Source organism: Saccharopolyspora griseoalba, from assembly GCF_042665275.1.
GTDB lineage: Bacteria > Actinomycetota > Actinomycetes > Mycobacteriales > Pseudonocardiaceae > Saccharopolyspora > Saccharopolyspora griseoalba.
In genome coordinates, this window is record NZ_JBHTCJ010000007.1 from 114258 (window position 1) to 170890 (window position 56633).

The 56633-nt window shown below is 72.1% G+C and carries 51 protein-coding genes and 2 pseudogenes (1 of these 53 only partly in view); 31 read left to right on the plus strand and 22 right to left on the minus strand.

The window, feature by feature from the left end:
- Positions 1-6: 6 nt before the first annotated feature.
- On the plus strand, positions 7-1134 hold the full coding sequence (locus tag ACFQRI_RS15205) for an NDMA-dependent alcohol dehydrogenase (RefSeq protein WP_380668955.1): 1128 nt from the start codon (positions 7-9) through the stop codon (positions 1132-1134).
- Here the strand turns inward: ACFQRI_RS15205 and mftR are convergent.
- Positions 1128-1742, minus strand: a complete 615-nt coding sequence (gene mftR / locus ACFQRI_RS15210; RefSeq protein ID WP_380668957.1) for a mycofactocin system transcriptional regulator — start codon at positions 1740-1742, stop codon at positions 1128-1130. The genes ACFQRI_RS15205 and mftR overlap by 7 nt on opposite strands.
- An 81-nt stretch (positions 1743-1823) precedes the next feature.
- Here mftR and mftA point away from each other — a divergent pair, with 81 nt between their 5' ends.
- The 15 genes from mftA to pulA all read left to right on the plus strand — a co-directional run bounded on the left by mftA (position 1824) and on the right by pulA (position 21126).
- Positions 1824-1928: a mycofactocin precursor MftA gene (mftA, locus tag ACFQRI_RS15215; protein ID WP_380668959.1), complete on the plus strand. Its 105-nt coding sequence runs from the start codon at positions 1824-1826 to the stop codon at positions 1926-1928.
- Between the two features lie 2 nt (positions 1929-1930).
- A complete protein-coding gene (gene mftB / locus ACFQRI_RS15220) occupies positions 1931-2209 on the plus strand; it encodes a mycofactocin biosynthesis chaperone MftB (RefSeq protein ID WP_380668961.1) in 279 nt (92 codons plus the stop codon).
- 156 nt (positions 2210-2365) lie between these two features.
- On the plus strand, positions 2366-3556 hold the full coding sequence (mftC, locus tag ACFQRI_RS15225; protein ID WP_380668963.1) for a mycofactocin radical SAM maturase: 1191 nt from the start codon (positions 2366-2368) through the stop codon (positions 3554-3556).
- A complete protein-coding gene (locus tag ACFQRI_RS15230; protein ID WP_380668965.1) occupies positions 3553-5457 on the plus strand; it encodes a mycofactocin system FadH/OYE family oxidoreductase 1 in 1905 nt (634 codons plus the stop codon). The genes mftC and ACFQRI_RS15230 overlap by 4 nt, the downstream gene beginning before the upstream one ends.
- Positions 5454-7397 (plus strand): mycofactocin system FadH/OYE family oxidoreductase 2, encoded by a 1944-nt coding sequence (locus ACFQRI_RS15235; protein WP_380668967.1) that lies wholly within the window; start codon positions 5454-5456, stop codon positions 7395-7397. Before ACFQRI_RS15230 ends, ACFQRI_RS15235 begins: the two co-directional genes overlap by 4 nt.
- Positions 7394-8392, plus strand: coding sequence for a mycofactocin-associated electron transfer flavoprotein alpha subunit (locus ACFQRI_RS15240; protein ID WP_380668969.1), 999 nt, complete (start codon positions 7394-7396; stop codon positions 8390-8392). Before ACFQRI_RS15235 ends, ACFQRI_RS15240 begins: the two co-directional genes overlap by 4 nt.
- A complete protein-coding gene (locus tag ACFQRI_RS15245; protein ID WP_380668971.1) occupies positions 8385-9659 on the plus strand; it encodes an FAD-dependent oxidoreductase in 1275 nt (424 codons plus the stop codon). The genes ACFQRI_RS15240 and ACFQRI_RS15245 overlap by 8 nt, the downstream gene beginning before the upstream one ends.
- Before the next feature lie 9 nt (positions 9660-9668).
- A complete protein-coding gene (locus ACFQRI_RS15250; RefSeq protein ID WP_380668973.1) occupies positions 9669-9959 on the plus strand; it encodes a ferredoxin family protein in 291 nt (96 codons plus the stop codon).
- Position 9960: 1 nt separating this feature from the next.
- Positions 9961-10809 carry a mycofactocin-associated electron transfer flavoprotein beta subunit gene (locus tag ACFQRI_RS15255; RefSeq protein ID WP_380668975.1) on the plus strand — a complete coding sequence of 283 codons (849 nt, stop codon included), beginning with the start codon at positions 9961-9963 and terminating at the stop codon, positions 10807-10809.
- 17 nt (positions 10810-10826) lie between these two features.
- Positions 10827-11609: a mycofactocin-coupled SDR family oxidoreductase gene (locus ACFQRI_RS15260; protein WP_380668977.1), complete on the plus strand. Its 783-nt coding sequence runs from the start codon at positions 10827-10829 to the stop codon at positions 11607-11609.
- Positions 11606-12961, plus strand: coding sequence for a mycofactocin biosynthesis glycosyltransferase MftF (gene mftF / locus ACFQRI_RS15265; protein ID WP_380668979.1), 1356 nt, complete (start codon positions 11606-11608; stop codon positions 12959-12961). The genes ACFQRI_RS15260 and mftF overlap by 4 nt, the downstream gene beginning before the upstream one ends.
- Positions 12958-13659, plus strand: a complete 702-nt coding sequence (gene mftE, locus ACFQRI_RS15270; RefSeq protein ID WP_380668981.1) for a mycofactocin biosynthesis peptidyl-dipeptidase MftE — start codon at positions 12958-12960, stop codon at positions 13657-13659. Before mftF ends, mftE begins: the two co-directional genes overlap by 4 nt.
- A 258-nt stretch (positions 13660-13917) precedes the next feature.
- Positions 13918-16017 (plus strand): hypothetical protein, encoded by a 2100-nt coding sequence (locus ACFQRI_RS15275; RefSeq protein WP_380668983.1) that lies wholly within the window; start codon positions 13918-13920, stop codon positions 16015-16017.
- A 227-nt stretch (positions 16018-16244) separates the two neighbouring features.
- The gene (locus tag ACFQRI_RS15280) at positions 16245-18356 is read left to right on the plus strand and encodes a hypothetical protein (RefSeq protein WP_380668985.1); all 2112 of its coding nucleotides are present in this window, start codon (positions 16245-16247) and stop codon (positions 18354-18356) included.
- Between the two features lie 148 nt (positions 18357-18504).
- Complete coding sequence (gene pulA / locus ACFQRI_RS15285; RefSeq protein WP_380668987.1) at positions 18505-21126, plus strand: pullulanase-type alpha-1,6-glucosidase; 2622 nt, start codon at positions 18505-18507, stop codon at positions 21124-21126.
- Between the two features lie 4 nt (positions 21127-21130).
- Here the strand turns inward: pulA and ACFQRI_RS15290 are convergent, their stop codons facing one another.
- A complete protein-coding gene (locus tag ACFQRI_RS15290) occupies positions 21131-22963 on the minus strand; it encodes a heavy metal translocating P-type ATPase (RefSeq protein ID WP_380669379.1) in 1833 nt (610 codons plus the stop codon).
- Between the two features lie 172 nt (positions 22964-23135).
- On the opposite strand from ACFQRI_RS15290, the gene ACFQRI_RS15295 reads away from it, so the two are divergent.
- Entirely contained in the window at positions 23136-23486 is a 351-nt protein-coding gene (locus ACFQRI_RS15295; protein ID WP_380668989.1) for an ArsR/SmtB family transcription factor, read from the plus strand.
- Between the two features lie 88 nt (positions 23487-23574).
- Positions 23575-23805, plus strand: coding sequence for a hypothetical protein (locus ACFQRI_RS15300; RefSeq protein WP_380668991.1), 231 nt, complete (start codon positions 23575-23577; stop codon positions 23803-23805).
- 79 nt (positions 23806-23884) lie between these two features.
- Here ACFQRI_RS15300 and ACFQRI_RS15305 read toward each other — a convergent pair whose 3' ends face one another.
- From ACFQRI_RS15305 to ACFQRI_RS15330, 6 genes are all read right to left on the minus strand, one after another.
- Positions 23885-24199 carry a hypothetical protein gene (locus ACFQRI_RS15305; protein ID WP_380668993.1) on the minus strand — a complete coding sequence of 105 codons (315 nt, stop codon included), beginning with the start codon at positions 24197-24199 and terminating at the stop codon, positions 23885-23887.
- Between the two features lie 625 nt (positions 24200-24824).
- A complete protein-coding gene (locus ACFQRI_RS15310; RefSeq protein WP_380669381.1) occupies positions 24825-25988 on the minus strand; it encodes a lactate 2-monooxygenase in 1164 nt (387 codons plus the stop codon).
- Between the two features lie 210 nt (positions 25989-26198).
- Complete coding sequence (locus tag ACFQRI_RS15315) at positions 26199-27344, minus strand: sulfotransferase family protein (RefSeq protein ID WP_380668995.1); 1146 nt, start codon at positions 27342-27344, stop codon at positions 26199-26201.
- An 11-nt stretch (positions 27345-27355) separates the two neighbouring features.
- On the minus strand, positions 27356-28132 hold the full coding sequence (locus ACFQRI_RS15320) for an SDR family oxidoreductase (protein WP_380669383.1): 777 nt from the start codon (positions 28130-28132) through the stop codon (positions 27356-27358).
- Between the two features lie 5 nt (positions 28133-28137).
- Positions 28138-29301 carry a hypothetical protein gene (locus ACFQRI_RS15325; RefSeq protein WP_380668998.1) on the minus strand — a complete coding sequence of 388 codons (1164 nt, stop codon included), beginning with the start codon at positions 29299-29301 and terminating at the stop codon, positions 28138-28140.
- A 20-nt stretch (positions 29302-29321) separates the two neighbouring features.
- Positions 29322-29798, minus strand: a complete 477-nt coding sequence (locus ACFQRI_RS15330) for a nuclear transport factor 2 family protein (protein WP_380669000.1) — start codon at positions 29796-29798, stop codon at positions 29322-29324.
- Between the two features lie 132 nt (positions 29799-29930).
- Here ACFQRI_RS15330 and cysC point away from each other — a divergent pair.
- A pseudogene (cysC, locus tag ACFQRI_RS15335) lies at positions 29931-30491 on the plus strand (adenylyl-sulfate kinase); the annotation flags it as partial.
- A 170-nt stretch (positions 30492-30661) separates the two neighbouring features.
- On the opposite strand, the gene ACFQRI_RS15340 reads toward cysC, so the two are convergent.
- Positions 30662-31522, minus strand: coding sequence for a helix-turn-helix domain-containing protein (locus ACFQRI_RS15340; protein ID WP_380669002.1), 861 nt, complete (start codon positions 31520-31522; stop codon positions 30662-30664).
- Between the two features lie 172 nt (positions 31523-31694).
- Positions 31695-32027 (minus strand): DUF397 domain-containing protein, encoded by a 333-nt coding sequence (locus ACFQRI_RS15345; protein ID WP_380669004.1) that lies wholly within the window; start codon positions 32025-32027, stop codon positions 31695-31697.
- Positions 32028-32299: 272 nt separating this feature from the next.
- On the opposite strand from ACFQRI_RS15345, the gene ACFQRI_RS15350 reads away from it, so the two are divergent.
- Positions 32300-32503 (plus strand): HC3 family zinc finger protein, encoded by a 204-nt coding sequence (locus tag ACFQRI_RS15350; RefSeq protein ID WP_380669006.1) that lies wholly within the window; start codon positions 32300-32302, stop codon positions 32501-32503.
- A 49-nt stretch (positions 32504-32552) separates the two neighbouring features.
- On the opposite strand, the gene ACFQRI_RS15355 is transcribed toward ACFQRI_RS15350, so the two are convergent.
- Positions 32553-33272: a GGDEF domain-containing protein gene (locus ACFQRI_RS15355; RefSeq protein WP_380669008.1), complete on the minus strand. Its 720-nt coding sequence runs from the start codon at positions 33270-33272 to the stop codon at positions 32553-32555.
- Positions 33273-33536: 264 nt separating this feature from the next.
- Here ACFQRI_RS15355 and ACFQRI_RS15360 point away from each other — a divergent pair, with 264 nt between their 5' ends.
- The 3 genes from ACFQRI_RS15360 to ACFQRI_RS15370 are packed head-to-tail and all read left to right on the plus strand — an operon-like array spanning position 33537 to position 35615.
- On the plus strand, positions 33537-33770 hold the full coding sequence (locus tag ACFQRI_RS15360) for a DUF397 domain-containing protein (protein ID WP_380669010.1): 234 nt from the start codon (positions 33537-33539) through the stop codon (positions 33768-33770).
- 53 nt (positions 33771-33823) lie between these two features.
- A complete protein-coding gene (locus ACFQRI_RS15365; protein WP_380669385.1) occupies positions 33824-34741 on the plus strand; it encodes a helix-turn-helix domain-containing protein in 918 nt (305 codons plus the stop codon).
- A 34-nt stretch (positions 34742-34775) separates the two neighbouring features.
- Positions 34776-35615 carry an SAM-dependent methyltransferase gene (locus ACFQRI_RS15370; RefSeq protein ID WP_380669012.1) on the plus strand — a complete coding sequence of 280 codons (840 nt, stop codon included), beginning with the start codon at positions 34776-34778 and terminating at the stop codon, positions 35613-35615.
- Between the two features lie 71 nt (positions 35616-35686).
- On the opposite strand, the gene ACFQRI_RS15375 is transcribed toward ACFQRI_RS15370, so the two are convergent.
- Both ACFQRI_RS15375 and hisD read right to left on the minus strand, forming a co-directional pair.
- Positions 35687-36847, minus strand: coding sequence for an ester cyclase (locus tag ACFQRI_RS15375; RefSeq protein ID WP_380669014.1), 1161 nt, complete (start codon positions 36845-36847; stop codon positions 35687-35689).
- Entirely contained in the window at positions 36844-38166 is a 1323-nt protein-coding gene (gene hisD, locus ACFQRI_RS15380; RefSeq protein WP_380669016.1) for a histidinol dehydrogenase, read from the minus strand. Before hisD ends, ACFQRI_RS15375 begins: the two co-directional genes overlap by 4 nt.
- Before the next feature lie 399 nt (positions 38167-38565).
- On the opposite strand from hisD, the gene ACFQRI_RS15385 reads away from it, so the two are divergent.
- A complete protein-coding gene (locus tag ACFQRI_RS15385) occupies positions 38566-39846 on the plus strand; it encodes an MFS transporter (protein WP_380669018.1) in 1281 nt (426 codons plus the stop codon).
- 37 nt (positions 39847-39883) lie between these two features.
- Here the strand turns inward: ACFQRI_RS15385 and ACFQRI_RS15390 are convergent, their stop codons facing one another.
- Entirely contained in the window at positions 39884-40846 is a 963-nt protein-coding gene (locus ACFQRI_RS15390) for a LysR family transcriptional regulator (RefSeq protein WP_380669020.1), read from the minus strand.
- Positions 40847-40964: 118 nt separating this feature from the next.
- Here ACFQRI_RS15390 and ACFQRI_RS15395 point away from each other — a divergent pair, with 118 nt between their 5' ends.
- From ACFQRI_RS15395 to ACFQRI_RS15410, 4 genes are read left to right on the plus strand one after another with little or no spacing between them, the layout of a single operon-like run.
- Positions 40965-42101, plus strand: coding sequence for a cupin domain-containing protein (locus ACFQRI_RS15395; protein WP_380669022.1), 1137 nt, complete (start codon positions 40965-40967; stop codon positions 42099-42101).
- The gene (locus ACFQRI_RS15400; RefSeq protein WP_380669024.1) at positions 42098-42799 is read left to right on the plus strand and encodes an alpha/beta fold hydrolase; all 702 of its coding nucleotides are present in this window, start codon (positions 42098-42100) and stop codon (positions 42797-42799) included. The genes ACFQRI_RS15395 and ACFQRI_RS15400 overlap by 4 nt, the downstream gene beginning before the upstream one ends.
- Entirely contained in the window at positions 42796-43560 is a 765-nt protein-coding gene (locus ACFQRI_RS15405; RefSeq protein ID WP_380669026.1) for an SDR family NAD(P)-dependent oxidoreductase, read from the plus strand. Before ACFQRI_RS15400 ends, ACFQRI_RS15405 begins: the two co-directional genes overlap by 4 nt.
- Positions 43557-44282 carry an HpcH/HpaI aldolase family protein gene (locus ACFQRI_RS15410; RefSeq protein WP_380669028.1) on the plus strand — a complete coding sequence of 242 codons (726 nt, stop codon included), beginning with the start codon at positions 43557-43559 and terminating at the stop codon, positions 44280-44282. Before ACFQRI_RS15405 ends, ACFQRI_RS15410 begins: the two co-directional genes overlap by 4 nt.
- 60 nt (positions 44283-44342) lie before the next feature.
- Here ACFQRI_RS15410 and ACFQRI_RS15415 read toward each other — a convergent pair whose 3' ends face one another.
- Positions 44343-45335, minus strand: coding sequence for a LacI family DNA-binding transcriptional regulator (locus ACFQRI_RS15415; RefSeq protein ID WP_380669030.1), 993 nt, complete (start codon positions 45333-45335; stop codon positions 44343-44345).
- Between the two features lie 303 nt (positions 45336-45638).
- On the opposite strand from ACFQRI_RS15415, the gene ACFQRI_RS15420 reads away from it, so the two are divergent.
- Positions 45639-46904, plus strand: a complete 1266-nt coding sequence (locus ACFQRI_RS15420; RefSeq protein ID WP_380669032.1) for an ABC transporter substrate-binding protein — start codon at positions 45639-45641, stop codon at positions 46902-46904.
- A gap of 206 nt (positions 46905-47110) precedes the next feature.
- On the opposite strand, the pseudogene ACFQRI_RS15425 reads toward ACFQRI_RS15420, so the two are convergent.
- A pseudogene (locus tag ACFQRI_RS15425) lies at positions 47111-48668 on the minus strand (alkaline phosphatase D family protein).
- A 271-nt stretch (positions 48669-48939) separates the two neighbouring features.
- Positions 48940-49545, minus strand: coding sequence for a TetR/AcrR family transcriptional regulator (locus ACFQRI_RS15430; protein ID WP_380669034.1), 606 nt, complete (start codon positions 49543-49545; stop codon positions 48940-48942).
- Positions 49546-49603: 58 nt separating this feature from the next.
- Between ACFQRI_RS15430 and ACFQRI_RS15435 the strand changes: the two genes are divergently transcribed.
- Positions 49604-50002, plus strand: coding sequence for a hypothetical protein (locus tag ACFQRI_RS15435; RefSeq protein WP_380669037.1), 399 nt, complete (start codon positions 49604-49606; stop codon positions 50000-50002).
- 38 nt (positions 50003-50040) lie between these two features.
- On the opposite strand, the gene ACFQRI_RS15440 is transcribed toward ACFQRI_RS15435, so the two are convergent.
- The 4 genes from ACFQRI_RS15440 to rhaI form a co-directional block, all read right to left on the minus strand.
- The gene (locus tag ACFQRI_RS15440) at positions 50041-50478 is read right to left on the minus strand and encodes a protein-tyrosine phosphatase family protein (RefSeq protein ID WP_380669039.1); all 438 of its coding nucleotides are present in this window, start codon (positions 50476-50478) and stop codon (positions 50041-50043) included.
- 227 nt (positions 50479-50705) lie between these two features.
- Positions 50706-52145 carry a rhamnulokinase gene (locus ACFQRI_RS15445; RefSeq protein ID WP_380669040.1) on the minus strand — a complete coding sequence of 480 codons (1440 nt, stop codon included), beginning with the start codon at positions 52143-52145 and terminating at the stop codon, positions 50706-50708.
- Positions 52146-52156: 11 nt separating this feature from the next.
- Positions 52157-54208, minus strand: coding sequence for a bifunctional aldolase/short-chain dehydrogenase (locus ACFQRI_RS15450; protein WP_380669042.1), 2052 nt, complete (start codon positions 54206-54208; stop codon positions 52157-52159).
- A gap of 36 nt (positions 54209-54244) precedes the next feature.
- Positions 54245-55408, minus strand: a complete 1164-nt coding sequence (rhaI, locus tag ACFQRI_RS15455; RefSeq protein ID WP_380669044.1) for an L-rhamnose isomerase — start codon at positions 55406-55408, stop codon at positions 54245-54247.
- A gap of 226 nt (positions 55409-55634) precedes the next feature.
- Between rhaI and ACFQRI_RS15460 the strand changes: the two genes are divergently transcribed.
- Entirely contained in the window at positions 55635-55952 is a 318-nt protein-coding gene (locus ACFQRI_RS15460) for an L-rhamnose mutarotase (protein WP_380669046.1), read from the plus strand.
- A 102-nt stretch (positions 55953-56054) separates the two neighbouring features.
- On the opposite strand, the gene ACFQRI_RS15465 is transcribed toward ACFQRI_RS15460, so the two are convergent.
- On the minus strand, positions 56055-56633 hold the 3' portion of the coding sequence (locus tag ACFQRI_RS15465; RefSeq protein WP_380669048.1) for a maleylpyruvate isomerase family mycothiol-dependent enzyme. 225 nt of this gene lie beyond the right edge of the window; the window shows 579 of its 804 coding nt (coding positions 226-804); its start codon lies off the right edge, out of view; its stop codon occupies positions 56055-56057.

Genomic DNA, 56633 nt, shown 5'->3' on the forward strand with positions numbered 1-56633 from the left:
GTGGACATGAAGACGAAGGCCGCCATCCTGCACGGACCCGGCAAGGACTGGGAGATCGAGGAAGTCGAGCTCGGCGATCCGATCGCCGGGGAAGTCCAAGTGCGACTCGCGGCCTCCGGGCTGTGTCACTCCGACGAGCACCTGCGCACGGGTGCGACGCCGATCGCGACCTACCCGGCGCTCGGCGGGCACGAGGGCGCCGGCGTGGTCACCAAGGTCGGACCCGGGGTCGCCGGGATCGACGAGGGCGACCACGTGGTGCTGGCGTTCATCCCGGGCTGCGGCACCTGCCGGGCGTGCGCGCGCGGCCAGCAGAACCTCTGCGACGCGGGTGCGAACCTGCTGACCGGGCAGTCCATCTCGGACGGCAGCTACCGGGTCACGCACAACGGGAACCCGGTCGCGCCGATGTGCCTGCTGGGCACCTTCGCGCCGCACGTGACGGTCAACCAGGCCTCGGTGATCAAGATCGAGGACGACATCCCGCTGGACAAGGCGGCGCTGCTGGGCTGCGGCGTGTCGACCGGCTGGGGCTCGGCCACCGAGATCGGCGCGGTCCGGGCCGGCTCGACCGCCGTGGTCGTCGGCATCGGCGGCGTGGGGATCAACGCGGTGCAGGGCGCCGCGGCCGCCGGCGCGCGCCACGTGGTGGCCATCGACCCGGTGCAGTTCAAGCGGGACAAGGCCGTGGAGCTCGGCGCCACGCACGCCTTCGCCTCGATGGAGGAGGCGCAGGAGGCCATCGCCGAGCTGACCTGGGGGCAGATGGCCGATCCGGTCATCGTCACCATCGGCGACACCACCGGCGAGCACATCCAGCCCGCGCTGTCGCTGACCGCCAAGGGCGGGCAGACGGTCGTCACCGGCATGGGCGATGCCCAGCAGATCGACGCCAAGGTCGCGCTCTTCGAGCTCACCCTGCTGCAGAAGCGCCTGCAGGGCGCCATCTTCGGCGGCGTCAGCCCGCGGACCACGATCCCGCGGCTGCTGGAGCTCTACCGGCACGGGGTGCTCAAGCTCGACGAGCTGGTCACCAAGACCTACAAGCTGGAGGACATCAACCAGGGCTACCAGGACATGCGCGACGGCAAGAACCTCCGCGGCATGATCGTCTACGGCGACGAGGACTACTGACCGGTGGACGGCGATGCGTGAGCCGCCAGCTCGCGCATCGCCGTGTCCAGCAGCTCCGACAGCTCCGAATCGGGGTGCGCGAGCCACTGGTGGTAGGCCGCCACCGCCACGCCCAGCGTCGCGTGCGCGATGGTCTGCGGCGTCAGCGAATCCTGCGCCACGCCGAGGCGATCGGCGACGAACTCCGCGACGACCTCGCGCCAGGACTGGAAGCGCAGCGTCGAATGCGCCTGCAGCGCGGGAACTCCCAGGATCAGCCGCATCCTCCTGCGGTGCGCCTGCTGCTGCTCGACCGGAACCCGGTTGAACTCGACCACGCAGTGCCGCACCGCCTCCAGCAGCGGCACGTCGCGCGGTAGCGAGCGGAACTCCGCGCGCATCCGGTCCAGCCCCGCGTCGAAATCTCCCCACGGGATGTCGTTCTTAGACGGGAAGTAGTGGAAGAACGTCCGCCGCGCGATGCCCGCGGCAGCGGTGATGTCGGCGATCGTGGTGTGCTCGAAGCCCTGCGCGTCGAACAGTTCGAAGGCCGTCTCCTCCAGCTCGGCGGCGGTGGTGACCTTGCGTCGCCCCGCGCGCGGGGTTCCTCCGGATGTGTCAGATCGCAACGAGTTTCGCTCCACGTCTTTAAAAATGCACTCGGTGCAAATACCGTGTCGATGGTAGCTCGAACCTGTGAGGAGCATCGCATGGCTGACGAACAGAACGAACTGAGCACCGCGACCGAGCCGGCCGTCGAGGAGGAGCTCCTGGTCGAGGAGGTCTCCATCGACGGGATGTGCGGGGTCTACTGACCGTGTCCGCACCGGTGGAGTTCGACCCGAGCGTCGGCTACCGGCTCAACCCGCAAGTGGCGCTGCGCCCCGAGCCCTTCGGGGCGCTCGCCTACCACTTCGGCAACCGGAAGCTGTCGTTCCTGAAAGTGCCCGAACTGGTGGAACTCGTGCGCGAGCTGGGCGAGCACCCCAGCGTGGAGGAGGCCCTCAGCGGTTTCCCCGAGCAGCGCCGCCCGCAGTTCCGCAACGCTCTGGCCTCCTTGGCCGCCTCCGAGATGATCCTTCCGAAGGCGGGCTAGGAGCTGTGCGGGAAGTGCTCAGCTCGACGGCGGGACCTCGGCGGCGGTGCGTGCCGCGCCCCCGCACCTGAGGCAGCGGCTCCGCCGCATCCCTGAGCAGCGCCCATTCGTCCCAACCCGACAACGACGTCAAGTGGACCGGGAAGTGGAGCCGAAATGACCACCACAGCGCCAGTTCCCTCGCTGGTGGAGCAGTTCAAGGGCGGTCTGGACGCGCCCATCTGCCTGACCTGGGAGTGGACCTACGCCTGCAACCTCGCCTGCGAGCACTGCCTGTCCTCGTCCGGGCGCCGCGACCCGGACGAGCTGTCCACCGCCGAGATGAAGGCGGTCATCGACGAGCTGCAGCGGATGCAGGTCTTCTACGTCAACGTCGGCGGCGGTGAACCCACCGTGCGGCCCGACTTCTGGGAACTGCTCGACTACGCCATCGACCACCAGGTCGGCGTGAAGTTCTCCACCAACGGTTTTCGCATCGACGAGGAGCGCGCCCGCAGGCTGGCCGCCACCGACTACGTCGACGTCCAGATCTCGCTGGACGGCGCCACCCGCGAGGTCAACGACGCGGTGCGGGGTCCCGGCTCCTACGACATGGCGCTGACCGCGCTGGCCAACCTCTCGGCCGCCGGCATGCGCGACTTCAAGATCTCGGTGGTGATGACCAGCCAGAACGTCGACCAGCTCGACGACTTCAAGGCCATCGCCGACCACTACGGCGCGCAGCTGCGCATCACCCGGTTGCGGCCTTCCGGACGCGGGGCCGACGTGTGGGACGAGCTGCACCCCACCGACGCCCAGCAGCGCCAGATCTACGACTGGCTGGTGGCCCACGGTGACCAGGTGCTCACCGGGGACTCGTTCTTCCACCTCAACGCCATGGGCTCCACGCCGCTGCCCGGGCTGAACCTGTGCGGCGCGGGGCGCGTGGTGTGCCTGATCGACCCGGTCGGCGACGTCTACGCCTGCCCGTTCGCGATCCACGACGTGTTCAAGGGCGGCAACGTGCGCGAGGAGGGCGGTTTCGCGCGCGTGTGGCGCGAGTCGGAGCTGTTCACCGAGCTGCGCGAGCCGCAGTCGGCCGGGGCGTGCGCGTCCTGCTCGGCCTTCGACGCCTGCCAGGGCGGCTGCATGGCGGCGAAGTTCTTCACCGGACTGCCCCTGGACGGCCCAGACCCGGAGTGCGTGAAGGGCCACGGGCAGACCGCCCTGTCCATCGTGGACAAGGAGACGCTGCCGAAGGCGACCCAGGACCACTCGCGCGGTTCGCAGAAGCGCGCGGTCGGGCTGGGCATGCCGACCGTGCCCGCCAAGCCCTGCGACTCCAGTCCCCTGGTGGCCGGATCGTGAACCTCACCGGGGGCGTCCGGCTCGGCTCGGCGCACGCGCCCTCGCGGGTCCTGTTCGGCCCGCACGAGACCAACCTCGCGCGGGACCGGGACATCTCGGACCGGCACGTCGCCTACTACGCCGCGCGCGCGGCGGGTGGGACCGGCGTGCTGGTCACCGAGACCGCGAGCGCGCACGAGTCGGACCGGCCCTACGAGCGCGCACCGCTGGCCGGCGACTGCGGCCCCGGCTGGGCCGCGGTCGCCGAGGCCTGCCGCCCGCACGGCACGGTGGTGCTCGCCGGGCTCGGGCACGCGGGCTCGCAGGGCTCCTCGGCGTTCTCGCAGCAAGCGCTGTGGGCGCCCTCGCGGGTGCCCGACGTGGCCTCGCGGGAGCTGCCGATGGCCGTGGAGAGCCCGCAGATCTCGGCGCTGGTGGCCGGTTTCGCCACCGCCGCCGAGCTGGCGGTGCGGAGCGGCCTGCACGGAGTCGAGGTGCAGGCAGGGCAGCACGCGCTGCTGCGGCAGTTCCTGTCCGGGCTGACCAACAACCGCGACGACGCCTACGGGGCCGACCGCGCGCTGCTGCTGCGCGAGGTGCTGGCCGCGGTGCGCGAGGCGGTGGGCACCGGCGTGGTGGGGCTGCGGCTGTCCTGCGACGAGCTGGCCCCGTGGGCCGGGATCGTCCCGGAGGCGGCTCCGGAGCTCGTCGAGGCCGCGCTGGAGCACATCGACTACCTGGTGGTGGTGCGCGGGTCGGCCATGGGGGCCTCGGCGACCCATCCCGACCTGCACACCGAGCCGGGCTTCAACACCGAGCTGTGCCGGGGCGTGCGGGAGGCCGTGGCCGGCCGGGTGCCGGTGGTGCTGCAGGGCAGCGTGGTCGATCCGGGGCAGGCGCAGCGCGCGCTCGACGAGGGCGTGGCCGACCTGGTGGAGATGACCCGCGCCCAGATCGCCGAGCCCGAGCTGGTCGCGCTGCTGCGGCGCGGCGAGGCGGACCGGATCCGGCCGTGCGTGCTGTGCAACCAGAAGTGCCGGGTGCGCGACAACCGCAACCCGCTGATCAGCTGCACGACCAACCCGGTTGCCGGGCACGAGACCGAGGAGGCCCCGCTGCTCGGCGGTTCCACGCCCGGGGAGCCGGTGCTGGTGGTCGGCGGCGGCCCGGCCGGGATGGAGGCCGCCCGGGTGCTCGCGCTGGCCGGACGTCCCGTGGAGCTCGCCGAGCGGGCCGACCGGCTGGGCGGCGCGGCGGTGCTGGCCGCCGAGGTCGGCGGGCGCGGCGGGCTCCGCGAGTTCGTCGACTGGCAGGCCGCCGAGCTGCGGCGGCTCGGCGTGCGCATCCGGCTGGGCTCCGAGGTCGGCGAAGCGGAGCTGGCCGGGCGCGAGGCCGTGGTGGCGACCGGTTCGGTGCCCGGCCCGCGCAGCTACCGGATCCTCGGCGGCACCGTCCTGGACGTCACCGAACTGCTCGCCGGTGCCGAACCGTACGGTCCGGTGGTGGTGTTCGACCCGATCGGCGACGCGGTCGGCGCCGGCGTCGCCGAACTGCTGGCCGGGCGCGGCCTGCCGACCGCGATCGTCACCCAGGACCAGGTGGTGGGCACCCAGCTGGCCATCACCGGGGACCTGGCCGACGCCAACGCTCGGCTGCAGCGGGCGGGCGTGGCGCTGCACAAGCGCTCGCTGCTGCGCGAGGTGCACGACGCGCACGTGGTCGTCGAGGACGTCTTCACCGCCGAGCGCCGCGAGGTGCCCGCGGGGACGGTCGTGCACTGCGGGCACCGGCTGCCCGACGCGGGCCTGCCCGGGCCGCCGCGCGCGGGCGACGCCGTCGCGCCGCGCACGATCCACGAAGCCGTTCTGGAGGGACGCCGCGTGGCGCAGCGGATTTCGGCGCAGATCGGAGTGCCGCGATGACCCGCTACCTGTTCTCCCCGTTGCGCATCGGCCCGGTGACCGCGCGGAACCGGATCGTGTTCTCCGCGCACCTGACCAACTACGCCCGCGACGGGCACCCCACCGAGCAGCACGCCGCCTACTACGCGGCGCGCGCGGCGGGCGGCGCCGGCCTGGTGATCACCGAGGAGCACTCCACCCACCCGACCGACTGGCCCTACGAGAAGCTCATCCACGGCTTCCACCCGAGCGCGGTCGACGGCTACCGGCGGATCACCGAGGCGGTGCACGCGCACGGCGTGCCGATCTTCGCCCAGCTCAACCACAACGGCGGTCAGGCGTCCTCGATGTACTCCCGGCTGCCGGTGTGGGCGCCCTCGCCGGTGCCCGACCCGATGTTCCGCGAGGTGCCCAAGGCCATCGACGCCCGCGAGATCGCCGAGGTCGTCGCCGGTTACGGCACCGTCGCCGGGCACTGCGCCGAAGGCGGTTTCGACGGGGTGGAGCTGCAGTGCTCGCACTCCTCGATCGTGCGCGGGTTCCTGTCCCCGGCGACCAACCTGCGCACCGACGACTACGGCGGTTCGCTGCGCAACCGGGCCCGCGTCCTGCTGGAGATCATCGCGGCGGTGCGCGCGGCGATCGGGCCGGACCGGGCGCTGGGCGTGCGGATCTGCGGCGACGAGCTCATCGAGGGCGGCACCACCATCGACGAGGCGGTCGAGGTCGCGCGCATGGTGGAGGCCACCGGCGAGGTCGACTACATCAACACCTCGATCGGCGTGGCCACCTCCACGCTGTACATGATCGAGGCCTCGATGGCGATCCCGCCGGGCTACGCGCTGTTCATCTCCAACGCCATCCGCCGCGCGGTGGACCTGCCGGTGGTCGGCGTCGGCCGCATCAAGGACCCGCTGCAGGCCGAGCGGGCGCTGGAGGAGGGGCACTGCGACCTGGTGGGCGTGGTGCGCGGGCAGATCGCCGACGCCGACTTCGCGGCCAAGGCCCGCTCCGGGCACGGCACCGACATCCGCACCTGCCTGTCCTGCAACCAGGAGTGCGTCGGCCGGATGGGGCTCAACCGCTGGCTGGGCTGCATCGAGAACCCGCGCACCGGCAAGGAATCCGTGCCGCTGCCCGCGCCGAAGTCGCGCAAGCGGGTGCTGGTGGTCGGCGGCGGCCCCGGCGGGCTGCAGGCCGCGGCCACCGCTGCCGAGCGCGGGCACCACGTGACGCTCTTCGAGCGGGAGGCCGGAACCGGTGGCCAGGTCGCGCAGGCCGCGAGCGTGCCGAGCCGCGCGGAGTTCCTCGACGTGGTGCGCAACCTGCGCGCCGAGTGCGAGCGGTACGGCGTCGACCTCAAGACCGGGACCGAGGCGACCGCGCGGCTGCTGCGCGAGGAGCGACCGGACGTGGTCGTGCTGGCCACCGGGGCGCGTCCGCAACCGCCGTGGTGGGCCGGGGAGCAGGAGCGGGTGGTCGACGTCCGCGACGTGCTGGCCGGTCGCGCCGCGCCCGGCGGGAGGGTGCTGGTGGCCGACGAGCTCGGCTTCCACCAGGCCTCCTCGATCGCCGAGCTGCTCGCCGACCGCGGCTGCGCGGTGGAGATCAGCACGCCGGGCATGGTCGTGTGCCAGGACCTCGGGGTGACGCTGGACATGGAGACGTTCAACATCCGCGCGCACGCCAAGGGGGTCGGGCAGCGCACCGACGAGGTGATCATGGGGGCGAGCCCGGTGGAGGACGGGGTGTCGGTGCAGATCCTCAAGCACACCACGGGGGAGAGCAGCGAGGAGCGCTTCGACTGGGTGGTGTGCTCGGTGCACCAGGGCCCGGTCGAGGAGCTGTGGCACGAGCTGGCCGGCGCGCCGTTCCCGGTGCACCGGGTCGGCGACTGCCTCACCCCGCGCCGCGCGCACGCCGCGGTCGTGGAGGGGCACCGAGTGGCGGTGGAACTGTGAGCGAACTTCCCGAGATGCTGGCGGTGGTCGTCGTCCGCGAGCGGGCGCTGCCGCGCGGTGCCGACGAGGCGGTGGCCGAAGCCGGCGGCGCGGTGCTGCTGTGCGGGACCGGCACGGCCGCGGCGGCCGGGCAGCTGACCGCCGCCACCCGCAGCTGGACGCTGGAATCGCCGGTCGCGCCGGCCGCGCTGGCCGCCGCCCTGGCCCCGCTGCTGGACGCGGTTCGCGTGGTCCTGCTCCCGTCCTCGCCGGACGGCCGGGACCTGGCTCCCCGGCTGGCCTTCGCCACGGGCCGGGACCTGCGCGCGGGCGCGACGCGCTGCGACACCGCCGAGGCCGACCTCGTCCGGCTCGACGACGCCCTGGAGGTCCGGGTCCGCCTCACCGGCCCCTCCGTGGTCACCCTCCTCCCGGGCCAACGCGGGGTGGACCACCCCACCGAACCCCCAACCCCGACGGACCTCACCCCCGACCCCCGAATCACCTCCCAATCCGCCCCCGGAATCACCTCCCAATCGGGGGTGGGAATCCGAGGGTTTTCCGCGGTGGTTCGGGACGCGGAGGTCGTGGAGGTCGTCGAAGGCGGGGCGGAGAGCGTCGAGCTCGAGGAGGCCGAGCGGATCTTCGGCGGTGGTGCGGGGCTGGTGCCCGACGGGGCCGACGGTGCCGCGGTGATGCGCGACCTCGGCGAGGTCGCCGCCGCGCTCGGGGCTTCGGCCGGAGCGACCCGGGTGGTCAGCGATGCCGGCTGGGTCGGGCACGAGCGGCAGATCGGGACCACCGGGGCGGTGGTCGACCCCCGGTTGTACGTCGCGTTCGGCATCTCCGGGGCCACCCAGCACACCGGGGGCCTCGGCAGGCCCGAGCACGTGGTCAGCATCAACACCGACCCGTCCTGCCCGATGACCGCGATGGCCGACCTCGGGATCGTCGCCGACGCGCCCGCGGTACTCGACGAGCTGGCGCGCCGGCTGCTGGGGAGCCGAGATGGCTGAACGCACCGATGTCGTGGTGGTCGGAGCCGGTCCCGCCGGCTCGGCCGCCGCGCTGGAACTGGCCCGCGCGGGCCGCGACGTGGTCCTGCTGGAACGCGGCCCGTTCCCGGGTTCGAAGAACGTCTACGGCGGCGTGGTCTACGCCCGGGTGCTCGACGACGTGCTGCCCGAGTGGTGGAACGAGGTCCCGGTGCAGCGCTGGATCACCCGCCGCAGCACGATGGTGCTCACCGGCACCCAGGCGCTGACGGTCGACTTCCGCACCGAGGACTGGGGATCGGCGCCCTACAACGGGATGACCACCTACCGCGCCGACTTCGACTCCTGGCTGGCGGGCAAGGCGGTCGCGGCCGGGGCGAAGCTGGTGACCTCCACGGTGGCCACCGAGCTCGTCCAGGAGGGCGGCCGGGTGGTCGGGGTGCGCACCGACCGGCCCGACGGCGAGATCCGCGCCGACCTGGTCATCGCCTGCGACGGGGTGAACTCCTTCCTCGCCAAGCAGGCCGGGCTGCTGCCGCCCACCGACCCCGGCAACCAGACCTTGGGCGTCAAGGAGACCCTCGCGCTGCCCCGCGCGGCGGTCGAGGAGCGCTTCGGGCTCACCGGGCTGCACGGCGCGGACTTCGAGATCCTCGGCTGCACCGGGGGAATCCCCGGCGGCGGTTTCCTCTACACCAACCGGGAGACCGTCAGCGTCGGCGTGGTCCTCTCGCTCAACGGCCTGACCGAGTCCGGCCGGCGGCCCGAGGAGGTGCTCGCCGGGCTCAAGGCGCACCCCGCGATCGCTCCCTACCTGCGGGGCGCCGAGCTCAAGGAGTACTCCGCGCACCTCATCCCGGAGGGCGGGTACCGGAGCATGCCGCCGCTGTCGGCGCCCGGACTGCTCATCGCCGGGGACGCGGCGAGCATGTGCCTGGCCGCCGGGATCTGGCTGGAGGGGGTCAACTTCGCCATCGGATCGGGACTGGCCGCCGGGCGCGCCGCGGCCGAGGGGGACCCGGAGAGCTACCGCGGCAGGCTGGAGAGCGACTTCGTGCTCACCGACCACGAGAACCTGCAGCGGGCCCCGCACCTGGTGCTCTCCGATCGGGTGCAGCGGCTGTACCCGGGGCTGCTGTGCGACTTCGCGCAGGACGTGTTCACCGTCGGCAACCCGGCACCGAAACCCGGTCTGCGCAAGCTCTTCCGCGACACCGCCGCCCGCCACGGGGTCAAGCTGCGGCAACTGGCCGCGGACGCTTGGGCGGGACTGCGCACCTTCGGCTGAGGAGTTCGGATGACCTACCGCGACATCGCCTTCGACGACCGCATGGCCACTGTGGACTTCGACGTGGGCGAACGAGCCCACATCACGGTGGACACCGAGGTCTGCCGGTCGTGCACCACCAAGGCCTGCGTGCCGGCCTGCCCGGCCAAGCTGTTCGTGCCCACCGGGGACGGCGGCATCCTGTTCAACTACGAGCAGTGCTTCGAGTGCGGCACCTGCTACCAGGTGTGCAACTCCGCCGGGGCGATCTCCTGGAGCTATCCCGACGGCGGGCACGGCGTGGTGTTCCGGAAGGGCTGAGATGGGACCGCAGATCGTGGTGGCGCTGAGCCACTCGCACCACCGGGTCGAGGTCGACCCGCTGACGGCGCGGCTGTCCGACGGGCACCGGGGGCCGAGTCCGGCCGAGCACGCCGCGCTGGAGCACGCGCTTCGCCTCGGCGAGCACTTCGACGGCCAGGTCCTGGTGGTCACCGCGGGACCGCCGGAGGCCGAGCAGCGCCTGCGCGAGGCGCTGGCCGCCGGCGCCGACCGGGCCGTCCGGGTCGACCACGACCCGCCGCTGGCGGCGGACGCGGTGGCCCGCAACGGCTCCGAAACCGCGCGGGCGCTGCTGTCCGCGCTGCCGGGGACTCCCGACCTGGTGCTGTGCGGTGACCGCTCCGCCGACGGCGGCACCGGCAGCACGCCCGGTTTCCTGGCCGCCGCGCTCGGCGCGGAGCAGGCCCTCGGGTCGGTGCGGCTGGAAGCCGACGGCAGCTCGCTGCTCGCGCACCGTCGCCTGGACGGCGGCTCCCGGGAGGTGCTGCGGGTGCGCTGGCCGGCCGTGGTCTCGGTCGAGGGCGGCTTGCGGCTCCGCCGCGCGAGCCTGCCCGCGGTGCTGGCCGCGCGCGAGGCCGTGATCCCGGTCGTCGAGCACCGCGCCGGGGGAGGCTCGGAGGCCGTCGTCTCCGCCCGGCCGCGGCGCCCGCGTCCGCGCGCGCTGCCCGCGCCGTCCGGGACGCGGCCGCACGATCGAGTGCTGGAGCTCACCGGAGCGCTCACCGAGCGGACGCCCCCGAGGGTCGTCGGCCCGCTCTCGGCGAGCGAGGCCGCCGACGAGCTGCTGGCATTCCTGCAGACCCGCGGCTACCGGGCGGAGCCCCGATGAGGAGTGGAGGCGGTGCGATGAGCAGGGTCGCGGTGGTCACCGGGGCCGCCCGCGGCGTCGGCGCCCAGGTGGTGCGGACGCTCGCCGAGGACGACTGGAAGGTGGTCGCGGTCGACGTCTGCGCCGACGACCCGGCGCTCGACTACCCGCTGGGCACCCGCGAGCAGCTGCGCGAACTCGCCGCCGCGTGGCCCGGAGCGGTGCGCGACGTGGTCGCCGACGTGCGCGAGCAGGACGAGCTGCGGGCCGCCGTCGAGGTCGCCGAGCGCGAGTTCGGGGGAGTGGACGCCGCGGTCGCCGCGGCCGCGGTGATGGCGGGCGGGCGACCGCTGTGGGAGACCACCGATGCCGAGCTGGACGCGCTGTTCGACGCCGGGGTCCGCGGCGTGGTCAACCTGGCGCGGGCCGCGGTCCCGGCGATGCTGCGCCGCCCCGAGCCGCGCAGCGGGCGGTTCGTCGCGCTGGCCTCCGCGGCCGGGCACACCGGGCTCTACCACCTGGCCGGGTACAACGCCGCCAAGCACGCGGTGGTCGGCCTGATCAGGGGGCTGGCCAACGACCTGCGGGGCACCGGGGTCAACGCGACCGCGGTGTCCCCGGGATCGACCCGCACCGACATGCTCACCGCCACGGCCGGGCTCTACGACCTCGACGACGTGGACCAGTTCGGCCCGCACCAGCTGCTCGACCGCATCCTCGAGCCCGAGGAGGTCGCCGCCGCGGTGTGCTGGCTGTGCCACGAGCGCTCCTCGGCGGTGACCGGAACCGTGGTGCACGCCGACGGGGGGTTCACCGCGTGATCACGCACCTGGAAGCGGACCCGGGGCTGCAGCGCTGGGACGGCGGCCGCACGCTCGCGGGCGGTTCGCCGTTCCGCGTCCTGCGGTTGAGCCCGAAGGGGAGCGAGCTCGTCGACCGGTGGATCGGCGGCGAGCCGGTGACCACCGGGCGCTCGCTGGCGCGCAGGCTGGTGCGCGCCGGGGTGATGCACCCCCGTCACGACCGCGCGCCCTTCGGGCCCGAGGACGTGACCGCGGTGATCCCCGTGCACGGCGCGCGGCCCACCGCGCTGCTGGCGGCGCTGGAGGGCCTGCGGGTGGTGCTGGTCGACGACGGTTCGTCGGAGCCCATCCCCGGGGCCGTTCGGCACGACGTCAAGCGCGGTCCGGGAGCGGCGCGCAACACCGGCTGGCGCGCGGTGACGACTCCGCTGGTGGCCTTCCTCGACGCCGACACCGCCCCGCAACCGGGTTGGCTCGAGCCGCTGCTGGAGCACTTCGCCGACCCCGAGGTGGCCGCAGCGGCCCCGCGGATCCGCAGCGTGGCGGGCGATTCGGCGCTCGCCCGCTACGAGAGCGCCAGGTCGCCGCTGGACCTGGGGATCCAGCCCGGACCGGTGCGGCCGGGCGCGCGGATCAGCTACGTGCCCACCGCCGCGCTGGTGGTGCGCGCCGAAACCCTGGACGAGCTCGGCGGTTTCGACGAGAGCATGCGCTTCGGCGAGGACGTCGACCTGATCTGGCGGCTCGTCGAGAACCACCAGGCCCGCTACGAACCCGCGGCCGTCGTCGAGCACCGGCCTCGCGGCAGCTGGCCCGCGCTGCTGCGGCAGCGCTTCGGCTACGGCAGCTCGGCCGGACCGCTGGGCAGCAGGCACGGGGAGCGCGTCGCGCCGGTGCGGATGTCGTTGTGGAGCTTGCTGACCTGGATCCTGGTCGTGCTCGGCCGCACCCGGCTCGCCGCGCTGGTCACCGGCGCGGCGGCGGTGCTGCTGGCCCGCAAGCTCGACCGCGTCGGCGCCCCGGTGAGCGCCTCGCTGAAGCTGGCGGTGCGCGGCAACCTGGGCGCCGCGGGGCTGCTGCTGGAGACCGCGGGGCGGGCTTGGGCGCCGCTGGTGGTCCCGCCGCTGCTGGCCACCCGGCGCGGACGCCGGGCGCTGGCCCTGGTCGCCGCGCGGCACCTGCTCGACTGGCGGCGGACGCGCCCGCCGCTGGACCCGCTGCGCTACGCGCTGGCCGCCATCGCCGACGACCTCGCCTACGGCTGCGGCGTGCTGCGCGGTGCGCTGCGCGAGGGCGATCGCGCGGCGCTGCTGCCGGTGCTCACCGATCTCGGCGGGCGCAGCAGCGTTCCGGTGGGGGAGCGGGAGTGAACCTCGCCGAGCTCGCCTGGCCGCAGCTGCGCCGCCCGCGCCTGCTGGCGGTGCCGGTCGGTGCCACCGAGCAGCACGGACCGCACCTGCCGTGCACGGTGGACACCGACATCGCGGTCGCGCTGTGCGACCGGCTCGCGGGGCATCGCGAGGTCGTGGTCGCCCCGCCGGTGACCTACGGCTCCAGCGGTGAGCACGCGGGGTTCCCGGGGACGTTGTCGATCGGGCAGCGGGCGGTGGAGCTGCTGCTCACCGAGCTGGGCCGGTCGGCCGACGCCTTCGCCGGCGCGGTGCTGGTGTCCTGCCACGGCGGCAACGCCGTCCCGGTGCGGAAGGCCGTGCGCACCCTGCGGGCGGAGAGCCGCCAGGTGCTCGCCTGGTCGCCGAGCGGCCCGCCGGACGACAGCCACGCTGGCCGCACCGAAACCGCCGTGATGCTGGCGCTGCGGCCGGATGCGGTGCAGCCCGACCGGGCGGCGGCGGGCAACACCGCTCCGCTGCCCGAGCTCATCGACGAGCTGCGAGCGGGCGGCGTCGCCGCCGCGAGCCCGACCGGGGTGCTCGGCGACCCCTGCGGGGCCACCGCCGAGGAGGGGATCCGGATCCTCGACGAGTGGACGAACGCGCTGGTCGCGGCGGTCGACGCGGAGTTCCCGGACCAGGAGCCGTGCGCGGGGGGTGCGGGCAGCGGATCCTGAGTCGCGCACCTGGGAACAGCTGCCGCACCGCATCCCCGAAGGCGGTCGCGAGCCGCGCCCGCGCGCTCGCCGCGCCTCTCGGCCGTCCCCCATGGGTGTCATCTGAGAGGTCCACGAGTTCGACGATCCCTATCGTCATCCGCGGGCAGTACGACCGATTCCGCCGAAGTTCGCGCGCGGGTCAACGAGCGGCGCCGCGCGCGTGTGCGGATCGGGCCGCGCGGCCCGACCTGGGGATCTCTCGGAAAGGACGATGCGGTGGCTGTCGAACTGGAAATGACCGCGGCCGAGTCCGACCGCGAACCGGAGGGGCCGCGGCGGCGCACCGACGTCGTCGCGTGGCTGGTCGCCGCGGCCGCGCTGCTCGGCGGCGCCTGCTTCGCGCTGATCAACGCGCACTACAACGGCGGGCGGTTGATCACGCCGCTGGACGACGCCTACATCCACCTGCAGTACGGCGCCCAGCTGGGTCGGGGCGAGTTCCTGCGCTTCCACGACGGCGATCCGATCAGCACCGGGGCCAGCAGCCTGCTCTACATCGTCGCGCTCGGCGCGATGCACTTCCTCGGAGCGCAGGGCGGCCTGCTGCTGCCCGCCGCGGTGCTGCTGGGGGTGATCTGCCACGCGCTGACCGCTGTCCTGGTCGTCCGGCTCGGCCGCCGCCTGTCCGGTCCGGCCGCCGGCGCCTGGGCGGGTGCGCTGGTGGCGCTCAGCGGCCCGCTGCTGTGGTCCTCCACCACCGGCATGGAGGTCTCGCTCGCCTCGTTGCTGCTGGCCACGACGCTGCTGGTGTACCTGCGCGAAACCGAGCGCGGCGTCTTCGCGCTCACGCCGGTGCTGATGACGCTGGCCGCGCTGTGCCGCCTGGAAGCCCTGGCGTTCTTCCTGCTGCTGCCACCGCTGATGATCTGGCGCGGCTGGCGGCGCCCCGGCGAGCGGCTCGCCCGGATCGGGCTCGCGGCGTGGAGCCTGCTGCCGTTCCTGGTGGTCGGTGCGCAGCTGCTGTTCTACAAGCTCGCCACCGGCAGCGCCTCGCCGAACGGCTCGCAGGCCAAGTCGCACCTGAGCGCGCCGAACTCCAACCTCGACGGGTTCGCCGGCGCCACGGCGGACAACTTCGCGGCGCTGCTGGACATCCTCACCGGCATCTCCCGCCAGGACTTCGTCTTCCCCGGAGCGCTGCTGCTGGCCGGTATCGGCGTGGTCGCCCTGGTCGGCCGGGCCGGCGCGCACCGCGACGCCGGGCTGGTCATCGGGGTGGGCACCGTGCTCGCGCTGGGCGCGATCTCCACGATGGCCACCGCGCTGTGGCAGCAGGGCCGCTACCTGCACCCGTTCCTTCCGCTGTTCCTGCTGACCGTGGTGCTGGGCGCGGGTGCGGCGGCCGGATGGCTGCGGCTGCCGGCCCGCGCGGTGACCGGGCTGCTCGTGGTCGCCGCGCTGTTCACCGCGGTCGCCCTGCCGATGTGGGCGCACGTGGCCGTCCAGGACTCGGCGAGCATCCGGGAGCGCCTGGTCAAGATCGCCACCTGGGCCAAGGGGCACCTGCCGCCGGATGCCCGCCTGGGCGTGCACGACGTCGGCGCGGCGGCCTACCTCGGCGGGCACGAGACCGTCGACCTGGTCGGGCTGACCACCAACGGACTGGCCGAACCCGCGATCAACGGCATGGGCAGCCTCTACGAGGCGCTGCGCGAGATGCCGCCGGACCAGCGGCCGGACTACATCGCCGCCTACAACTCGATGCCCAACGGCGTCGACCTGGCCGCGCTCGCCGACGGTTCGATCTACGCCGAGCCGGTGCTGACCACGCCGCTGATGACCGTGTGGCGCTGCGACTGGAGCCTGCTCGGCAGCGGCGACCGGCCCTCGATCCCGGTGCAGGGGCGGATCCGCGACCACGTCGACATCGGATCGATGGCCTCCGAGCGGGCCCACGAGCACGTCGTCCGCCCGGCCCGCTCGGACTTCCAGCCGATGACCGAGCTGCGCACCGTGCCGGTCGACGGCCGCAGGCTGGTCGACAGCGCGCGGCACGTGTGGGGCGAGCAGGAGTTCACCCTGCACCACCTGACCCCGGGCGAGCCGGTGCGACTGATCGCCCGGCACGACTCCCGCGACCCGGTCCCGGGCCGCTACACCGGCATGCGGCAGGTCCGGGTGTTCGCGGGCGAGCAGGAGATCGGCAAGCACCGCCTGGAGCCCGATCCGGCGGGCTGGGCCGAGTCGGTGATCGAGATCCCTGCCGAGGCGGTCACCGGCTTCGAGCTGACCGTGCGGCTGGCGGCCACCCAGGAGTTCGTCGGGCCGTACCCGGACTACAAGTCCTTCGGCTTCTGGGCCGTGCAGCGGCCGTGACCAGGACGTTGTCGATCCGCGACCGACGAGGGGGCAAAACGCCCAATTCGGCTCGGATATATAGTTGATCGGCCCTCGATGGGATGAGGGTCGGATTCGTCGCCCGGCGCGGGGGCCGGAAGCCGACGAAGATCTCTCGCGGCAGCGGCGGTCGAACCGCCCGCCGGAACGAGCCAGCCGGACGCGGCGCGCCCGCGCGCGTCCGGCGCAGGGAAAGGACCCGCTGGGTGACTGTGACGAACGACGTCGCCGAGGCGCGCCTCGACGACGAGCTGATGGAGGTCTCCGAACCCGCGAAACCGCGCAGGCGTCGGCTGCCGGTGTGGCTGGTCGGGGCGGGTGCGTTCCTGGCCGGGCTGTGCTTCGTGCTGCTGGACGTCCACTACAACCACGGGCGCTACATCCCGCCGCTGGACGACGCCTACATCCACATGCAGTACGGCGCGCAGATCGGGCGCGGCGAGTTCCTGCAGTACAACGAGGGCGACCCGATCAGCACCGGGGCCAGCAGCCTGCTCTACGCGCTGCTGCTCGGGCTGCTGCACCTCGTCGGGTTCCACGGTTCGCTGCTGCTGCCCGCCGCGGTGGTGCTCGGCGTGATCTGCCACGCGCTGACCTCGGCCGGGGTCGTGGTGCTCGGTCGTCGCCTGGCCGGTCCGGTGGTGGGCGTGTGGGCCGGTGTGCTCACCGCCTTCAGCGGCCCGCTGCTGTGGGGAGCCTCCAGCGGCATGGAGGTGTCGGTGACCTCGCTGCTGCTGGTCGCGACGCTGCTGGTGCTGGTCCGGGAGGCGGTGCACGGCCGGTTCCGGTTCACCCCGGTGCTGGTCGCGCTGGCCGCGCTGACCCGGATCGAAGCGCTGGTGTTCCTCGTGGCGGTCCCGGTGCTGATGTCCTGCGCGGTGTGGCGCCGCCGGGGGCGGACGCTGCCCGGGCGCATCGGCATGACGGTCTGGAGCGCGCTGCCGTTCGCGGTCGTCGGGGCTCAGCTGCTGTTCTATAAGCTCGCCACCGGCAGCGCCTCGCCGAACGGCTCGCAGGCCAAGTCGCACCTGAACATGCCGCACCTGACCATCAGCGAGCTGGCGGGCAAGGTCTCGGACAACTTCGCGGCGTTCCTGCAGATCCTGGCCGGCATCGAGCGCCAGGACTTCGCCTTCCCCGGGGCGCTGCTGCTGGCCGCGGTCGGCGTGGTCGTGCTGGTGCGCGACGGCGGTCCGCGCCGCTGGGTCGGATGGACCGTCGGGACCGGCACGGTGCTGGCCCTGGCGGCGATCTCCACGCTGGGCACGGCGCTGTGGCAGGAGGTCCGCTACCTGCAGCCGTTCCTGCCGCTGTTCCTGCTGGTCGCGGTCGTCGGGGTGGTCGACCTGGGCAAGCGGGTGCGGATCGGCGACCGCGCCCCGGTGGCGCTGCTGGCGATCACCGCCCTGTTCACGGTGCTGTCGGTGCCGCAGTGGGTGCACCACACGGTGCAGGACTCCGCAGGCATCCGGCAGCGCGTCGTGGCCCTGGCGAACTGGATGAAGGGCGCGCTGCCGCCGGACGCGCGGGTGGGCGTGCACGACGTCGGCGCGGCCGCCTACCTCGGTGATCACCCGACGGTGGATCTGGTCGGGTTGACCACCAACGGGCTGGCCGAGCCCGCGCTCAACGGGATGGGCGCGCTCTACGAGGAGCTGCGGAAGATGCCCGCCGACGAGCGGCCGCAGTACATCGCCATCTACGACCGGATGCCGGGCGGCGTGCAGCTGGAGGAGCTGGCCGACGCGCAGATCTACGGCGTTCCCGTGCTGGCGCTGCCCGCGATGACGGTCTACGAGGCCGACTGGAGCCTGATCGACACCGGGGACCGGCCGACGATCCCGGTGCGCGGCCGGATCCGCGACCACGTCGACGTCGGGTCGATGGACTCCGAGGCCGCGCACGATCACGACGTGGACCCGGCGCAGGCGGCCTTCCAGCCGATGACCTCGGTGCGCACGGTGACCGAGGGCGGACGCCAGATCGTCGACAGCGCCCGGCACGTGTTCGGCGACGAGGAGTTCGTGCTGCACGGCTTGGAGCCGGGCAAGCCGGTCCGGCTGATCGCCCGCACCGACTCGTCCAACCCGAAGCCGGGCATGTACACCCAGGCCCGCATGGTGCGCGTGCACGCCGACGGTTCGGAGGTGGGAACGCACTACCTGGAGCCGGATCCCAAGGGCTGGTCGGAGACCACCATCGAGATCCCCGCCGAGCTGGTCACGAGCTCGGAGCTGAGCATCCGGCTGGGCGCCCTGCAGGACTACGGCGGGCCCTATCCGAACTACCAGTCCTTCGGGTACTGGGCGGTGCAGTAGCGGCCCGTCCGGGAACCGCCCTCCCGGAGCGCGGGCGATCTCGCAAAAAGTTGCAATCGATCGACGGTGTTGACCCGACCGTTCGGGCGCTGCAGAGTGATCACCGATCATCTGGCCTGCCCGGATTGCAAAAATTTGCGAGGTTGCGATGGTGCTTCCCCTCCGACGGCTCCGCTTCCCGCTCGTGGCCCTGCTCGCCTCCGCGCTGATCGGGGCCCCACCGGTGCCCGCAGCCGCGCAGCAGGAGGAGCCCGCCCGAGCGATCTGGGTGGATCGCGAGCACCTCGTGTGGTCGGCCCCCGCGGCGGAGAGCTACGAGATCCGCTACGAGGGCGGAGCTCTCGCGCTGACGCCGGATCCGGACGGCTTGCCGCCCGGGCTGGCGGAGCGCTTCCCGCACCTGGCGGGCGAACCGGTGTTCCGGGTCGGGGACGGACCGCTGGACTCCGCGCTGCGCGGGAAGGTCGTCGCCGCTCCGGTCGGCGGGCCGGGAACGCCGGTGCAGCTGGCCGGGGTGCTCGACGACCGGTACGCGCAGGCCGCGACCGAGCTGCCCTACGGGCCGAGCTTCACCGGTGGCGTGCCCTCGTTGCGGTTGTGGGCGCCGACGGCGAAATCGGTGCGGCTGCGGTTGTTCGACGGCGTGCCGGCGCCGGACGCGCGGCCGGCGCGGGTGCTGGAGATGTCCCGCGACGCGGCCTCGGGCTCCTGGTCGATCACCGGAACCCCGCAGTGGGCGGGGCGGTACTACCAGTACGAGGTGACCGTCTACCGCCCGGACACCGGACGCGTCGAGACCGCGGTGGTCACCGATCCGCGCTCGGTGGCGCTGACGGTCGACTCGACGCATTCGCAGCTGGCCGACCTCTCTGCTCCCGAGGCCACGCCCGCGGGCTGGCGGCGGGAGGTCGCGCGGGGACTGGGCGGCGATCCGACCGAGCACGGGATCACCGAGCTGCACGTCCGCGACTTCTCCCGGGACGACCCCGCGGTGCCGTCCGGGGATCGCGGCACCTACCGGGCGTTCACCCACCCCGACTCCGCGGGCATGCGCCACCTGCGCCGCCTCGCCGAAGCCGGGATGGACGCGGTGCACCTGCTCCCGACGTTCGACATCGCCACTATTCCGGAGCGCCGCGAGGACCAGCGCACCCCGCCCTGCGACCTGGCCGCGCTGCCGCCGGACTCCCGGCGCCAGCAGGAGTGCGTGGCCGAGACCGCGGGCTCCGACGCGTTCAACTGGGGCTACGACCCGCTGCACTTCGACGCCCCGGAGGGCTCCTACGCGACCCCGGACGCGCAGAGCGGGGCGGCGCGCACCCGGCAGTACCGGCGAATGGTGCAGGCGCTGCACGACAACGGGAACCGAGTGGTCGTCGACGTGGTCTACAACCACACCGCGGCCGCGGGGGCCGGGCCGAACTCGGTGCTGGACAAGATCGTTCCCGGCTACTACCACCGGCTGCTCGAAGACGGTTCGATCGCGCGATCGACCTGCTGCGCCAACACCGCTCCGGAACACGCGATGATGGGCGATCTCGTGGTGGACTCGGTGGTGCACTGGGCGCGCACCTACAAGGTCGACGGGTTCCGGTTCGACCTCATGGGGCACCACCCGAAGGCCAACGTCCTGGCCGTGCGCCGCGCCCTCGACCGGCTCACCCCGCAGCGCGACGGCGTGGACGGCGAGAAGATCCGCATCTACGGCGAGGGCTGGAACTTCGGCGAGGTCGCCGACGACGCGCGCTTCGAGCAGGCCACCCAGGCCAACATGGCGGGGACCGGCGTGGGCACGTTCAACGACCGGATGCGCGACGCGGTGCGGGGCGGCTCGGTGCTCGACGAGGACCCGCGGACCCAGGGATTCGCCAGCGGCCTGGCAGGCGACCCCAACGGGGCTCCGGGCAACGGCGACGAGGCGGAGCGGGCCGCGCGGCTGGACGACTACACCGACCTGGTCCGGCTCGGGATGGCCGGGAACCTGGCCGACTTCCGGTTCCGCTCGGCCAGCGGCGACGTGGTGGCCGGTCGCGAGGTCGACTACAACGGCACCCCGGCCGGGTACGCCGCGACCCCGGCCGAGGCCGTGGGGTACGTCGACGCGCACGACAACACCGCGCTGTTCGACGCCCTGATGCACAAGCTCCCGCCGGACACGCCGATGGACCAGCGGGTGCGGATGCAGGTGCTGGCGATGGCCCCGGCCCTGCTCGGCCAGGGCCAGCCGTTCGCGCTGGCGGGCAGCGAGTTCCTGCGCTCGAAGTCCTTGGACGGCAACAGCTACGACTCCGGCGACTGGTTCAACACCTACGACGTCACCCTGCGCGACAGCGGTTTCGCGCGCGGGCTGCCGCCGGAGCCGGACAACGGCGCCACCTGGCCCCTGGCCGGACCGCTGCTGGCCGACCCCGCGCACCGGCCCGCCGCGCGGGACATGCGCACGACCTCCGACCGGACCCTGCGGCTGCTCCGGATCCGCCAGTCCTCACCGCTGTTCACCCTGGGCGACGCCGGGAGGGTCCAGCGCAAGCTCTCCTTCCCGCGATCCCCGGCGGGCGTGGTCCTGGCGCACCTCGACGACACCGCGGGCGAGGACCTCGACCCGGCTCGCCGGGGGATCCTCGTCGCGCTCAACCCGCACCCGGAGCCGCAGCGCGTCGAGCTCCCGCCCGGCAGGTGGGCTCCGCACGCCCTGGAGGACGACCGCCTCGAGATCCGCCCGGCGGCCGCCGATCTCCCGCCCCGCTCGGTCGTCGTGCTGACCCGCTGACGCGTCAGCCGCTCTTCCGGGTGCGCAGGAGGCGGAGTCCGTTGAGGGCGACGAGGATCGTCGACCCCTCGTGGCCCGCCACGCCCAGGGGCAGGGGGAGGTGGCCGAAGAGGTCCCAGCAGACCAGGACCGCGATGAAGGTCCCCGCGATGACCAGGTTGGCCATCATCACCCGACGGGCGCGCTGCGCCAGGGCCAGCACGTCCGGGATGGTGCGCAGGTCGTCGCGCACGACGACGGCATCGGCGGTTCGCAGGGTGAGGTCCGCGCCAGACGCGCCCATGCCGACGCCCACGTCGGCCGCGGCCAGTGCGGGCGCGTCGTTGATGCCGTCCCCGACCGCGGCCACGCTCCTGCCCCGGTCGCGCAGTTCCTGCACCGCGTCGAGCTTCTGGTCCGGCAGGAGCCCGGCGCGCACGTCGTCGATGCCCACGTGCTCGGCCAGCTGCCGCGCGCTGGAGTGGTTGTCGCCGGTGAGCAGGATCGGCTGGTTGCCGGTCAGCGCCCCGGTGTCGGCCACCGCGCCGGCGGCCTCGGGGCGCGGCCGGTCGGTGATGCCCAGCAGCCCGATGGGCCTGCCGTCGACGAGGACCGCGACGGGGGTGTGCCCGTGCTTGGCGTCCGGCAGCCACGAGGTGTCGCCCACCAGCGAGGCGGGTGCGCCCAGCTCCACCCGGACTCCGTCGACCGTCGCCGACACGCCCCGCCCCGGCAGGGCGGAGAAGTCCTCGGCCGTCGACAGCCCGAGGCCGCGCTCCTGCGCGGCGCGCACCACCGCGCGCGCCAGCGGGTGTTCGCTGGGGTGCTCGGCCGAGGCGGCCAGCTGCAGCAGCCGCTGCTCGGTGTAGCCCGACAGCGGGCGCACCTCTGCCAGCTCGGGAGTTCCCCTGGTGAGCGTGCCGGTCTTGTCGAAGGCGACCTGGTCGACCGCGCCCAGCTGCTCCATCACCACCGCCGACTTGACCAGCACGCCGCGCCGGCCGGCGTTGGCGATGGCGGCCAGCAGCGGCGGCATCGTGGCCAGCACCACCGCGCACGGCGAGGCCACGATCATGAAGGTCATCGCGCGCAGCAGCGACTCGCGCAGGTCGGCGCCCCACAGCAGCGGGATCGCGAACAGCAGCACCGTGCAGGCGACCATGCCCACCGAGTACCGCTGCTCGACCTTCTCGATGAACAGCTGGGTGCGCGCCTTGGTCTGCCCGGCCTGCTCGACCAGCGAGGCGATCCGCGCCACGACCGAGTCCTCGGCCCGCCGCGCGACCCGGACCCGCAGCGAGCCGACGCCGTTGAGCGTTCCCGCGAAGACCTCGTCGCCCTCGGACTTGTCCACCGGGATCGACTCGCCGGTGATGGTGGCCTGGTCGACGTCGCTGGTCCCGGCGAGGACCACGCCGTCGGCGGCCACTCGTTCTCCCGGTCGCACCCGCACCTCGTCGCCGACCTCCAGCGCCGAGGCGGCGACCACGCGCTCCCGGCCGTCGGGGTCGATGACCGAGGCGGTCACCGGGGCCAGGTCCAGCAGGCCGCGCACGGAGTCCTCGGTGCGGGCGGTGGCCAACGCCTCCAGCGCGCCCGAGGTGGCGAAGATGACGATCAGCAGCGCGCCGTCGGTGATCTCGCCGATGCCGGCCGCGCCGATCGCGGCCAGCACCATCAGCAGGTCCACGTCCAGCGTCTTCTCCCGCAGCGCGCGCAGCCCGGCCAGCGCCGGCTCCCAGCCGCCGGTGACGTAGCAGGCGAGGTAGACCGTCCACCAGGTCCAAGCGGGCGCGCCGAGCAGCTGCAGGGCCAGCCCGGCCAGGAACAGCGCCAGCGCGGCGGCCGCCCAGCGCATCTCGGGCAGCGCGAACAGCCGCGTTCGCCCAGGTGCCGCCTCGGGCGTCAGGCGGCTGGGCGAGGCAGTGGACGTGACCACGGGAAGAACCTCCGCAGGGATGTCGGGCCGAGCACGGACAGGAGAACACGTGAAGAGGTGTTCATGCAAACAAGGGATTAGAATGCGACGCATGGGACACGGGGTGCAGGGCCGGGACCGGCAGGTGAGCAGTCTCGACGCGGACTCGGCCGCGCGCGTGGCCAACACGCTGCAGGCCCTGGCCACGCCGAGCAGGCTGCTCATCCTCGCCGAGCTGCGGCAGGGGCCGCGGCCGGTCACCGAGCTGGCCGAGGCGGTGGGCATGGAGCAGTCGGCGGTGTCCCACCAGCTGCGGCTGCTGCGCAACCTGGGCCTGGTCACCGGCTCCCGCTCCGGGCGCAGCATCGTCTACAGCCTCTACGACAACCACGTGGCCCAGTTGCTCGACGAGGCCGTCTACCACAGCGAGCACCTGCGCCTGGGTCTCGTCGACGAGGACTAGCGGGTCGTCCGCGAGCCGCAGGCGCGGTTCGCTCGCGAACCGCTGCGATTGACACCCCGTGTTCGCGTGCGAAGCATCCCGTTGGGTCTTGGTGGTCATCCGTCGGAATGCGCACGGCCTTCCCGCGCGGGTCGAGGTGAGCTACGGGGACGGGTCGTCCTTCGTGGGGGTGCCCGTGCTGGAGGGGGAACCGGTGGCCGACGGGCCCAGCCGATTCCGGTTCGACCCGGTGGTCACCGATCGGTTGCGGTTCGACCTGGTCAGCGCGAAGCCCGGTGCGCGGGACGGGTTCCTGGGCGTGGGGGAGCTGCGGGCGTAGACGCCGGGGAAGTGCCCGCCCGGCGCGCCTGCCGGGCGGGCACTCAACTACCCCCCGTCCCCCGCCTCGCGGGGGTCCATCAGCCCGAGAGCTCGGGCGGTTCCTGGGTGTGTCGCAGCATCAGGCCCGTTCCCCAGCAGTTCGGGCACAACCTGCGCGCGATGGTCAGCTGCGGGTGCGCGGCCTCGTCCCGGTGCACCTGCTTGGCCGCCACCTCGCGGTGGCCCTCGCAGTGCCCGCAGCGGGGTCGGGGCAGCTGTTCGGCGGGCAGCGCTTCGGCCTGCTCGATCAGCCGAGCCCGCAGCTGCTGCAGCGCCTCCGGCTCGTCGGCGGGGCTCGAGTGCCTGCCCAGCAGGTCGGTCTCGGCCAGCGCCTCCTCGTACTCGCGCAGCATCCGTTCGACTTCATCGCCAAGGCTTCCCTGGCGGCGGTTCGCCTGCATCAACCCGCTCGCAATCGTCGCGCCGGGTTCGCGGCTAATTGTCCGGAGTTCATCAGGCCACCCGAAGGTCTCGTGCGCTGGATCTTGCCGGAGAATACATCGCGGATAACACGGAGATCCAGCATGTTCCACGACGTGATTTCCGTATGGATCTCCTCCGGAACGCGCGGAACGGGAAGCGGATCGGCGAATTCCGGTTGCGCGGTGCGATTTCGGGGCTGGGCGGGAACTCGCAGAGGGGGGAATCGCGCGATCCCGCCCAGCCGACCGCGAGGCGACTAGGGGGTATGTCGACGCTCGCGCAGCAGCGGTGCAGGGGGAATTGAGGGGGAGCACCGCTGCGAATGTGATCATAAGTGTGAAAGGCCCTGCCGGTCAACGAGAATCGAAGCGCGGTGAAATTGCGTCGACAAGCACCGGTGGGTGGTACTACTGGACGTTAGCAGTCCGCAAATCTCGTTGCGGTGCAGCAGTTCCCGAGGAGCGCGGTCGCCGAGTTCCGCGGAGTTGTGATTTCCGCGGGAATTCGACTCCGGAGGCGCCGTCGAATTCCCGCGGAAATCGCGTCCGCCTCGTTTCAGCGCACCGGTCGCAACGCGTCGCGGGTGAGTTCGGCGGGACTGGCGTAACCGTCCACGGCCATCAGCAGATCCGCTTCGGCCAGGACGCTGCGCAGGACGTGCACCACGCCCTCGGTGCCGCCGAGCGCCAAGCCGTAGGCGTAGGGGCGGCCGATGCCGACAGCGGTGGCGCCCAGCGCCAGCGCCTTGACCACGTCGGCGCCGCCGCGCACCCCGGAGTCGAACAGCACCGGCAGCTCCCCGGAGGCCTCGACGACCTCGGGCAGCATGTCCAGCGCGGGCATCCCGCCGTCGGCCTGGCGCCCGCCGTGGTTGGAGCAGTAGATGCCGTCGACGCCCATGTCCCGCGCGCGTCGCGCGTCGTCGGGGTGGCAGATCCCCTTCACGATCAGCGGCAGGTCCGTCAGCGAGCGCAACCACGGAAGGTCGTCCCAGGTCAGCGAGTTCCCGAAGATCTGGACCCAGCGCAGCACCACGGCGTTGAGGTCTTCCTCCGGGGACTTGTCCAGGCTCGCCCGGAACACCGGGTCGCTGGTGTAGTTGCGCAGGCAGTGCCCGCGCAGCTGCGGGAAGTTCGAGGTCGCCAGATCGCGCGGCCGCCAGCCCGGGATCCAGGTGTCCAGGGTGACCACGATCCCGCGATAACCGGCCCGTTCGGCGCGGTGCACCAGGCTCTCGGCCAGGTCGCGGTCGGTCGGGGTGTAGAGCTGGAAGAAGCCGGGGGTCTCGCCGAACTCGCCCGCCACGTCCTCCAGCGGATCGTTGGACAGCGTCGAGGCGATCATCGGCACCCCGCTGCGCGCCGCGGCGCGGGCGGTGGCGAGGTCGCCCCGCCCGTCCTGCGCGCAGATTCCCAGCACCCCGATCGGGGCCATGAACACCGGCGAGGGCGAGGTCGTGCCGAACAGCTCGACCGACAGGTCGCGCTCCGTGGTCCCGCGGAACATGCGGGGCAGCAGGCCCCACCTGTCGAAGGCGGCGACGTTGGCGCGCTGGGTGCGCTCGGAACCGGCTCCGCCGTGCACGTAGGACCACACCGAGGGCGGCAGCGCCCGCTCCGCGCGGCGTTCCAGCTCCCCGAACTCCATCGGCAGGTCGGGCACGACCCCGCTCAGCCCGTTGAGGTAGATCTCGAGCTGGTAATCGCCGTAGGACATCATCGGCCTCCCGGTGGTGCGGTCGTTCGCGTGCTGCCCGTCTCCGGGGCGTCCGGCTTCGCGACCCGCTCCGGTGCCGATCGCCGAGGTCGTCACGCGGCCGCGTGCGCTCGACAGCGGTGCGGAGGTCGGTTCAGCGCGGCCGGGCCGGGTGCGATCGTAAGACGGGCACCCGCGCACGGTAGTTCACCGGACGCCGCCGCGAACCCCGGGTCAACCGGTGGCCGCGAAGCGCTCGGCCACTTCTCCGGCGGTGAGGCCGAAATCGGCCAGGTGGTAGCTGTGCCGGGGCTTGGCGATGCCGGTGGTGCTGCTGGCGTGCAGCTCGTGCATCGCCGCGCGGGCCGCGTCGTCCAGCGGCAGCGAGAAGCGCCGGTAGATGCGCTCGGCGGTACCGACCGGGTCGGTCACGAAGTCGTCGTAGTGCACGTCGTAGAACTGCGCCGCCGGGTGGCGTCGTCGCGCGGTGGTGAACGACTCGAGCCCGCGCGCCCACAGCTCCAGCTGGTCGCGGCCGATCGTGCTGCCCCGGAAGGTCGTCGACCAACCCTCGGTCGCCTTGTCCGCCAGGCTGCACATGGACGCCATGGCGACCGCCGGGTCGCGGTGGGTCTGGATCACGATCGCGTCCGGGTAGACCGCGAGCAGCGCGTCGAGGGCGAACAGGTGGCTCGGGTTCTTCAGCACCCACCGGCGTCCGGCGTCCGGCAGCCCGATGAGCTGCAGGTTGCGCTTGTGCCTGCGGTAGGCCGGCGTCCAGTCCTGCCCGGCCAGCCAGGCGGAGTAGCTCGGGACGTGCGCGAGGCACTCGTAGGAGACCGACCGGATCGACTGCCGCAGCAGCTGCCAGCACTCCTCGACCTGCTCGGCGGACATGTAGTGCAAGCCCATGAACTCCGGGCGCTCGACCTGCTGCTGGGCGTAGGAGCGCTGGATGGCCTGGAAGACCGGGTCCTCGGCCCAGGTCTCGCGCGGCGGGCGCGGCTGCGGGACCTCGGCCAGCCAGACCTCCAGCCCCTGGTGCGCGGGATCTGCGGTGAGCAGCCGGTGCAGCGCGGTGGTCCCGGTGCGCGGCAGACCGGTCACGAAGATCGGTCGCTCGACGGGAACCTCGGCGTGCTCGGGATGCCGTGCGAAGGCCTGCTCGCCGAGCAGCCGGGCGGTCAGGGCGCCGCGCAGGAAGGCGCGCTTGATCTTGTTGCCCCGCGGAGTCAGGCCCGCCTCGCGCCGGTAGGAGTCCAGCAGCACGCCGAGCGCCTCGACGTGCTCGTCCCCGCCGAAGTCCGCCAGCCCGGTGACCCTGGTGGCCGACTCGTGCAGGTCCTCGACCGTGCCCACGTCGTCGCGTTCGTCGTTCACAGCGCCTCCGCTCAGTGGTGGAACTCGCCGGCGTTGACGTCCAGGCACTGCCCGGTGATCGCGCGGGCCATCGGCGAGAGCAGGAAGACCGCCGCGTCGGCGATCTCGTCGGGCTCCGGGAGCTTGCGCAGGTCGGTGGTTCCGGCGGTCTCGGCGTAGACCTGGTCGCGGGTCACCCCGCGCTGCTCGGCGAGGTGTCCCAGGTACCACTTCAGCGAGTCCGCCCAGATGTACCCGGGGGCGACGGTGTTGACCCGCACGCCCCGCGGGCCGAGCTCGGCGGACAGGCTCCGAGTCATCGAGAGCAGGGCGGATTTGGTCATCTTGTAGGGGCCGTACGGGCGTCGGGAGTGCCGCAGCACCGCCGAGTTGACCATCACCGCCGCCCCGCCGGAGTCGACGAGCGCGGGGGTCAGGAGCCGGGTGAGCCGCAGCGTGCCCAGCACGGTGGTGTCCAGCGCCGCGCGGAGCGCGTCGAGATCGGTCTCGGCCAGGTCGGCCAGCGGTGGCAGCGCGAAGGCGTTGTTCACCAGGCCGTCGACGCGCCCGAAGGTCTCCAGCGCGCGGGAAACCAGCTCGCGGCAGGCGGTCTCGTCGCCGATGTCGGTGGGCAGCACCAGCGCCTCCCGGCCGAGCTCGGCGACTTCGGCCGCGACCTCGGTCAGCCGCTGCTCGGTGCGCGCGGCCAGCACCACGTGGGCGCCGGCGGCAGCGCTGCGCAGCGCGAGGGAACGTCCCAGTCCCGCGCCGACGCCGGATATCACGACGACCGCGTCCGGCAGCAGCATCGCGCTCACCCCACCATCCGGTCGCCGATGGCCGCCTGCCGCGCGGCGATCCGCTCCCGCCACTGCTCGCGCGCGATTTGCGCGCTCTCGTGGTGCGGCAGGCGATGCGGCAGCTCGTCGAACCTCACCAGCTCGACCTGCGGACCGTCGGCGGAGGTGAGCTCGCGGGAGAGGCGCTGCCAGCGGATCTGCATGTAACCGCGGCGGTGCCCGGTGAGCTCCACCCAGTTGGCCAGGCCCGGATCGCGCTGGCACAGCACCAGCCGGATCTGGCCGTCCGGGTCGATGCGCGCCTGGTCGGCGGTGAGGCTGGTCTGGTGGTTGATGTAGTCGGTGGAGATGTACCACGGGCTGCCCAGCTGGAATCCCTGGTACGGCGCGTCGGAGGCGGGAACCGTGATGATCAGCGCCTGATCGTCGGCCAGCTCGTAGTGCCCGGCCGAGGAGAACTGGGTGCTCAACCCGCCGGGGGTGCTGCGCGGCTCGGTCATCGTGTTCACCGGCAGGTGGAGGTAGTACCACTCCGGGAAGGCCAGGAAGGTGCGCAGCCGGGACAGCAGGATCTTCCCCGCGACCCGGTAGCGCTTGGTCATCAGGTCCGCGGTGCGCGGCGGTGGTGCGTCGCCGGCGGTGTCGGCGCGGTGGATTCGGATCGCGCCGCGGCGCTCGGAGCTCCAGTCGCTGTAGACCTCGCGCACCACGAGCATCGCCGAACCGGGCGCGAGCGCGAAGTAGCCCGGACCTGGCGGCCCAGGACCGAAGCGCACCTCGAAGTTGCCCTCGGCGTCGATGTCGAGCTCGCGGTCGTCGAAGGCGGCCAGGCTGTCGGGCACGTCGACGGGGGAGTAGTCGCCGTCGAGCACCTGGAAGCTCAGATCCGCCGTGCTGCCGCGGCGCCCGGTCACCACGTACTCGGCGTCGTCGCGGATGTAGGAGTGGAAGTACACGGCGTCCGGGTTGTCCAGGCCCATCTTGGTGGACGGGCCGGTGGACTGCACGAATCGGGGGAAGTCCCGCTCGTAGGCCCGGGCCAGCATCAGCGAGGCCTGGATGCTGCCCGCGAGGTAGTCGTAGCCCTCGACGAGGTCCTGCTCGTCGCGGACGTGCGGCGCGGCGGTGATGATCTCCTCGGCTTCCCGGACCGCGTCCGCGAACGGCTGCGTCAGCATGGGAGTTCTCCTAGAACGTGTTACAGGTTCTTGGCCCAGCGGTTGGCGGTCAGCGTGAAGCCCGGCAGCGAGTCGAAGGTGTGGAGGAACTCGTAGGTGCGGACGTAGCCGGTGCGGGAGATCCGCCACCGGCCGTCGTCCTCGCGGCGGTAGGCGTCCTCGTAGAAGGCGGCGCCCTGGATGATGGTGCTGAACTCGGTGGCGATGACGGTGTCCTGGAAGCTCCAGGTCCCGGTGGCCGCGTCGCCGTCGATGTCGATCTCCGGCTGGCCGGCGGAATGCGTGGTGATGATGCCGGGTCCGAGGTTGTCCCGCATGAACGCCAGGATCGCCTCGCGCCCTTCGAGCTCCAGCGGCCCGCCGGCGGCCTCGGTGCCGTAGTCGGCCACGGCGTCGTCGGTCAGGGTGTCGGCCAGCTCGTGCCACAGCTTGAGGTCCACCGCTCGCAGGTAGCGGTGCTTGAGTCTCTTGATCTCCTCCAGCGCGATCAGGTCCACGGCGCCTCCTCGCGTCTCTCGGCCGCCTTCCCCAGCTTTCCGCGCGCCTTGACCAAGCGCAATAACTTGTTCTACTTTTTTCTGAAACGCGTTCTAGGAAAGGCGGGGCTGGCCGTGTTGCCGCACCTGGAATGGCACGCGAGCGCGGTATCCCGGCGGAGCCGGGGGAGCCGCGGGCTCACGGTGTGGTTCACCGGGCTGTCCGGATCCGGGAAGTCGAGCGTGGCGGCCGCGCTCGAACGCAGGCTGGTGCTCGCCGGCCGTCCCGCCTACCGGCTCGACGGCGATGTCCTGCGGCACGGCCTCAACTCCGACCTGGGGTTCGGCGCCGCGGACCGGGCCGAGAACGTCCGGCGGGTCGGCGAGGTGGCCAGGCTGTTCGCCGATGCCGGTGTGGTGGCCGTCGTCTCGCTGATCAGCCCGTACCGCGCCGATCGCGAGCGGGTCCGGGAGGTGCACCGGGCGGCCGGGTTGCCCTTCTTCGAGGTCTTCGTGGACACCCCGCTGGAGGTGTGCGAATCCCGCGATCCGAAGGGGATGTACGCGCGGGCGCGGGCGGGCGAGCTCGCCGGGCTCACCGGTGTCGACGCCCCCTACGAGCCCCCGGAGGTCCCGGAGCTGGTGCTGCGGCCGGGGATGGGCGAGGCGGCGCGGCTGGCCGAGCTGGTGGAGCGGCGGCTGGCCGACGCCTGACGGCTCGGGCGCGGATCAGGACTTGCGGCCGACCGCGGCCCAGCGCTCATCGCGATCCGCCCTCGAGACGGGAAACTTGGTGACCGAAGCGGGTTGCATTCTTCCGATCTCCGCGCGTGGCCGCCCTGTGGTGGTATTCCGAGCCGCCGGGGTAATAAGCGGGAAGCGGGCTAGAAGTTGATCTCCTTGCGGCGCTTCTCGGCCAGTTCGCGCAGGAAGTCCGCGGTGTCGTGCTGCTCCAGCGCTGCGCCGCGGATGCGGTCCCACGCGTCGTTGAAGACGTTGAAGTCGTCCTCGTCGTCGAGGTAGAGCCCGCCGGCGACGTGCTCGATGAACACGAAGTCCCTGGTGCCGTCGTTGAACTTCATCATCGTGAAGTCGTTGGGCAGGTAGGGCAGCCGGACCCCGAAGGGCAGCACGTGCAGGTAGACCTTGTTGTACCGCTGCTGCAGGTCCAGCAGGTGCTCGACCTGGTCCAGCGCCACCGAGGGGTTCTGCCCGCCGGGCATCCGGTTGAACGCCGCCTCGCTGATCACGAACCGGTAGTAGGGCGGACGCGGGAGGTCGAAGACCTGCTTGCGGTCCAGCCGGTTTCGCACCAGCGCGGTCACGTCGGTCACCCGGTCCTCGGAGAACTGGGTGAGCATGTAGTGCTCCGACTGCAGCGGGCCGGGAATGCGCTCGCCGTGCCAGCTGAGGATCTCGGTGGCCGCCGGTTCGAGGTCGGTGAAGGTGCGGAACCACTGCGGCACCGCGGAGCGGTAGCCGGACCACTGGCCGCGCGCGGCGGTGCTGGACCGCCGCAGCTCCTTCATCAGCTCGGTCTCGGCCTTGCCCGCGTTGAACGCCTCCAGCATCGTCTGCAGCTCGGCGTCCTTGACCGCGACGGTGCCCGACTCGATCTTGTTGATCTTGCCCTGGCTGCACCCGAGCAGTTCCGCGACCTCCTGCTGGGTCAGCTTCGCGGCCATCCGCGCGCGACGGATCTCGTTCCCGAGTTGCCTGCGTCGCGAGGTAACCGTGCTCGGCACCGGATCTCCGCTCGTTCCTTCGCCTTGTCCCTGGTGCGTTCGACGGGCGCAAACGCTGCTGTCAAGAACAACACTGTAATGCACCCGGCGGGGTGAGCGCTGCCAGCGGCCCGCGTTTCCCGGTGATCCGGTGCCGATGATTATTCCATTGTGGTTGGTGCGCTGCGGAAACCTACTCGCGGTCGAAGATCCCGGAGCGCGCCTCCTGCAGGAAGCGCGACCAGCTGTTCGAGTTGAACCGGAGCACCACGTCGCCCGTGAGCCGCTTGCTGTCGCGGACCCCGACCAAGCCGGGGAGGCTCGCGTTCACCTCGACGCAGTTTCCCCCGTTCGGGCCACATAACGAAGCGCGTCGCCAGCCCGTCGTGCCGAAGACCTGCTGCGATGGTGAAACCTGGTGGGACATCCCGGTGCTTCCCTTCCGAACGTCTCGACTCGGATCGTCTCGTACTCTACGATTAATCGCAGGATATCGAGGAGGGGGCGCGGTGCTAAGGGGTGCCATTCGATCGAGGGAATTCCGAGGTCGCGCCCGTCCTTCCGCGCTGGAAGGCGGCTTACCACGCCGGTTTCCGCGTGTTACTCCTTGCGCGATGCGGGTAGTGTTTAGCCTGCGTCCGGGCAGGGGGATGGCGCGCACGGCCTTCCGGTCGGTGTCGCCGGGGGAGTGCTCCAAGAATATTCCTGGTTAGGACGCGGCGCCGTGGCAGCCCGTCGGGGCGATGCCGCGGGGTTCGCGCTGACGCGCCGAGCACGTACCGAGAGAGGAGACTGCGGATGCATCCGTTCCATTGGGTTCCCGCCCAAGGGGAGCGTCACGCCAGCGCCGACCCTCGGCCGTCCGGGGGGTATCCGGCGGGTCTGACCGTCAACACGCTGTGCGCTCAGGAGGTCTCCGCCGAGGTCGGCGAAGTCGCCTGGCTGTGGACCACCTGCGCCACATGCAACGCGGAGGCGCGCCGGCTGGTCGGCGCCGCCTGAGGCCCATCGCCACGCGCTGGCCTGGGATCGCGCGCCGACGCGCCCGATTTCAGGCCAGGCCGCTGGTGGCCTCGGCGTTGGAACCGCCCTCGATGGCCACCAGCGGGTGGCGCCGGTGCGGGATGCGCTCGGTCGTGTCGTCCACCGGACGGTGGCGGTAGGTGCTCGACCGCGTCGACTTCGCCCGGTACATCGCCTTGTCCGCGGCGGTGAGCAGCTGGTGCATCCGGTGGGCGGGCATCGCGGCCACGCCGGCGCTCGCGGTGCACCGGATCGGCATCCCGGAGACCAGCTCGGAGCGCGCTATCCGCGCGCACATCCGCTCGGCGAGCACCTCGGCGTCGCGGATCGCCTTGGCGTTGCTGCTCTCGGCGTGCATGAGCACGACGAACTCGTCGCCGCCCAGCCGCGCGGTGCAGGCCGCGTGCCCGGCCACCCGCTCGATGCGCTGCGCGGCCTCGACGATCACGCTGTCGCCGAAGTCGTGGCCGTACATGTCGTTGGTCTGCTTGAGCCCGTCCAGGTCGAGCAGGATCACCGCGATGTGGTCGCCCGGGCGCGCGGACTCGCGCTGCTGCTCCAGGGCCTTGTAGAGACCGGCCCGATTGGACATTCCGGTCAGCGGGTCGGTGTGGGCCGCTCTTTCGGCCTCGGCCAAACGGCGCTGCAGATCGCGCGTCTTGCGCTGCGCGCCGAGCCGGGTGATGACCAGAGCTACCGCGAGGATCGCCGAAGTGGCCACTGCTGCGGCCGTGACCAGCCCGCTCACCGTTCATTGCTCCATTCGTGTGAGCGCGAGGGTGTGGTCGGGTGAGCACCGGCGCGGCTCATCGGTCCTCGCCGCGGTAAGCCGTTCATCCCCCAGGCCTCCTCCCGTTGCCGGGGCCGCCGCGACCGTTCGATCACGCAACGGTTCGTGGTCGTCGGCCCGACCGCTGCTGCTACTGTCCCGAAACAGATGTACAGATGCAAGAACGTTTGCAAGAACGCTTGCAAGTGCGGACGCGATTTCGCTCGAATGATGGAGGCGTCGATGCCGGAGACCACCGCGGGTGAGGCAACGGGCAGGGTGGACCTGCGCTGGCGCAAGAGCGAACGCAGCAACCCCAGCGGGAACTGCGTCGAGCTGGCCAGGCTGGACCGCGGTTCGATCGCGGTGCGCAACTCCCGCTTCCTGGAAGGGCCGGTGCTCGTCTACACCCGGGAGGAGATCGCCGCTTTTCTCGAAGGGGTTAAAGCGGGAGACTTCGATGATCTAATCTGCTGAACGGCGTGTCGGCAGGAGGAAGCCGCCTGCTCCTGACAGGGGTACCGACGATGATGAGCATTGACCCGGAGAGACCCGGCGACCAAGCCGGGGGCAAGCGCGCGGGCAAGGCCGGCGGGCCGGCAGCCGGTCCGACGGTCCTGCGCATCGCGCTGGGCGGGCAGCTGCGGCGGCTCCGCGAGAGCCGCGGCATCAGCCGGGAGGCCGCCGGTGATGCCATCCGCGGTTCCCACGCCAAGATCAGCAGGCTCGAGCTCGGCAGGGTCAGCTTCCGCGAACGCGACATCAGCGATCTGCTGACCTACTACGGGGTCCAGGACCCGCAGGAGAGGGAGCAGTTCCTGGCGCTGGCCCGGCAGGCCAACGAGCCGGGCTGGTGGCACCAGTACGGGGACCTGCTGCCGTCCTGGTTCGAGACCTACCTGGGGCTGGAGCAGGCCGCGGCGATCATCCGCACCTACGAGGCGCAGTTCGTGCCGGGCCTGCTGCAGACCCCGGACTACGCGCGCGCGGTGATCAACCTCGGGCACGGGCACGAGTCCGCCCCCGAGGTGGACCGCCGGGTCGCGTTACGCACCCGGCGGCAGGACATCCTCACCCGCCCCGAGCCGTCGACGCTGTGGGCGGTGATCGACGAGGGCGCGCTGCGTCGTCCGATCGGCGGAGACCAGGTGATGCGCGGGCAGATCGAGCACCTCATCCGCGTGGCCGAGCTCCCCAACGTCACGGTCCAGGTCCTGCCCTACAGCGCGGGCGGGCACGCCGCCGCCGGCGGGCCGTTCTCCATCCTCCGCTTCCCCGAGTCGGACCTCCCCGACATCGTCTACCTGGAGCAGCTCACCAGCGCTCTCTACCTGGACAAGCGCCACGACCTCGACCAGTACCAGGCGGTCATGGACAAGCTCAGCGTCCAGGCCGTCACGCCCGAGGGCACCCCGCGCCTGCTGCGCGAGATCGTCGACTCCTACTGACCCGCAGTCCCGCCCCGCCCGCGGAGGAACCAGCATGCCCGAGAACCGGCCGCTGTCGGCCGAGATCGACACGACCGTCGCGCACGAGGCGCGCGTCTACGACTACTGGCTGGGCGGCAAGGACCACTACGAGGCCGATCGCGCGCTGGGGGACGCGATCGCCGAGCAGATCCCCACCGTCGCCACGATGGCCCGCGCCAACCGCGCCTTCGTCGGCCGCGCCGTGCGCTACCTGGTCAAGGAAGCCGGGGTCCGGCAGTTCCTGGACATCGGCACCGGCATCCCCACCAGCGGCAACGTGCACGAGGTCGCGCAGCAGGTCGATCCTGCGGCGCGGGTGGTCTACGTGGACAACGACCCGATCGTGCTCGCGCACGCCCGCGCGCTGATGACCAGCACGCCCGAGGGGGCCACCAAGTTCGTCTTCGCCGACCTGCACGACCCGGAGTCGATCCTGTCCGACCCGGCGGTGCCCGAGACGCTGGACCTCTCCCAGCCGGTGGCGGTCATGCTGGTCGCGGTGCTGATGTACTTCCGCGAGGAGTCCGAGGTCCGCCGGGTGCTGTCCGCGGTGATGGACGCGGTGCCCTCCGGCAGCTACCTGACGCTGACCCATCCGACCGCGGACTTCGATCCGGAGGCGGTGGCCGGCGTGGTCGCCGCTGCCGAGCGCTCCGGCATCGCGTTCCAGCCGCGCAGCCGCGAGGAGCTGGGACGCCTGTTCGCCGGCATGGACCTGGTCGAGCCGGGCATCACCCCGGTGATGGCCTGGCGCCCGGAGGAGCCCGAGTCCGGCGCCGTCGAGCTGCGCCCCAGCGCTCGTCCGGATCCGACGAGCGCGTACTACTGGGCCGCGATGGCCCGGAAGCGGTGAGGCGCGCGATCTTCCGCTGAGCGAGGAGGCCCGCCGCGAGCCGTGCGGCCGGCCTCCTCGCGCGAGTCCGGTCAGGCCAGGTCCGGCGGGTTGTCCTCGCTGACCAGCTGGGCGATGACGTCGAACTCGTTGAACAACGACCACTCCTCGACGATCCGGCCGTCGACGACGTAGAGCTGCGAGATGCCCCAGAGGTGCGCGCGCTTGCCGGTGGGCTTGCCGTAGAGCCCGTGCCCGCGATGGGTGCCGATGCCCGACCAGCGAGCCGAGATGCTGTAGCCCTCGGCGTCGTTGCCCATCCAGTACACCTCGTCGACCTGCACGCCCAGGTCCGGGAAGGTGGCCAGCAGGCCGCGGGCCATCGCGCGCACGTCCGAGCGCCCGTAGCCGGTGCGGTTGGTCGTGCCGTGCCAGCGGACGTTCTCGGCGTAGATCCGGTCGATGGTGCTCAGGTCGCGCCGGTTGTAGGTGTTGTGGAACAGCGCCCGCACCGTGCCCTCGACGTCGAAACCGTCCGCGTTGTCCGGTTCCGGGAGGGAGATCGGCTTGCGCCCGCCGGCGAGGCGCAACGCCTCGGAGGACGGCCGCTCGCCGATCGGGGTCACGCCGCCCTCGCGCGCGTAGGTGCGCGCGGCCTCGGCGACGTCGATGCCGAGCTGCTGCAGCTTGGCCGCGGTGTTGTAGAGGACCCACTCCTCGTAGATCTCGTTCTGCCAGACCACGCAGTTGGCGATCACCCAGGTCTCCAGCTTGCGCCCGGTGGGCGGGCCCCAGCGCCACGGGCCGGTGTGGTGGCCGATGTTGATCGCGCGGTGCGAGGTGGCGAAGCCTTCGGCGTCGGTGCCGGCCCAGATCACGTCGTCGGCGTAGTGCCTGCAGTCCGGCAGCGCGTTGATGCTCTGCATCGTGCCGTCGACCAGCCGTTCCACGCCGAACTTGACGCCGCTGTCGTCGTAGAGCCGGCAGCCCTGCGCGTAGGTGTCGTAGATGTAGCCGACGTCCTGGTCCTCCCAGATGCGGTGGGTGATCCGGACGATGTAGTCGACGATGTCGGTGTAGGCGTCCTCGAACCCCTCCATCGACTGCCTGCGCTCGCCGCCGTAACGCGCCCCGGCCAGCGTCGCGCCCGCACCGGGGCGCACCGCGATCGAGAAGTCCTGCGGCATGGTCCGCTTGCCGGAGGTCATCGTTCCGCCCGGGGAACCGGCGGGCTGGGTGGAGATCTCGTTCAACGTGCTCCTCCGTGGCGTCGCAGTCGCAGGGTCGCGGTGGCCTCGTGGGCCGCCATGCCTTCGTAGTCGGAGATGGTCTCCACGGCTTCGGCCAGCAGCGGCGTGGCCTGCTCGGAGACCCGCTGGTAGGTCAGCGGTTTGAGGAAGCGCGAGACCGACAGTCCCGCGCTGTGCCGGGCCCCGCCCGCGGTGGGCAGCACGTGGTTGGTGCCCGCCATGCCCTTGTCCGAGTAGGCCACCGTGCTCCACCGGCCGAGGAAGATCGAACCGTAGTTGCGCAGCGCCGAGTGGTAGTGCTCGTCGTCGGCGGTGATCACCTCGAGGTGCTCGGGCGCGAGGTCGTCCATCAGCGCGATCGCGGTCTCCGCGTCCTGGGCCCAGGTGACGCTGCCGAAGTCGCGCCAGGCCGGGCCGGCGATGTCGTTGGTCTTGAGGTTCGCCAGCTGCGCGTCGACCTGCGCGACGACCGCCTCGCCGAGCTCCCGGGAGGTGGTGACCAGCGCGGCGGGGGAGTTGACCCCGTGCTCGGCCTGGCCGAGCAGGTCGGCGGCCACCAGTTCGGCGTCGGCGGTCTCGTCGGCCAGCACCGCGACCTCCGAGGGGCCGGCCAGCAGGTCGATGGCCACGCGGCCGAACAGCTGGCGCTTGGCCTCGGCGACGTAGGCGTTGCCCGCGCCGACGATCATGTCCACCGGATCCTCGCCGAGCAGCCCGAAGGCCATCCCGGCCAGCGCCTGCACGCCGCCGAGCACGAAGACCCGGTCGACTCCGGACAGGTGGGCCGAGTACAGCACCGCGGGGTCCGGGCCGCTCCTGCCGGGCGGCAGGCAGGCGACCGCGGTGTCCACGCCGGCGGCCTTGGCGACCCCGACGGTCATGAACGCGCCCGCGGTCAGCGGGAACTTCCCGGCGGGCAGGTAGGCGCCCACCCGCTGCACGGGAACGTAGCGATATCCGGTGGTCAGCCCGGCGGCGAGCTCGATCTCGGCGTCCTGCAGCCCGGCGCGCTGCAGCTCGGCGAACTGGCGGGTGCGCTCGGCGCCGAGCTCCAGCGCCGCCCGGTGCTCGGGGGTGAGGGCATCGCCGGCGGCGCGGATGTCCGCGGTGCTGAGCTCGACGTCGCGTTCCTGCCATCCGTCGAGCTCGCGGGCGAAGCGCAGCACGGCGTCGTACCCGTCGCGCTCGATCTCGCCCAGCATCTCCGAGACCCGTTCGACCACGCGCGGATCCTGCTGCGCGGCGGGGGCGTCCGAGCCGGGTGGTTTGAGGTGGGTGTAGCGCCCGGACAACGTGCCGAGCAACCGCGGGGTGAATCGCATGACCGGAAGCTAAGCCGGTCGCGAGCACAAGGACAAGGGTGCACATCCTTGTGCGAAGCACAGGGAAACGCTATCCCGGCCGAATCGCTCATGCGTATGCACGGAACGAGGTGGTCGAGCACGATCCACCCGAATCGTGATTTCATCCGTATGCAGAGCGGGGTTGACACCCGGTTCGGCCCGCTGCAACTCTCTTGCCGCATCGGCCCGGCACCCCGCGGGCCCTGGAAGCGATGCGGTTCCCCGGCGACGCCGACGCGGTGCGCGGCCGGTCCGCCGGACTCGCCCGGTAATCCCTCCAGCAGCGCATCGCGGACCACCGCGTCCGCCCGGACTTCGGAGCAGCCCTTGACCAGCACAGCCGCGGCGTCCAGAGAGCAGGCGCCACCGCAGACACCGATGCGCAGAGCCGTCACGGCGGGCGTGATCGGCAACTTCGTCGAGCAGTTCGACTTCGGCATCTACGGATACCTGGCGCCGGTGATGGCGCCGGTGTTCTTCCCCTCGCAGGATCCGGTCGTGGCCGTGCTGTCCACCTACGCGATCCTGGCGATCGGCACCATCATCCGACCGCTCGGCGGGATGATCCTGGGGCGCTGGGGCGACCGGTGGGGCCGCCGCACGGTCCTGCTCTGGACGATCCTGATGATGGGCGTGGGCACCGCGCTGATCGGGCTGCTGCCCACCTACCAGCAGGTCGGGCTGCTCGCGCCGATCCTGCTGCTGTTGCTGCGCTGCACGCAGAGCCTGATCTCCGGCGGGGAGTACGTCGGCGCGATCGCCTTCGTGGTGGAGTGGGCGGAGCCGCGGCGCCGCGCCTACCGGACCTCGTTCGTGTCGATGAGCGTGTTCTTCGGGATCCTGGGCGGCGCGGGCATTTCCGCGCTGACCGCCACGCTGTTCGAGCCGGCCGCGCTGCAGAGCTACGGCTGGCGCATCCCGTTCCTGCTCGCGCTGCCGCTGTCCCTGGTCGGCCTGTGGGTGCGCACCCGGGTCGGGGAGACCCCGGAGTTCCAGCGGGCCACCAACGAGGGCTCGGAGGTCGTCAAGGCGCCGCTGACCGAGGCGTTCAAGTCGCAGTGGCGCTCGATGCTCGTGTTCTGCGGTGCGTCGATCACCCTGGCGATCCTGTCCTACACCTGGGTCACCTACTTGCCGGAGTACCTCAGCTCGAACGTCGGGCTCTCCCGCGCCGAAGCGCTCGGGTCCAACGCGATCTCGGTCGCGGCGATCATCCCGCTGCTGCCGCTGGCCGGTGCGCTCTCCGACCGCATCGGGCGGCGTCCGATGCTGATCACCGGCTACGCCTCGGCGATCGTGCTGGTGCCGGTGGCCTTCGCGGTGGCGCAGTGGGGCACCTTCACCGGGGCGGTGATCGCGCAGCTGATCTACGTGATCCCGGAGTTCTTCGTGACCGGCATCGTGACGGTCTGCGTCTCGGAGATGTTCGCGACTCGGACCCGGTTCAGCGCGGGCGGCGTGGCCTACAACTGCTCGTTCGCGGTGTTCGCCGGCATCACGCCGTTCGTGTCCACGCTGCTGGTGAGCACCACCGGCACGATCTACGCGGTCTGGGCGTTCCTGGCCACCGCGGCGCTGATCTCGCTGGTGGTCGTCACCAGGTGGATGACCGAGACCAACCGGGTCGACCTCGCCACCGGCCTGCCGCCGCAGGACTGACGCTCCAGCGCCACCCGGCGCGTGCCGATTCCTCCGTTCACCGGAAGTCCCGGAGTGCCCCGCGCTCCGGGACTTCCGACGAGACGAGCGGTTCGGCGCTCCCGCGCCCGGTGGTGAGGAGGGCGTTCTCGGCGAGACGGACGAGCTCGGTGGTCGCCGGGGACAGCGGCCGGTCCCGGCGGCGGATCAGCGCGATCGTGTCGTGCAGCGGGGCGGCGAACGGCGCGGTGGTCAGCTCCTGCGGGAAGCGCGGGCTGCGCACGACCGCTCGGCTGGCGATGGTGTCGCCGATGCCGTCCGCGGCCAAGCGCAGCGCCGATTCGACGTGCTCGACCTCGATCCGCGCGTCGAGGCTCACCCCCGCCAGCTGGGCCCGCTCGGACAGCTGCCTGCGGGTGGGATCGCTCCACCCGTAGCGCGCGTCGTAGAGGATCAGCGGCGCGGTGGTGAGGTCCTCGACCGTGACCGGCTCGCGAGTGCGCCGCGGGTCGGCGCTGACGTAGCGCACCTCGTCCTGGATCAGCGGGGACACCGCCAGTCCCTCGTCGTCGATGGGCAGCACGACCAGCCCGGCCTCCAGGTCGCCCTCGCGCACCGCCGCTGCGGTCTCGGCCGAGTTCTGCCCCACCAGGCGCACCCGCACGTCGGGGTAGCGCTCGTGGAACTGCCGCACCAGGTCCGAGAGCAGGTAGTAGTCGGCGTTGCGCAGCAGTCCGAAGGTGGCGGTCCCGCCGCGCAGCGAGTTCAGCGCGCGCACCGCGGCGGTGCCGTGGTCGGCGGCCGCCAGCGCCTGCTCGGCGTGCGGGAGCAGCTCCTGCCCCGCGGCCGAGAGGGACAGCTTCCGGCTGCCGCGCACGAACAGCTCGGTGCCCAGCTCCTCCTCGAGCCGCCGGACCAGCTCGGAGACCGAGGGCTGGGCCATGTCCAGCTCGGCGGCCACGGCGGTGAAGGTGCCGAGCCGGTGCGCCAGCGCGAACGCGCGCAGTTGGTTGAGCGTCACGGGCGCAGCCTAGGCATCCGCCGGCGGAACGCGAAAGCGGTTGCTCCGAACTCTTGACAGCGTTCGACCGCAGGCGTTTCTATCGTTACATACGTATTCACGACTTGAGGGAGTGCGGATGTCCTCGGTCCAGGTGACCCGCGAGGAGCTGGAGCGCCGAACGATCCGGCGCGGCGATTTCGTGTCGTGCAACCAGGCGTTCATCGACTGCCGCACGCCCGGTTCCGATCGCAAGGAGAACTACTCCATGATCGGGCCGGGCGTGACCCAGAGCGCCAACCAGGTCGTCAACCTGCGCGAAGCGCACGGCTACAACATCGGCGCCGCCGCGATGCCCAACGGCATCACCAACAACCTGCACCTCCACTACACCGCCGAGGTGTTCCTGTGCTTCCGCGGGGAGTTCCTGCTGCGCTGGGGAGCCGACGGGCAGGAGGGCGAGCTGGTGCTCCGGGAGGGCGACATCGCCTCGATCCCGACCTGGATCTTCCGCGGCTTCACCAACATCGGCCCGGACGACGGCTGGTTGTTCACCTGCCTCGGCCACGACGACACCGGCGGCATCATCTGGGGCCCGAGCGTGCTGCGCGAGGCCGGGGGGCACGGGCTGTTCCTCACCGAGGACAACCGGCTGGTCGACACCGTCGCCGGCGACGAGCCGCCGGAGGACGTCGAGCTCAAGCGCCCCATGGCGCAGGAGGACGTCGAGGCGCTGCCGGCCTTCCCGGTGGAGAAGATGCGCCGCCGCATCGCCAAGCCCGAGGACCTGGAGTGGTCCGACCGGGGCTTGCTCGGGGCCGTCCTGCCCGGCGGGCGCGCCGAGCTCGCGCTGGTCATCGGCTTCGGCATGACCGAGGACCGGATGCAGGAGCCGCGGATCTACAACCCGCACGGGCACAACATCGCCTGGCTGCGCGCCGACCCCGGCGAGGGCATGCTCGCCCACCGGCACGCCGAGACCCAGGTGCTCATGGTCAAGGACGGCGAGTGGGAGGTCACCGTCAACCGGCACGACGAGGCCTCGGTGCGGCTCGGCCCGGACGACATGGTCTCGATCCCGCGCAACGCCTGGCGCAGCGTCCGCAACGTCTCCGGGGACACCGCGAACCTGCTGGTGATCAACAGCGGCGATGGGCGGGTGCGCCTGGAATGGGACGACGAGGTCACCAAGGCCGCCGCGGACGCGGGCGTCGGCGTCGACCACAACGGCTACCTCGCCCCGCACCACCTGATCCCGCGGCCGGTGGGCAGGTGATCGTGCTGGTTCCCGGCATGCTCTGCGATGCCGACCTGTGGTCGGATCTGGTCGAGGGGCTGCCGGGCCCGGTGGTGCACGCCGCGATCACCGCCGACAGCGTCGGCGGCATGGCCGAGCAGGTGCTGTCCTCGGTGGACGGCGAGTTCAGCCTGATCGGGCTGAGCCTGGGCGCCATCGTCGGGTTCGAGGTGGCGCGCCGGGCCCCGCAGCGGTTGCGCTCGCTGCACGCCCTGTCGACCAACGCGGGCCCGCCGCGCCCGGAGCAGCTGGCCGGGTGGACCGAGCTGGCGGAGCGGACTCGGGCCGGGCAGTTCGCCGAAGTCGTCGCCGAGCGGATCCTGCCCGCGATGTTCGCCGACCCGTCGCCCCCGCGGGCGCGGCGCGAGCGATTCCTGGCGATGGCCGACCGGATCGGCCCGGAGGTCTTCCGCGCGCAGCTGGCCGCGCAGGCGACCCGCGTCGGGGCCTTCGACGCGATCGCCGCGCTGCCCGCGCCGGTGCAGGTGCTCTGCGGGGACCGGGACGCGCTGTGCCCGCCGGAGTTCCACCGCGACATCGCCAGGTCCGCCGGTGGCGGCGAGCCGCACGTGCTCGCCGGGGCCGGCCACCTGCTGCCCGTCGAGCGCCCGGCCGTGGTCGGCGCGCTGCTGCGCGGGAACCTGCCCGCGCGAGCGACTTCTGGAGGAGGAGCATGAGCGGAGAGCTCACCGGCCGCACGGCCCTGGTGACCGGCGGCGGCAACGGCCTGGGGCGCGCGATGTCCCGGTCGTTGTCCGCCGCCGGGGCCAGGGTCGTGGTCGCCGGACGGACGAAGGACAAGGTCGAGGAGACGGTCGCCGACCTGCCCGGGCCGGGCCGCGCCGCGGTCTGCGACGTCGCCGATCCCGGCTCGGTGCGCGCGCTCGCCGGGGAGCTGGTCGGCGAGGAGGTGTCGATCCTGGTCAACAACGCCGGGATCGCCGGGCCGGTGCGGCCGCTGGTGGAGGTCGATCCCGCGGAGTGGGACGAGGTCTTCGACACCAACGTGCGCGGGGTCTACCTGGTGTGCCGCGAGTTCCTGCCCGGGATGACCGAGCGCGGCTTCGGCGACGTGGTCAACGTGGCCTCGGTGTCCGGCAAGCGCCCGCTGCTCAACCGCACGCCCTACACCGCCTCGAAGATGGCCGTCATCGGCCTGACCACCACCCTGGCCGGGGAGGTCGGACCGCTCGGCGTCGCGGTGAACTCGCTGTCCCCCGGCCCGGTGGCCGGGCCGCGCATGGATCGCAACTTCCGGCTGGAGGCCGAGCGCTCGGGCATCACCGAGGCCGAAGCCGAGCGGGCGTTCGTGTCCAAGGCCCTGCTCGGGCGGATGGTCACCGAGCAGGAGGTCGGCGAGGCCCTGGTGCGGATGCTGGGCATGTCCGGGCTTTGCGGGGCCGACATCGACCTCTCGGCGGGGATGGTGGCGCGATGACCCTCAAGGAACGACTGCGCTCCGGGGAGCGGCTTCTCGGCGGGCTGCTGCGGATGCCCTCGGAGACGCTGCTGGAGATGGCCGCGGTGGCCGGGCTGGACTACGCGGTCCTGGACTGCGAGCACGGCCCCGCGGACCTGATCGCGCTGCAGCAGCACCTCCAGGCCGCCGACGCCTGCGGCATCCCGGTGCTGGTGCGGGTCGGCGAGCGCGAGCCGGCGCTGATCCTGCGGGTGCTCGACCTCGGCGCGCAGGGGGTGATCGTGCCGCACGTCGACACCGCCGAGCGGGCCCGCGAGGTCGTCGCCGCCGCGCACTACCCGCCGCTGGGCGAGCGCGGTTTCGCCACCTACAGCCGCGCGGGTCGCTTCGGCCGCGGCATCGACGAGCACCTCGACGCGGCGCGCCGCACCACGATGGTGATCCCCATGCTGGAGACCCCGCGGGCGTGCGCGGCGGCGGGGGAGATCCTCGCGGTGCCCGGTGTGGACAGCGCGCTGATCGGACCCGCGGACCTGTCGGTTGCGATGGGGCGCAGCGGTCCGGGCGATCCGGAGGTGGCCGCGCAGATCGACGGCGCGGTGCGCGCCGCCGAGCGGGGCGGGCACCCGATGATGACCATCGTCGGTTCGGTCGAGCAAGCCGAGAAGGCCCCGCCGGGGATGGTGCTCTACAACCTGACGCACGTCCTGATGGGGACCCTGCGCTCGCTCGCCGGATAGCCGGGCACCTCCCGAATTCGACGTCCCCGCGCGCACCTCGCGCGGGGACGTTCGGGAGGTTCAGCGCGGCGGAGGTCCGTGCGTGCTGCGCAGGACGAGCTCGGGCTCGAAGCGGGTCCGGCGCGGGCCCGACTCCTCGTCGGACTCGATGCGCTCGACCAGGAGCCGGGCCGCGGCCTGGGCCAGGGCGGACAGGTCGTAGTGCACGGTGGTGAGGTCGAACGCCGCCCAGGAGGCCATCGGGATGTCGTCGAACCCGACCAGCGTCAGGTCCTCGGGGATCCGCGCGCCGAGGCGCAGCGCGGCGTTGAGCGCCCCGATGGCGATCACGTCGTTGCCGCAGAACACGGCTGTGGGGCGGGATTCCAGCACCTCTTCGAGCAGGCGGTGCCCGGTGTCGAAGTCGAACGGGCCGCGCCGCACCGAGCTCTCCGGAAGCGCGATCCCGGCCTCGGACAGCCCCAGCCGGAAGCCCATCTCCCGGTCGCGCCCGGTGGTGGTCTCCGGCGGCCCGCCGATGCAGGCGACCTCGCGGTGCCCGAGCCGCGCCAGCTCCTGGGCGACCAGGCGCCCGCCGAGCTCGTTGTCGACCACCGCGGCGTCACCGGACTGGCCGCCGCCTTCGCGGTTGAGGAACACGAACGGGAGCTCCCGGCTGCGCAGCTCCTCCGGCAGCCGGGAGTTCACGGTGGCGGTGGCCAGCACGACGCCGTCGATCGAGCGGTCCAGCAGGCGCTGGCTGGTCACCGCGGTCTCGTCGCGCTCGGTGAACAGCATCATCCGGTAGCCGTGGGCCTCCAGCTCGTCGTGCACCGGGCCGATGAGGTGCGGGTAGAACGGGTTGGTGAGGTCGGTGACGACCACGCCGATGCGCTTGGTCATCCGGGTGGACAGGCTCCGCCCGGTCTCGCTGGGCACGTAGTTGAGCGCTTCGGCCGCGCGGCGCACCTTCTGCCGGGTATCCTCCGAAACGCGCTGATCGCCCCGCAGCGCCCGGGAAACGGTCGGCTGCGAAACCCCGGCGAGCCGCGCGACGTCCCGACTGGTGATCAACGCTTCCTCCTTCGCCGGCTGCATACGAATGGTACCGCAGCGGATTTCGCGAGTTCTGAATCGGGAGCGCGGGTCTGAATACGTATGATCAAAACGGCTCCGCGCGGTCCGCGCGGGTGATTTCGATCGTGCTCCGCGAGCTGGACGGACTGCTTGACACTCGGCGTTTCGGACAGCTAGAAAGCGCTTACCGCAACATCAGCTCGACGCGCTTTCGCCTGGTCCCAACGACATCACAACGAGGTGAGTTCGTTGCCCGTCACGCCCGAGTCGAATTCCGCACCACCCTCCCGAAGAAGGCCGTTGCGCAAGGTCGGAGCGCTGGCCACCGCGCTCGTGCTGCTGGCCACCGGCTGCGGTGCTTCCGGCGACGACGGCGGGAAGGTCTCGCTGCGCGTCCTGTGGTGGGGCAGCGACACCCGCCACCGGATGACGCAGGAGATCATCGCCGAGTTCGAGAAGGCCCACCCGAACATCGACATCCAGCCGGAGTTCACCGGCTGGAACGACTACTGGGACCGGCTGGCCACCAACACCGCGGCCGGCGACATGCCCGACATCGTCCAGCACGACGCCGATTACCTGCGCGAGTACGCCGAGCGGGGCGCGCTGCTGGAGCTCGACGAGTACATGCCCGACGTCCTCGATCCGGCCGCGCTGGACGAGTCGGTGCTCGGCACCGGCGAGGTCGAGGGCAAGACCTACGCGATCCCCACCGGCATCAACGCCTACTCGGTGGTCGCCGATCCGGCCATCTTCGAGCAGGCCGGTGTCCCGATGCCCGACGACAGCAGCTGGACCTGGCAGCAGTTCATCGACACCGCCGCGCAGATCTCCCGCAACACCCCCGAGGGGACCTACGGGCTGCAGGACATCGGCTTCGTCGACGCCGGCATCCAGGTCTTCGCCCGCCAGCGCGGCGAATCGCTCTACGGCGCGGAGGGCAAGCTCGGGGTCTCGGACGAGACCCTGCGCGACTGGTTCCAGATGATCGTCGACGCCAGGGACAGCGGCGCCGAACCGCCGCCCTCGCGCAGCATCGAGGTGCAGTCGGGCAACGTCGACCAGTCGCTGGCGGCGACCCGCACCGGCGGGATGGGCCTGTGGTGGACCAACCAGCTGCCGACCGTGGCCGAGCTGTCCGGCCGGGAGCTCCAGCTCCTGCGGTTCCCGGGCGAGTCGGAGCGGCCGGGGATGTACCTCAAGCCGAGCATGTTCTGGACCGCCTCGTCGAAGACCGAGCACCCGGAGGAAGCGGCGAAGTTCATCGACTGGATGGTGAACAACCCGCGTCCGGCCGAGATCCAGCTCAGCGACCGGGGCCTGCCGATCAACACCGAGGTGCGCGAGCACGTCGTCCCGCAGCTCTCGCCCGCCGATCAGCAGGCCAGGAAGTTCCTCGACGAGATCACCCCGCAGCTGGCCCCGCCGCCGAAGCTGCCGCCGCCGGGCTCCCCGGAGGTCCAGGACATCCTGGTGCAGATCAACGAAGCGGTCCTGTTCGACCGGATGTCGCCGGAGCGAGCGGCCCAGGAGTTCCGCAAGCAAGCGGAGAACGCCATCAGCTGACCCACCCGCAATCGACCGAAGAACCCACCACGACCGCGCCTGCCGACAACGACCGCGCCTACCGGCGTGCGGCCACGGACGAAGACCGTCGACCACGACCGAACCCACCGATCACCCATCCCGCTCCGCACCCCGAAAACCCTCGGATTCACCACCCCGATTGGGAGGTGATTCGGGGTGCGGATTGGGAGGTGATTCGGGGTTGGTCAGTCGGTGAGGCCGGGTTTGCCCTCGGCGACGGTGTAGGTCTTGCGGGTGCTGATGGGCGAGCCGGGTTCGGTGACGTACTCCAGCACCCGGTAGTCGGCGGTCCACTCGCTCGGGGTGATGGTGTTGCGGACGTAGCCCCGCTGCCGGTTGATGAACTTGATGTGCGGGTTCTCCTCGAGCTGGATCGAGTCGTTCGGGTTCTGCTCGCGTCCGTCGCCGCCGGAGGCGATCGAGGTGCCGACCAGCTCGACGCCGACGGTCTCGGAGTCCGGGCGGTCGAAGTCGGCCTTGATCTCCGCGGCGTAGTTGGCGTGCACGTCCCCGGTGACCACCACGGGGTTCGACACCGACCCGAGCCGATCGCGCACCAGGTCGCGCTCCGCCGGGTAGTTGTCCCAGGCGTCGTTGCTGACCGATTCCGCGTCGCCGGCGGCGAAGTCGCGCTTGCTGAAGAACACCTGCTGGGCCAGCACGTTCCAGCGCGCCGTGGTGCCTGCGAGGTTGCCCAGCAACCAGTCGCGCTGCCCGGCGCCGAGCATCGTGCGGTCGGGGTTCTGGACCTCCTCGGACGGGACCTCCTGGTCGTCCCGGTACTGGCGGGTGTCGAGCAGGTGCACGTCGACCAGATCGCCGAAGGTCAGCCGTCGGTGGATGCGGATGTCCGGCCCGTCCGGGCGCTGCGCGCGGCGCAGCGGCATGTGCTCCCAGTAGGCCTGGAAGGCCTGGGCGCGGCGCCGCCGGAAGACCTCGGGGTCCTGGTCGGGCTCGGTGTCGGGCTGCGAGATGTCGCCCGCCCAGTTGTTCTCCACCTCGTGGTCGTCGAAGACCACGGCCCACGGGAACGCCGCGTGCGCGGCCTGCAGGTGCTCGTCGGACTTGTACTGGCCGAGCCGGGTGCGGTAGTCGGCGAGGTCGGTGATCTCGCGCGCCGGCACGTGCGCCCGCCCGATCGAACCGGAAGCGCCGCTCTCGTAGATGTAGTCGCCCAAGAACGCGACCAGATCGAGGTCCTCCTCGGCCATGTGCTGGTAGGCGGTGTAGTGCCCGGAGGCGTAGTGCTGGCAGCTGGCGAACGCGAAGGCGAAGCGGTCCAGTCGCGATCCGGGGGCGGGCGCGGTCCGGGTGCGCCCGGCCGGGCTGATCTCGCCGTCGACCCGGAACCGGTAGAAGTAGTCCGCGCCGGGGCGCAGTCCGGAGACCTCGACGTGCACCGAGTGCCGCGGACTCGCGGGTGGTCTGCTCGGTGCCCTCGGCGACCACGTCGGTGAACTTCTCGTCGGTGGCGACCTGCCACTGCACCGGCACGATGCGGTCGGGCATCCCGCCGAACCCGTCCTCGGTCAGCGGCTCGGGGGCTAATCGGGTCCACAGCACCACGCCGTCGGGCAGCGGGTCACCCGAAGCCACGCCCAGCTGGAAGGGAGCCCGGATGACGCCGCGACCGGCTCCGGCGGCCTGGGCCAGGCCCGTGCCGCCGACGGCCGCGGCGCCGATGGCGGCGGTGCCGGCCAGCAGCACCTGGCGGCGGGAGGGCTTGATGGGGTTGTCGGACATGCTCCACCTCTCGGCAGTGCCCGCGCGTCCCCGCCGCGGCGGCGATGTGCGGGCGATTCGGGAGAAATGCCCGTCGACCCTATGGATGCCGGGTGACGCACCGGAGAACCGGCGTTGAGGTCCGGTCGTCGCGAGGACGACATCGGAGCGGGTTGCGCCGTTCGACGAAGCGGATTTCGACCTCCGCTGCGCCGTCCGGCGGTACGCGCCGGGCCCTCCGTCCGCGCTTCGCCGAGCGCGCGTGGGGGCGGCGCGGTTTCGCGGTGCAGCGCTAGTCCACCCGCAGCGCCGACAGCGCTTCGAGCATCAGCGCCGCCCACTCGTCGCGCAGCCGCGGCTTGTCCTCCTCCGGCGTCTCGGCCAGCCGCAGTCCCGCGCCGCCGAGCATCCAGAAGACGAACTGGCTGGTCGTGCGCAGCGAGCTCTCCGCGGAGAGGTACCCGGCCTCGACGAGCCGGGCGATGAAGCGCTGGGTGACGTCGTAGGCGTACTTCTCCTCGCACTCGCGCCACTTCTGCCAGCCCAGCGCGGCCGGGCCCTCGATCCAGACCAGCCTGCCGTACTGCGGTTCGCAGCACTTGTCCAGGTAGGCGGCCACGGCCTGCAGGCCGGCGTCCCAGGGGTCCGAGGCGTCGGCGGCGGCCAGGACCTCCTGCATGGCCTCCTCCTCGACGGTCTCGACCACCTCCTCGAAGAGGGCCTGCTTGCCGCTGAAGTGGTGGTAGACGGCCCCGCGGGTCACGTTCGCCTGCGCTGCGACGTCCTCCAGGGACGCGCCCCGGTAACCGCGCTCGGCGAACAGCTCCGTGGCGGCCTGCAGGATCGCCGCCCTGGTGGCGTCGGCGTACATCTCGCGGCGCGACTTGACACTGGACATACGCTGAGTCTAGCCACATACACGGAGTATGTGACCATCGCGGAGTAGGTGATGTCGCGTGTCAGGATGGCAGCGCACCCGTGCGCGATACCGGTTGGTCCACGAGGTCGCGGCCGAATGCCTGCGCGGCGGCCCCGAGGCGTTGTCGCAGCGCAAAGCCGCGATAGAGGCCGAGTACGGCGACGTCGAGCAGTTCCTGCGCGATGTCCAGCGCCGCTACCGGATGGCGGTGGAGGCGCGGTTGGACGCGGTGGCCGAGTCCCCCGACGGCGAGGCGAGCGCGCGCGTGGCCGAAGCGCTCGCCGCGGTCGCCGCGGATCACGCCGGGCTGCTGAGCATCCTCACCGCGCGCGGAGACGACCCCGCGCTGGCCGAGGGCGAGGCCAGGCTGCGCGGTCTCGTGCGGGCCTTCGGCGGCCGATCGGACGCGGAGCCCGCACCGGGTGCGCGCGGATGACGCGGTGTTGCGGCGACGGAGCCGGCGCCGCGCTTCCGCTACCGCCCCCAGCGGTCCCCGAAGGCGCGGACGTATCGGCGCTGCCAGGGCGTTTCGACGGCGCGGTGGTGGTACCGCTCGCGCACGAAGCGCACCGCCTCGTCGGCGTCGAGCCCGTCGAGCACCGCTAGGCAGGCCAGCGCCGTTCCGGTGCGCCCGAGCCCTCCCCGGCAGGCGATCTCGACGCGCTCGGTCTCGGCGCGCTCGAAGGCTTCCCGGAGGGCCGCGGCGGCCGCGGCTCGATCAGCGGGCAGTCGGAAGTCCGGCCAACGCACCCAGCGGCTTTCCCAGTCCACCGGCGGAGGTTTCCGGCCCAGCAGGTGCAGCGCGAACGCCGGTGGCGGGCCGGGCGGCGGCGGGCGGCGCAGGCCGCGGCCGCGCACCGCTCGCCCGGAGGGCAGCCGCAGCACACCGGGAGCGTTCGGGTCCCAGGTCACGCCACCAGCCTAGAACTGCTCAGGCGCTGCATCGCTGAGCGGTGCTGGTAGCTCCCCGAGCGCCTGGATGCCCGCCACTCGCGCGGCGCCGTGCGTTCGAGTCCGCAGCGGTGCCAGCTCCGGTCGCACACCTGGAGCAGCCGAGCCCCGGTCCGGCGAGCTCGGCGGCCGGGCTCGGTTGGACGCCGGTTCGGCCCGAGCACCGGCTCGGGCCGAACCGCGCGATCTCACCGGTGCAACCGGCGTTCCGCCTCGTCCCACGGCGTTCGGTCGCCGGAGGGGGAGTAGTGCGCGAGGTCGTGGGAATCGGCCACGACCCGGCGCGCGTGGTCGAGGTCGGAGAGCTGGCCCGCCGCCCGCGCCTGGACCAGGAGGTTGCCCAGAGCGGTGGCCTCCACGGGGCCCGCCACCACCGGGACGCCCAGGGCATCGGCGGTGAGCTGGCAGAGCAGCTCGTTGCGGGCACCGCCGCCGACCAGGTGCACGACCTCGACGTCCTGCCCGGAGAGCTCGGCGGCCTGCCGGATCGCCCTGCGGTGCGCCAGCGCGAGGCTCTCCAGGACGCAGCGCACCACCGCGCCGCGGGTTTCCGGCACCGGTTGGCCGGTCTCCCGGCACGCCTCGGCGATGCGCCCCGGCATGTCCCCGGGCGGCAGGAATCGGGTGTCCTCGGCGTCGACCAGCGAGACCAGCGGCTGCGCCGCGGCGGCCTCGGCCAGCAGTCCCGGCAGCTCCGCGGTGGAAAGCCCCCAGGTGCGCAGGCTTTCCTGCAGCAGCCACAGCCCCATGATGTTGCGCAGGAACCGGACCGTGCCGTCCACGCCGAGCTCGTTGGTGAAGTTCGCGCGCCGCGCGGGCTCGCCGAGCACGGGCCCGGGGAGCTCCAACCCGGCCAGCGACCACGTGCCGGTGCACACGTAGGCGAAGTTCGGCCGCTGCGCGGGCACGCCGACCACCGCCGAGGCGGTGTCGTGCGAACCCACCGCCACCACCGAGGCGCCGGACAACCCGGTGTCCTCGGCCACGTGCGGCAGCAGCGGCCCGACCTCCTCACCGGGCCTGCGCAGCGCGGGCAGCAGCCCCGGATCCACCCCGACCGCCCGCGCCAGCTCGGGGCACCACTCGTGGGTGCGCGCGTCCAGCAGACCGGTCGTGGAGGCGTTGGTCAGCTCCGCGCCCCGACGCCCGGTCAACCAGTAGCCCATCAGGTCCGGCACCAGCAGCAACGACTCGGCCGCGGCCAGCTGCGCGCCCCGGGCCGCCGCGGCGAGCTGGAAGATCGTGTTGAACGGCAGGAACTGCAGGCCGTTTCGCTCGAACAGCTGGTCCGCGCCGAGCGAGCCGACGACCTCCCGGGACACCTCGTCGGTGCGCGAGTCCCGGTAGCAGAACGGCTCGCCCAGCAGCCCGCCGGCCGCGTCGAGCAGGCCGTAGTCCACCGCCCAGGAGTCGATCCCGATCGACACCGGCGCGCGCGGCGCGGCCAGCCGCAGCCCGGTCAGGACCTCCCGGAACAACCCGACCGCGTCCCAGTGCAACCCGTCCGGCAGCCGGACCGGGCCGTTGTCGAAGCGGTGGACCTCCTCGGTCCGCAGCCGCCCGTCGGCGATGTGCCCGAGCACCACGCGCCCGCTGGACGCGCCGAGGTCCACCGCGGCAAACGACATCTCCGGCCTCCTCAGCGCAGGAACGCCGCGGCCACGCCGGCGTCGACCGGCACGTGCAGGCCCGTGGTGTGGGTCAGATCCCCGCCGCAGAGCGCGAAGACCGCGTTGGCCACGTGCTCGGGCAGCACCTCGCGCTTGAGCAGGGTGCGCTGGGCGTAGAACTCGCCGAGCTTCTCCTCCTCCACGCCGTAGACCTTCGCCCGCTGGGCGCCCCATCCACCGGCGAAGATCCCGGAGCCGCGCACCACGCCGTCGGGGTTGACGCCGTTGACCCGGATGCCGTGCTCGCCGAGCTCGGCGGCCAGCAGCCGCACCTGGTGCGCCTGGTCGGCCTTGGTGGCGCCGTAGGCGACGTTGTTCGGACCTGCGAACACCGAGTTCTTGCTGGCGATGTAGACGACGTCACCGCCCATGCGCTGGGCGATCATCACCCGGGCGGCTTCGCGCGAGATCAGGAACGACCCGCGCGCCATCACGTCGTGCTGCAGGTCCCAGTCCCGCACGCTGGTCTCCAGCAGCGGCTTGGAGATCGACAGGCCCGCGTTGTTGACCACCAGGTCCACGCCGCCGAAGGCCAGCGCGGCGGTGCGCATCGCCGCGGCGACCTGCTCCTCGTCGGTGACGTCGACCTGCGCGGCCACCGCCTTGTCCGGACCGCCGAGCTCGTCGGCCAGCTCCTGGGCGTTGTCGGCGTCGAGGTCGGCGAGCACCACGCACGCCCCCTCGGCCGAGAGCCGCTTCGCGGTGGCCTTGCCGATGCCCGAGGCGGCACCGGTCACCAGCGCCACCCGGGTGGCCAGCGGCTTCGGCTCGGGCATCCGCTGCAGCTTGGCCTCCTCCAGCGCCCAGTACTCGATGCGGAACTTCTCCGACTCGTCGATGGGCTGGTAGGTCGACACGGCTTCCGCGCCGCGCATCACGTTGATGGCGTTGCGGTAGAACTCGGCGGCCACCCGCGCGGTCTGCTTGTCCTTGCCGAAGGAGAACATGCCGATGCCGGGCACCAGCACGATCGCCGGGTCCGCGCCGCGCATCGCCGGGGAGTCGGCGGTGGCGTAGCGCTCGTAGTAGGCCCGGTAGTCGGCGCGGTAGGACTCGTGCAGCTCGTTGAGCCGCGCCACCACCTCGTCGAGCGCGGCGTCGGGCGGCAGGTCCAGCACCAGCGGCCGCACCTTGGTGCGCAGGAAGTGGTCCGGGCAGGAGGTGCCCAGCGCGGCCAGCCGCGGGTGCTCGCTGCGGGAGAGGAACTCCAGCACCTCCGGGGCGTCGTCGAAGTGCCCGACCTGGGGGCGGTCGGTGGAGGCCAAACCGCGGATCACCGGTGCCAGCTCGGCGGCCCGGTCGCGCCGCCGCTGCTCGGGCAGCGGCTGGAAGCCCTCGACGACCGGGCCGAAGGGCTCGGCCGCGCCGCGCTCGGCGAGGAACTCCTCGGCGGTGCGGATGATGTGCAGCGAGTTGGCCTGGCACTCCTCGCTGGTCGCGCCCCAGGCGGTGATGCCGTGCCCGCCGAGGATCACCCCGATGGCCTGCGGGTTGCGCTCCTTGATCGCCGCGATGTCCAGCCCGAGCTGGAACCCGGGACGCCGCCACGGCACCCAGGCCACCTGGTCGCCGAAGCACTCCTCGGTGAGCTTCTCGCCATCGGCGGCGGTGGCCAGCGCGATGCCGGCGTCCGGGTGCAGGTGGTCGATGTGCGCGGCGTCGACCAGGCCGTGCATCGCGGTGTCGATCGACGGTGCCGCGCCGCCCTTGCCGTGCAGGCAGTAGTCGAACGCGGCGACCATCTCGTCCTCGCAGTCGACGCCGGGGTAGACGTCGACCAGCGAGCGCAGCCGGTCGATGCGCAGCACCGCCAGCCCGTCCTCGGTGAGCGTGCCCAGGTCCCCGCCGGAACCCTTCACCCACATCAGCGGGACCGGCGAGCCGGTGACCGGGTCGGTCTCGTCGGCCTTGGCCGAGGCGTTCCCCCCGGCGTAGTTGGTGTTCCGCGGGTCGGCACCCAGTTCGTGCGAACGCGCCAACAGCGCCTCGACCTCGGCGTGCGTCATGTCAGTCCTCTCCATCACGAGGTGGTCGTCGGTCGTGCGTCGGATGCCGGATCAGCCCCAGCCGGCCGGGGTTCCGTCCTTGCGGGCCTCGATGATCTTCTCGGCGTAGCCGGAGCGGTGGTAGGCCGCGATCGGGTCGGGGTCGATGCCCATGTCCTCGCGCAGCTCGGCCAGCAGCGGCCGCACGTCGGTGTTGTAGGCGTCCATCAGCACCGCGTTGGCGGTGAGCACGTCGCCCTCGCGCTGGGCGGCGGCCAGCGCTTCCGAGTCGACCAGCAGCGCCTTGGCGGTGGCCTCCTGGACGTTGAGCACCGAGCGGATCAGCGCCGGGATCTTCGGCTCCAGGTTGTGGCACTGGTCGAGCATGAACGCGATGTTCGCCGAGGCGTCCAGCGCGCCGGCCGAGACGATCTCGTGCATGATCCGGAACAGCTGGAAGGGGTCGGCCGCGCCCACCATCAGGTCGTCGTCGGCGTAGAAGCGGCTGTTGAAGTGGAACCCGCCGAGCTTCCCGCGCGCGAACAGGAACGCCACGATGAACTCGATGTTGGTTCCCGGCGCGTGGTGGCCGGTGTCGACCAGCACCTGCGCCTTCTCGCCCAGGTCGACGCAGTGCGCGTAGGAGGTGCCCCAGTCCGGCACGTCGGTGGCGTAGAAGGCGGGCTCGAAGAACTTGTACTCCAGCAGCATCCGCTGATCGGCGCCGAGGCGGTCGTAGGCGCGGCGCAGCGCCTCGGAGAGCCGCTGCTGGCGCTCGGCCAGCGAGTCCTGCCCGGGGTAGTTCAGCCCGTCGGCGAACCACAGGCTCAGGATGTCCGAGCCGGTGGCGTCCATGATGTCGACGCACTCCAGCAGGTGCCCGATGGCCTTCTCGCGCACCGCCGGGTCGGGGTTGCAGATGCTGCCGAGCTTGTACTCGGGCTCCTGGAAGGTGTTCGGGTTGATCGCCCCGATGCGCAGTCCCAGCGATCGGGCGTGCTGGTCGAGCTCGCCGTAGTCCTCGACGCGGTCCCACGGGATGTGCAGCGCGACGCTGGGCGCGACGCCGGTGTGGGCGTGCACCTGCGCGGCGTCGTCGAGCTTCTCGAAGGGGTCGCGCGGAATTCCGTCCTGCAGGAAGGTCTTGAACCGGGTTCCCGAGTTGCCGTAGGCCCAGGAGGGGGTCTCGATCCACTGCTCGCGCAGGGCGTCCTTGACGGTCTTGCGATCGGGCATCGTTGCTCCAGGTGCACGTTTGAAACGTTTAAACCGTTGCTGCGAAGCGTAGGGCGTCGATGAGTCGCCAGTCAATCCTTCCGGCCCTTGACGGTGTTGCCGATGCTGCCTACCGTGCTCGCGGCGTTAAACGTTTCAACACGTCGAACCGAACTGCGCCCAGCGCGAGCAGCCGGAAGGCCCGAACGCGACCGGGGCGGGCCGAGACCGCGAAGTGAGGCGAGAGATGCGGCGAATCTGCTTCATCCTGCACGTGAAGCCCGACCGGATCGAGGAGTACAAGGCCAGGCACGCCGATGTCTGGCCGGAGATGCGCCGAGCGCTGCAGGACGCGGGCTGGCGCAACTACTCGCTGTTCCTGCGGCCCGATGGCACGCTCGTGGGCTACCTCGAGTGCGAGGACTTCGACGCCTGCCGCGCGGCGATGGCGGAGAAGGAGGTCAACGCGCGCTGGCAGGCGGAGATGGGAGACCTCTTCGTCGAACCCGGCGCCGCTCCGGACGAAGCGATGCGGCCCATCGAAGAGGTCTTCCACCTGGACTAGCGCGGTCGGCTGCCCGAGAGCGGTTCGGAGGGCCGCTCTGCTCGGCGGTGCGGGTGGCGGGACCCGCGGACGCCGAGCTCCGGTCGGGTTCTCGAGCAGCGCCTAGATCGTGAAGGCCAGGTTGTTCACGACTCGCTCGCCGAGCTCGGCGTCGCCGTCGAGCTCGACCGAGGACCGCACCGCCGCGGGATCGACCCGGCCGCCGGCCAGCCGGGTGAAAACCCCCAGCGGCAGGCGGATTCGCACGGTGGGCTCGCCGGGCAGCCGCTCGACCAGCGACGCGCGTCCGTTCACCGCGACGTGCAGGGTGCGCTCGCCGCCGAGGTCGAAGGTCACCGAGCTGCCGTCGGGCGCGCCGCTCTTCTTGCCGACCAGGTAGCCCAGCGCCGCCGAGATCTCGTCGACCGACAGCGCCGCGGCGGGTCCGCTCTCGGTCCCCGGCAGCCCCACGGCGTCGCGGACGTCCTGCTCGTGCATCCAGTTGTCGAAGGCGCGGATGCGCATGAAGCGCGTGTAGGTGGCCTCGCCGGCCGGGGTCCAGGACGGGGCGTCGAAGTCCTCCTGGGACATCGCGCGCAGCGCGGCCAGCCGCTTGGCGGTGATCTCGCGGAAGCGCGCCAGCACCTCGTCGATCCGCTGCGCCCGGAAGTGCTCGACGAACTTCTCGTTGCGCGCGCCGAT

Bases quoted from the DNA above. Each gene is read 5' to 3' on its own strand.
- ACFQRI_RS15205 (WP_380668955.1), top strand. From the start codon at position 7: ATGAAGACGAAGGCCGCCATCCTGCACGGACCCGGCAAGGACTGGGAG.
- mftA (WP_380668959.1), top strand. From the start codon at position 1,824: ATGGCTGACGAACAGAACGAACTGAGCACCGCGACCGAGCCGGCCGTC.
- mftC (WP_380668963.1), top strand. From the start codon at position 2,366: ATGACCACCACAGCGCCAGTTCCCTCGCTGGTGGAGCAGTTCAAGGGC.
- ACFQRI_RS15235 (WP_380668967.1), top strand. From the start codon at position 5,454: ATGACCCGCTACCTGTTCTCCCCGTTGCGCATCGGCCCGGTGACCGCG.
- ACFQRI_RS15245 (WP_380668971.1), top strand. From the start codon at position 8,385: ATGGCTGAACGCACCGATGTCGTGGTGGTCGGAGCCGGTCCCGCCGGC.
- ACFQRI_RS15250 (WP_380668973.1), top strand. From the start codon at position 9,669: ATGACCTACCGCGACATCGCCTTCGACGACCGCATGGCCACTGTGGAC.
- ACFQRI_RS15255 (WP_380668975.1), top strand. From the start codon at position 9,961: ATGGGACCGCAGATCGTGGTGGCGCTGAGCCACTCGCACCACCGGGTC.
- ACFQRI_RS15260 (WP_380668977.1), top strand. From the start codon at position 10,827: ATGAGCAGGGTCGCGGTGGTCACCGGGGCCGCCCGCGGCGTCGGCGCC.
- pulA (WP_380668987.1), top strand. From the start codon at position 18,505: ATGGTGCTTCCCCTCCGACGGCTCCGCTTCCCGCTCGTGGCCCTGCTC.
- ACFQRI_RS15290 (WP_380669379.1), bottom strand. From the start codon at position 22,963: ATGCGCTGGGCGGCCGCCGCGCTGGCGCTGTTCCTGGCCGGGCTGGCC.
- ACFQRI_RS15295 (WP_380668989.1), top strand. From the start codon at position 23,136: ATGGGACACGGGGTGCAGGGCCGGGACCGGCAGGTGAGCAGTCTCGAC.
- ACFQRI_RS15305 (WP_380668993.1), bottom strand. From the start codon at position 24,199: ATGCTGCGCGAGTACGAGGAGGCGCTGGCCGAGACCGACCTGCTGGGC.
- ACFQRI_RS15310 (WP_380669381.1), bottom strand. From the start codon at position 25,988: ATGATGTCCTACGGCGATTACCAGCTCGAGATCTACCTCAACGGGCTG.
- ACFQRI_RS15320 (WP_380669383.1), bottom strand. From the start codon at position 28,132: ATGCTGCTGCCGGACGCGGTCGTCGTGATATCCGGCGTCGGCGCGGGA.
- ACFQRI_RS15325 (WP_380668998.1), bottom strand. From the start codon at position 29,301: ATGCTGACGCAGCCGTTCGCGGACGCGGTCCGGGAAGCCGAGGAGATC.
- ACFQRI_RS15345 (WP_380669004.1), bottom strand. From the start codon at position 32,027: ATGGCACCCCTTAGCACCGCGCCCCCTCCTCGATATCCTGCGATTAAT.
- ACFQRI_RS15350 (WP_380669006.1), top strand. From the start codon at position 32,300: ATGCATCCGTTCCATTGGGTTCCCGCCCAAGGGGAGCGTCACGCCAGC.
- ACFQRI_RS15360 (WP_380669010.1), top strand. From the start codon at position 33,537: ATGCCGGAGACCACCGCGGGTGAGGCAACGGGCAGGGTGGACCTGCGC.
- ACFQRI_RS15365 (WP_380669385.1), top strand. From the start codon at position 33,824: ATGAGCATTGACCCGGAGAGACCCGGCGACCAAGCCGGGGGCAAGCGC.
- ACFQRI_RS15370 (WP_380669012.1), top strand. From the start codon at position 34,776: ATGCCCGAGAACCGGCCGCTGTCGGCCGAGATCGACACGACCGTCGCG.
- hisD (WP_380669016.1), bottom strand. From the start codon at position 38,166: ATGCGATTCACCCCGCGGTTGCTCGGCACGTTGTCCGGGCGCTACACC.
- ACFQRI_RS15385 (WP_380669018.1), top strand. From the start codon at position 38,566: ATGCGCAGAGCCGTCACGGCGGGCGTGATCGGCAACTTCGTCGAGCAG.
- ACFQRI_RS15395 (WP_380669022.1), top strand. From the start codon at position 40,965: ATGTCCTCGGTCCAGGTGACCCGCGAGGAGCTGGAGCGCCGAACGATC.
- ACFQRI_RS15405 (WP_380669026.1), top strand. From the start codon at position 42,796: ATGAGCGGAGAGCTCACCGGCCGCACGGCCCTGGTGACCGGCGGCGGC.
- ACFQRI_RS15410 (WP_380669028.1), top strand. From the start codon at position 43,557: ATGACCCTCAAGGAACGACTGCGCTCCGGGGAGCGGCTTCTCGGCGGG.
- ACFQRI_RS15430 (WP_380669034.1), bottom strand. From the start codon at position 49,545: ATGTCCAGTGTCAAGTCGCGCCGCGAGATGTACGCCGACGCCACCAGG.
- ACFQRI_RS15445 (WP_380669040.1), bottom strand. From the start codon at position 52,145: ATGTCGTTTGCCGCGGTGGACCTCGGCGCGTCCAGCGGGCGCGTGGTG.
- ACFQRI_RS15450 (WP_380669042.1), bottom strand. From the start codon at position 54,208: ATGGAGAGGACTGACATGACGCACGCCGAGGTCGAGGCGCTGTTGGCG.
- rhaI (WP_380669044.1), bottom strand. From the start codon at position 55,408: ATGCCCGATCGCAAGACCGTCAAGGACGCCCTGCGCGAGCAGTGGATC.
- ACFQRI_RS15460 (WP_380669046.1), top strand. From the start codon at position 55,635: ATGCGGCGAATCTGCTTCATCCTGCACGTGAAGCCCGACCGGATCGAG.